The organism is Paludibacter sp., assembly GCF_009712605.1.
Classification (GTDB): domain Bacteria; phylum Bacteroidota; class Bacteroidia; order Bacteroidales; family Paludibacteraceae; genus Microbacter.
The window spans coordinates 173,015-230,685 of record NZ_WASO01000002.1 but is presented as its reverse complement, the minus strand read 5'-3'; the positions used below and the strand labels follow the sequence as shown (position 1 = coordinate 230,685).

Below are 57,671 nucleotides of genomic sequence, written 5' to 3'. Positions count from 1 at the left end.
GGTAAAGACGATGTAATCAGATCAATCATTTTACCTATGGATCCTGCTGTTAATCAAAACATTTTATCAAAAAGTGTATGGGGCTCTATATTTAAAAAAGCATTTATTGATACTCATGCTCTATCATTTAAAAGCAGATTAATATTTTACGAAGAGGACACACTTTTCAATTTACAAGCATTCTTATCTACAGATAAAATACATTATATTAATCAAGAATTTTATATTTGGAATAAACAGATGGAAAGCGAGTCAAGTAAACCTGGCTCAAATTTACCAATTAAGCAAATTCAGTTTCTCGAAGAAATAAGAAAATACCTAATGCAAGCAAATCAACTAGAACATTACAAGAACGAATTTGCAACCCTTATTTCAGACTTCATATGGGACAAACAGAATTACAAGCTCTATACCAGACTCCCCAAAGGCCAAAAACAACAATTATCAAAGTTATTATGGAGTATGCGATTCCCATTATTTGGCAGATCAAAGACATTAAAGTTTTTCAGTAAAAAAAGGCTCCGTTTATTCAAATTCATGTTGTCATTGTACATAACTGATTACCCAATAAGCAATATTAAAGCCGGTTGAATTACAAATTGCTCCCTCAACGCTCAATGCCTCATGACCATTCTCTTTATTTCACATTATTCAGCTATGTATGGCGCCAATCAGTCGTTATGCAGCCTGATAGTAGCTTTGAAACGGAAATACAATATTACCCCGATTGTACTACTGCCACGTGAGGGAGAGATATGTGCCTATCTGGAGCAAGAGGGAATCCGGTATGTTGTTTCGCATTATTACTGGTGGGTGAACAACGATAAAGGCGCATTTCAGTGGTGTTTAAATATTCGTAAACAGATCCGCAACCGTTTAAGAATACAAAAACTGACCCAGCTATTTATTAATCAGCCCATTGATTTGGTTTATACCAATTCCATTACGGTAAATATTGGAGTCTATCTCTGTCGTCGATTGAAATGCCCCCATGTGTGGCATCTCAGAGAAACATTGGATGCTTATGGGTTCAAATTTTCGCTGGGTAACTCACTATCTAAACATATACTTAAAAAAGGAGCATCAACTTATATAGCCATTTCCAATTTTGTTGCAAGTAGATACACGGGAATAATTCCATCCGATAAAATTAAGGTGATTTATAACGGGGTCAGTCTGACAACGCCTCCCCAAAAGGAGGTTGCAAAAGACGATATTTTACGCATTTGCATTGTAGGAATCGTATCCGAACAAAAAAACCAGCTGGATGTTGTAAAAGCGCTGAATATTCTGGTGAATAAACGAGATTGTAAAAACATCCAACTGCATATTATCGGAGGTTATAAAGAAGAATACCTCGAACAACTGAACCAATATATTAAAGCTAATCTTTTGGACACTTACATTGTAAATCATGGACATCAACGGGATATACATTCATTATTGGATCAAATGGACATTGGGATTGTATGTGCTCGCGATGAAGGGTTCGGTCGTTCCACGGTGGAATTCATGCTACATCAGATGCCGGTTATTGCCAGCCAATCAGGAGCTAACGAAGAGATTGTAAAAGAAGACACATGCGGACACTTATATCCGCTCTATGATGTCGATAAATTAGCCGATATAATTGAACAATTTGTAAATGATCCTGCATTATTGGATAGTATGGGACAGTCGGCTCAGAAATATGCGCAGGCCAATTTCTCGGCTCAATTGAATTACGAATCCATCTTCGGTGAAATTAAAAAATTGATTTTACTACAATAAAATATTGCTGGCCTCTTCAACTAAAATCACTAACTTTAAGGTCTCAAGAACTGAACCAGCATCACTTTGTTACTCATTATCCATTACTAACATATGTGTGGAATTTCGACATTATACCGTTATACCCAAATTTCCGAATCAGATATCCGGAAGCTACATCAAATGAACGATGAAATGCATTACCGAGGACCTGATGATCGAGGAGTATGGTATGACGAAACTTGCTGTATGGCTCAGGTTCGGCTTTCTATTATTGGATTAGAACGTGGGAAACAACCGCTTTTTAACGAAGACAAATCTTTAGTGCTTTCGTGTAATGGTGAGATATACAATTACATCGAAATAAAAAAAGAGCTCATCGCTAAAGGCCATATTTTCAATTCCGACAGTGATTCGGAAACCATTCTCCACCTCTACGAAGAATATGGAGTGGAGTGCCTGAAATATCTGAGGGGTATGTTCGCGTTCTGCCTCTGGGACACCCACAAAAAGCAACTATTTGCAGGCCGTGACCGTATCGGAGAAAAACCTCTGTATTACTCCGAAATTCCCTGTGGCGTTGTATTCAGTTCCGAATTAAAGGCAATTGTAAAATCGTTCATTGATGAACCTCAAATTGACTTGGAACGTTTGGCTGAGCCGATTCGCTACACTTCTCCCATCCATTCAAGGGAAACCTATATCGATCAGGTAAAAAGGGTTGAGCCCGGTCAATATGTACTAGTTAGCCAACAGGGAGTCCTTAAACATCATTATTGGCAACGTGACTTAACACCCGCCTTTACCGGATCTTTTGAAGAGGCCAAAGCGGAAACTCTTCGCCGGATGCGGGAATCAGTCGATATTTGCCTTCGTAGCGATGTTCCTATTGCTATCATGCTCAGTGGGGGAATCGACTCAAGTGCGATTGCCGCTTTCGCCAAAGAAACCGGAAGAGAAGTACATACTATCACTGCCGGCTATAAAGGACAACATAATTGCGACGAACGTGATGTAGCGAAGCGTTTTGCTAAAGAAAAGGGCTTTACCTATCACGAAGTTGAACTGGATGAGAATGATTTCGGCCAGTGTTTTGATGAATTTACGGCTCGAATGGATGAACCTGTAACGGATATTGCAGCATTCGCCCAGTGGGCACTATATAAGAAAGTACAGGCTCTTGGATTTAAAGTATTGCTTGGAGGCATGGGCGGCGATGAATTGTTTTACGGTTACGGGTACTGGAATGATATGGCAGAATCATTGTACATTCAGAAAAAACACCAAAGCCTTTTTCCCTGGAAAGGAGTGGCAAAGAAAAAAGAATTTTTGCGCTTCCTGGCTAAAAACTGGCAATATATTCTCTATGGAGGATATCCAAACAAAATCAACGACAGTTCCATAAGCTACTGGATGTATGATGACTATTGCAAATTTGCAAACAAAACTACGTTCACTTATCAGGGAGAAAAATTCCAATTTAAAGACGTTGATCTGAATTTTTCGTATGGTAACACACCCTTAGGTACCGAAATCGATTATATATATCGTTTTCTGTTTGACAAAACCATGATAATGGCTTATCTATATCTGTCCGACAGGTTGGGTATGGGTAATTCCATTGAAATCCGCTCTCCCCTGCTCGACTATCAATTGGTGGAATTCGCATCTTCATTGCCATTAAACTACAAATACAAAAAGGGAGTACCCAAATACTTTTTGAAAGAAACGCTGCAAGGCATCGTTCCGGATTACATTCTTTATGCAGAAAAAAGAGGGTTTACTCCTCCCATCTCATTTGTAAACGATGTATCAAACAAGTATGACTATCAATTATTCAATTCCGATTTTAAATTTTATAATTCGGTATTAGCTGACAAGATCTTAACTCAACATTTATTGAGGACTTAATAGAATTTGAAAAACGCATGAACCTATCCGTTTCAATACTGCAACGCAAGATAAAATCTGCACGCAAATACTTTCACCGGTTAAAACTCTGGGGAAGTTTCAGACGACTGAAACCTTTCAGCAATCTTTTTGGTTATGACAGGGGGAGTCAGTCCATAGCCAGATATTATATTGATTCTTTTATGCAGAAAAATGCGGCATTTATTCAGGGCTCAGTTCTTGAAATCGGAGACGACACCTATACCACAAAATATGGGAAAGAGATAAGCCACTCTGATGTTTTGCACGTCCAGTCAGGCAATCCCAAAGCCACAATAGTAGCCGATCTGACATGTGCCGACCATTTGCCAGCAAACCAATATGATTGCATTCTGTTGCCTCAAACACTCCCTTTTATCTATGATTTTCATGCCGCTTTGTATCATACACACAGGATGCTCAAGCCGGGAGGTACTATGTTAGTGACGTTATCCGGCATCAGTCAGATTAGCAGCTACGATATGGATAGATGGGGGGATTATTGGCGATTCACATCTTTGAGTGCTCAAAAATTATTTGAAGAATTTTTTCCGACTGATGATTTTAATGTATCTACTTATGGAAATGTTCTCGCTGCGATGTCTTTTATTGAAGGATTAGCCAGCCGCGAGCTCAAGAAAGAAGAATTAGATTATATTGACCCTAACTATCAGGTTACAATCACAGTACGAGCCACCAAGCCCATTTAACCCAGCTTCTACTATGAACAAAAACGACAATCCGGCACCTATTGCATTGTTTCTTTATAATCGACCAGATCACACTAAGCAAACATTGATTGCTCTCAAGCGCAACAAACTTGCAGACGAAAGCCATCTCTACATTTTCTGTGACGGGCCGAAAAAGGATGCTTCAAACGAAACGCTTGCAAATATACAAGAGGTCAGAAACATCGCAACCCGGGAATCCTGGTGCAAACAGGTTGATTTGATTTTGTCCGATACAAACAAAGGGTTGGCATCATCAATTAAAGAAGGCATTACTCAGGTAATACAAAAATACCATAGGGTAATTGTAATGGAAGATGATTTAATTACCTCTCCAGCATTCTTAACCTATATGAACTCTGCATTAGCCTATTACGAAGAGAAGAAATCAGTCTTTTCCATCAGCGGTTATACTATGCCTCCCAAAATGATGCAAATTCCGGCTGATTACGAATACGATGTTTATGTCGGTTTACGCAACGATTCGTGGGGATGGGCAACATGGGAAGACAGATGGAAACAAATAGACTGGAACGTATCAAACTACCCGACCCTCTTGAAGAATTCAGCTATGCAAGAAGCTTTTAACCGAGGAGGTGATGATGTTTTTGAAATGCTTCAAATGCAACAAAGCGGCGAGCTGAATATATGGTCGATCCAGTTTACTGTAGCTCACTTTGTTAATCATGCCGTCTCGATTATCCCCGTAGTTTCTTATGTCGATAATATCGGGCTGGATGGAAGCGGAGAGAATTGTAGTGAAAGTTTAGCTTTAAGGCATCAATCTTTGTGCACAAAAGAAAAAGTTCGTTTTCTGGATGTTCTTTACGAAGACAAACGCATTATCAATGCCTTTTATAGCGCCAACTCCCGACAAAAACGCCCTCTCTGGCAAAAAGCTGTCAATAGAATGTCCCGGCTTTTCGGAGGAAAAAATATTTTTGTAATCAAGAAAAAAATCTATTGCTAAAAAGCACACCACATGCCTTTATCAGGGACATACATACTCTTTTTTTCTGCATTGGTAATCATCGGATTATTAATTTATCTGATCCGCTTTTATCCAAAGCAAATGATGCCTGTAGGTAAACTTATTTCTATCCAAACTCCCAATCCGGATAAATACCATAATGACTGTCTTCATCCATGTATCCGACATATCCCGGAAGGATTTTGCGGATATAACTGGTGGATGGTCCAATCACCCTATTATCAACGAGACTGTTCCTTAGAGAATCCTATACTCTATTACTCCAAAGACAGTGATATTCCCATTAACTGGGAACCTGTAGCGATAGTCCGAGATACACCTCCAATGGGGTTCAACTCCGACCCTTCCCTCTTTTATGAGGATGGCAAAATGTGGATTCTCTGGCGCGAAGTGGGCACGCCGCTATGTGAGCAGCTTGGAATAGAAAAAGCTACTGTAGGATGTTTCACTAAGGATGGCAAAGATTTCAGCTCCGTAAAAGTATATCTGACCGAGAACAGCGTTGTCGAAGACAAAGAACAATGTCCGATTTTGATAAAAAGGGGCTCCCGTTATTTATTTTATACCGCACATTATCGTTACAAACCTACCCGCCAAAGCGAAGGCATTGCCATTTGGGAAGGTACTTCTCTAGAATCTCCGGATTTTGTTTACAAAGGGACAACCAAAGTAAAATCTACTTATACATGCGACAAATGGAAGCAAAAATGGATTGGTCGAAGACTTTTATTTATACCCAAGCCACAAAAACATGATATCTGGCATTTCGATTTGTTTGAGTACCAAAACAAGCTCTATCTTTTTTCGGCAGCCGAATGGGGGGACAATATAATGCTAAGCGTTTCTGAAGATTACATTCACTTTAAATCACGAATCAAGCCCCTTGTCAATAGTCACTACTCTGAACCGTCTCTGAAATATCGTTCCTATCTTTATAAGCCGACCGGATTTATTGACCACAATACATTGTATCTGTATTATACCTCAACAGGCAAAGACGACAAAAATCTCAATGAACTTTTTTACACTCAAGGCCACATTGTCCTATAATCAGACTAAATTATTTTCCACAACATTATAATATTCATCGACAGATACACACAGAGACAATACATCATCAAAAAGGTCGAATTAAAATCACTCTGTTTTACATTACGAAATAGCGTCAAAATGCCCCTCTTATCAATAAAAAGCGTCATAAAAAAAGCAAAAAGAGTATCTTTGTCAAAACGAATAATAAAACCGCACATTTCTCATGCTGAAACTCTCCATCATAACCATCAATAAAAACAACGCCTCCGGGTTACAAAAGACCATGGAAAGCGTTTTTGCTCAGACTTCAAAAGATTTTGAGTATATTGTGATTGACGGAGCCTCAACTGATGAAAGCATACGCACGATTCAACAATTCAACAATTCAATGACTCAACGATTTCGTTGGCTGAGTGAGCCGGATACCGGCATCTACAACGCTATGAACAAGGGCTTAAAAATTGCTCAGGGAGAGTATGTACAATTTTTGAATTCCGGAGATACGCTTGCTGCCATGGATGTAACAGAGAAGATGTTGCATCAGGTGTCAATTGTCAATTATCAATTGTCAATCATATATGGCAACATGTTAAAGCCCTTACCAAAAGGAATTTTATGCGACAGAGGCTTTGCCGGAAAACAACCTACCTTGCTTGATTTCTATAACGGAACTCTGAATCATTCTCCTGCTTTTATCCGTCGTTCTCTCTTTGACAAATACGGACTTTATGATGAAACCTTGAAAATCGTATCGGACTGGAAATGGTACCTGCAAGCTATTATTTTCGGACAGGAAAAAATCGAATACCGCGATATTGATGTTACGGTTTTTGATATGAACGGGATCAGTACGACCAATCAACAGTTGGATAAAAATGAGAGGAAACAAGTATTGGCATCTCTTCTGTCTCCTGCACTACTTAAAGATTACGAACAATGGGCGTTTCCCGTAGAACAGATGAAACGGCTTAATAAATACTGGTTAACCCGGAAATTAGTCTGGTGGATGGAGAGAGGATTGTTTAAATGGGAAAAATGGACGAGATAAATCATTAATTAATGACAGTATTTATCCCATCACCATCTCAATCATCTAGCTTGATTTAAGCTTATTGGGTTGACAATTTGATCAAATAATACGAAGTCAATAAATAATCATATTTATATTGCAGTTCTCCATTGGTATGGTTAAAAGAATTCTATTTACACATCTATAATCGGTGAAGGTTTGATTACAATGACAAAAATTATTTTAGATCCGGCAACCAATGTTTATTATAGTTCCTTTTATATACAGGGACTTATAGACTATTATGGCAAGAGTTCTATAGAATTTAACAACTTACCTTATACGCATTTTAAATCACGCGGAAACAATTTCAATTGTATAATCATAGAACATAAACAGGAATTCAAAATATCTATTGATTTTGATGATTTTCCTTCTATAAACGATGAATGCTACGAATGGTGCGATAGATATGGGAAGGTAAATACAAATTGGAAACAAACACCTAAGAACGAATATCCCAAATTAATTTCATTAGTGCCCAGTTTTGGCATTCGTGTGTGGGACTTGGCCAACACTTCTCAATTGGCTATTTTCAATGCACTAAAAAGCAGACTAGATATTTCCAAAGCTCGAAAATTATTAGGAAGGTATAAGCGTCAATATCATCTTCGTCTACCCTTACAGTTTTACCAAAAGCCATTAAAAACAGCAGACACACCTTACATATTCCATATGAGCACCTTATGGTATTCCGACCAATGGAACAATAACGACGAAGGTGTTAATCTGACTCGGGCGAATTTTATCCGTGCATGCATAAAAATGCATTTAGTGAATTTTGAAGGAGGCTTGATTCCCCAAAATAAAAACAGATCATCCGTAAATCTTTTTTCAGATGTTATATGGAATCGTGAAATTCCAATCACTGAATATATTCAAAAGACAAAGGAATCATGGATTGTATTTAATACACCTGCTTTCTGGAATTGTCATGGATGGAAATTAGGCGAATATTTGGCATTAGGGAAAGCTATTATATCAACCCCTTTATCAAACGATCTTCCTGTCCCTTTGATTCACGGAGAAAATATACATATAATTAATAACGGAAGTAAAGAAGAAATAATACAGGCCATCTCTTTACTGATCTGTAATGATGATTATCGACACAAATTAGAATCTGGGGCTCGCTTGTATTGGGAAAAATACGGATCTCCTGTTGAATCGTTAAAACTCCTTGGAATATAGACATAAGTATGATTACAATAAAACATAAAGAGAAACCGAACCAATTTGGTTGATATTTGTTATTTTTTGAGCTATTAATAATGATACCCCTGATATAATCTGGGATTCATCACGAGTAAATTTAAAGAGAAATATATTGGGACTCTAATAACCAATTATTCGTTTATCAATATCGAATCCCGTTTCAACATGTATATGTTGATTGCTTCAATAATATAAAAGAGACTGATTAAAACATGATTATTTTACAATCAAAGTCCGGATTAATTCCATTCAAAATCATCTATTTTGCTCAAAAACCTTCATTAATAAATGGTATCTTTGGGACGTACCGTAGTACCCAAAGCAATAAGCATTCCTTTTTATTTAAACGCGAAACGATTAACACTCTAATTAATTCCCTAAAACAATCAGAATCAGAGTTATTGAGATCCTTTAAAAAGCAAACCGTGTACGAAATCAACCGTTCAATCAGAGATAGAGCAACAGAGTTTGATTTACACGCATCTATGACTGATTTTATGGATATTTATAACAACTACGCCGACACAAAAGGATGGCGCCATTATAAGTTACGAAAGGAGCTTAAGAATAATCTACATGCAACGGTCTGTAAATTGGATGGTAAAATCATCATTGGACATTTATATTTTTTAGACCCAAATAGTAAACGGGTATGTTTGGAAGCGTCAGTTTCCGATATTTGCCGGATTAAAAACATTCAATTAAGAGCTCTAATTGGCAGAGCCAACAGGCATCTGCATTATGCTGATATGTTATATTTTAAAAACTTAGGATTTGAACAATATGATTTTGGCGGGTATGATGACCACAACATTGATGATCCTAAAAAAATTGGCATCAATAGGTTTAAGAATAGCTTTAATGGAAAGTTAGTATACGAATCCAATTATACATCTTACCCTCTTTTGGCCTTATTTACGACAAAAAAAATCTATCGATATGTCACAAAGAAGTTTAAACAACAAAATAGCAATCGTTTATTCTTCCCTAAAGTAAATGCTTTAATACAGTTTATTCATGTTTTCCGTTATCATTCCCCTTTATAACAAAGCCGCGCATATTGAAAAAGCGATACGGTCAGTGTTGAATCAGTCTTACCACGAGTTTGAACTGATTATTGTAAACGATGGCTCTACTGACAATAGTTTGCAAGTGGTCAACCATTACCTGCATTCTCAGCAAAAAGAAGGTAATAACTCTCTAGTAGAGCATGTAAGGGTCATCAACCAGCCTAATGCCGGAGTCTCCATGGCGCGTAATGTCGGAGTACAAGAGGCAACATATGACTACATTGCCTTTCTGGATGCCGACGACTGGTGGCACAAGCATTATCTGGCAAAAATGAAAGATCTGATAGAAGAATACCCAGAAGCAAAACTCTACAGCGCCTCGTACTATCAGGTAAAAAGAGGAGTTCGACATAAAGCTAACATTGGAGTGGATTACTCATTTAAAGCCGGTTATATAGACTATTGCGAAGTATATGCCAAAACTCTCTGTATGCCGGTATGGACGAGTGCTACCATTATAAATAAAAAAGCCTACGAAGAGTTCCACGGAATGAATCCGGCAATTAAACTGGGAGAAGATTTCGATCTATGGATACGAATAGCTCTTAAATATAAAGTAGCTTTTCTGAACCAACCATTGGCTTATTATAATCACGATGTGGAACAAGAAAACCGGGCTGTTGTCTACGGACGCGTTTATCCTCCTCACCAGCATTTTATCTTCAATCTGGGATATCTCGAAAGTGAAGAACGTGAAAATGTGTTTCTGAAAAAACTATTGGATGCTTTGAGGGTGTATGTGTTACATCCATACTATTTAGACAAAACTACACGCGAGATCGCTAAAGTGGAACTTCTAAAAGTTGATTGGCAAAATCAGCCAATGAAAGAACGAATCAGGTACAGAATTCCGGTTTCACTTTTACAGTTACAGTTTCGTTTCATGCGATTGGGTTCAATAACCAAGCAATATATTCTTAAACATGCCAAAAAATGAATATTCAATGAGTGACCAGCATTCAAATGATGAGAGAGAGGAACTGAATGCTAAGCCTTGAACATTAAATCTTATAACGTTGAATTTCGTATGCGAATTGCCTATCTTTTGGGGTCATTAAACCGGGGAGGAACAGAAACGCTTCTTTTAGACTGTTTCCGAAATGCTGCTATAGCGGGATTCCCGTTTATCGGTATTTTCCGGAAAGCAGGTATACTTGCCGACGATTTCAAAAAGACGGGAGTCCCGCTCTATTGCCTCAGTCCGAAATCAATAGCTGATGTTACATATTTTGTAAAGTTGAGAAAGCTGCTTATCCGCAACAAAATTGCAATTGTCCATGCCCAACAACCTCTCGATGCTCTTTATGCCCGTATAGCTACCGTTGGGACTGGTATCAAAGTTGCGCTTACGTTTCATGGCTACGATATGGAAGCCGAAAAAACAGATAAGACACTCATTCATTGGATCATTCGTCACACAGACCTGAATATTTTCGTTAGCAACTCACAGAAAAAATATTACCATCACCGATATCGCTTTGCAGAAGAGAATGCTGTTACGGTTTATAATGGCATTTCATTCGACAAACTGACTCCCGCAAAAAGTAATTCATGGAGAACAGAATTGAATATAACATCAGATACCATTTTGCTTGGAAGCGTAGGTAACTTCGGAGGTGTAAGAGATCAGTTGACTATCTGCAAGTTCCTTAAACTACTAAACGACCAAGGAATAAATTTTTGCTTTTTATTTGTCGGTAAAAAAAATCCGGGGGAAGAGTGGCGCTACGACCAATGCGTTAGTTTTTGCCATGAAAACGGGTTGGACGACAAAGTGCTTTTTCTGGGTGCACGTTCGGATGTACCCGACATTTTGACTCAACTGGATGCATTTATCTATTCAACAGATCATGACACCTTCGGCATTGCTGTTATCGAAGCAATGGCCAGCGCTATCCCTGTTTTTGTAAACGACTGGGAAGTGATGCTGGAAATTACGGATAGAGGCAGCTACGCAAATATCTACAACACCAAATATCCGGAGGACTTACTCAATAAGTTTTTACCCTTCACCGTAAACCCTGATCGTTATAAACAAAAAGCGGAAGAAACAGCTCGATGGGTACGTGAAACATACAGCATCGAGAGTCACCTCAACCGGCTGAAAGAGACATACCAAACAATTATTAATCGTTAATTATTAATTGTTAATTACTGGGCATTTATCCCTGCGTTAGATGTTTCTTACTGCTCGTTTCTGAATAAAAATGGCTACCTTTGCAACTTCTTTTTTAAGCAATTTCTAACCTTCACATAATTCTTTTCTACATGACACGCGACAATGCTATTTTTGAGATTATCGAGAAGGAACATCAGCGCCAATTAAAAGGTATTGAGCTGATTGCGTCCGAGAACTTTGTAAGTGACCAGGTAATGCAGGCTATGGGAACATGGCTTACCAACAAATACGCCGAAGGCTATCCCGGCCACCGTTACTACGGCGGTTGCGAAGTAGTTGACCTGAGCGAACAACTTGCTATCGATCGTCTGAAAGAAATTTTCGGTGCGGAATATGCTAACGTTCAGCCTCACTCCGGAGCGCAGGCTAATGCGGCTGTATTTTTGGCAGTACTTAATCCCGGTGATAAATTCCTCGGTTTGAACCTTGCTCACGGCGGCCACCTTTCACACGGATCCCCTGTCAACAGTTCGGGAATTCTTTATCAACCACTGGCATACAGCGTTAAAGAAGATACTGGTCGCGTTGACTACGACCAGATGGAAGAAGTTGCACTGCGCGAACGTCCGAAACTGATCGTAGGTGGTGCTTCTGCTTATTCACGCGACTGGGATTATGCCCGTATGCGTGCCATTGCTGACAAAATCGGTGCTCTTTTAATGATCGACATGGCTCATCCTGCTGGTCTGATTGCTGCCGGTTTGCTCGAAAATCCGTTAAAATATGCTCATATAGTTACCTCTACCACCCACAAAACCTTGCGTGGTCCTCGTGGTGGTATCATTTTGATGGGCAAAGACTTTGAAAATCCATGGGGCAAGACAACACCGAAAGGCGAAATCAAGAAGATGTCTTCGTTGCTCGATTCTGCCGTATTCCCGGGTATCCAGGGCGGTCCATTGGAACACGTGATTGCTGCAAAAGCAGTAGCCTTCTACGAAGCATTACAACCATCATATGTTGAATACCAGACACAGGTGCAGAAAAATGCTGCTGTAATGGCTGACGCATTCATGTCCAAAGGCTACAAAATCATTTCTGACGGTACCGACAACCACTCCATGCTGATTGACCTGCGCACCAAATTCCCTGATTTAACAGGTAAAGTGGCAGAAAACAGTCTGGTAAAAGCTGATATTACAGTTAATAAAAATATGGTTCCGTTCGACAGCCGTTCTCCATTCCAGACTTCAGGTATCCGCGTTGGTACTCCTGCCATCACTACCCGTGGTGCAAAAGAAGGCCTGATGGGTGAAATCGTTGAAATGATCGACACCGTACTTCATAACACAGACAACGAAACTGTCATCAAATCCGTTCGCGACAAAGTGAACGGAGTGATGGCCGGATATGACTTGTTTGCATACTAAAAACAGCAAGCGAGATAATGAGAATGTGAGGCGGTGAGTAAAAACCGCCTCACATTCTCTCAAATTTTCAAACGTAACTTCTAAATAGATTTTTTTGGACTACGCAACAGACTTCAACGAAAAATACCGGCAACGAACCAAATTATTTGCTGTTTCAGTTATTCGTTTTTATTCTGCTTTTTGTAAACATGATGACGAAACACGAATTCTAGGCAAGCAACTGTTACGTTCAGGTACGTCTGTCGCAGCAAATTTTCGTGCTGTAACCAGAGGTCGTTCAAATGCTGAAAAATTCTCCAAATTATGCATTGTTGTTGAAGAAACAGATGAATCTCTATTTTGGTTGGAGCTATTAGAAGAGGCTCTTCTAATCGAAACAAAACATATTGAATCGATAAAAAGAGAAGCTGAAGAATTATTGAAAATATTTTCCATCACCCGTAAAAAATGGAGACAACAATAACTAACTTTTACATTTACTGGCTCGCTTTCTCACCATCTCATTATCTCACTATCTAATACATGATCGAACGAACCATTTTACTCAATGAAACTGTTGATCCGGTAGTTTTTTTCGGGGTCAATAACGCCAACATCGCCTTAATCAAAAACCTTTTTCCTAAGCTGAAAATAGTGGCTCGTGGAAATGTATTACGGGCATTGGGTGATGAAGAGATTATGGTTGCATTCGACGAATCTGTACAAAAACTACAGAATTATTGTGCCGAATATAATCTTCTCAATGAAGAGGTAATTATCGACATCATCAAAGGCAACTCTCCTACCGAGATAAAGCAGGACAACCTCATCATCCACGGTATCAACGGCAAAACCATTACCGCACGCACAGAAAACCAAAAAAAGCTCGTTAAGGAATTCGAAAAAAACGATCTCTTATTTGCTATTGGCCCTGCCGGTTCCGGAAAGACGTACACCGCTATCGCCCTTGCTGTGCGTTCTCTGAAAAACAAGGAAATTAAGAAGATCATTCTGAGTAGGCCTGCGGTCGAAGCTGGTGAAAAACTTGGCTTTCTTCCCGGAGATATGAAGGAAAAGATTGATCCGTATCTGCAACCACTCTATGATGCCTTGCAGGATATGATTCCCGGTGCCAAACTGAAGGAATTCATGGAAAACGGAACTATTCAGATTGCCCCTCTGGCTTTTATGCGCGGACGTACGCTCAATGATGCTGTAGTAATACTGGATGAGGCACAAAACACCTCCACGATGCAAATCAAGATGTTCCTTACCCGTATGGGCATCAACAGCAAGGTTATTATCACTGGAGATATAACCCAGATAGACCTTCCGCCCTCTCAAAAATCAGGTTTGATAGAATCGCTGGAAGTATTGCGGAACGTGAAGGGTATTTCGAAAGTAGAATTCTCTGTAAAAGACATCGTTCGACACAAACTGGTTCGTCAGATTGTAGAAGCTTACGATAAACATTCTAAGAAGAAAAAAGCTCTGGATAAAAAGAAGGTCAACGAAACAGTTACAAACCAATCATTGACCATTAACAATTAAGCGTTATCAATTATATCACGCTTCCACACGTTTCACAGAGCTCATTCCCTTTATCTTCAGGAGCTTCATGCACAGGTTATTGACCTGTTCCGTACCGTACACATACAGGTGCAAACGTCCATAGAATATCCCGTCTTTCGTTTCAATATTAATACTTTGAATATTGATCGAATATTCATCGGTGACAACGCGGGAAATCTCACGAAGCATCCCAATACGATCAATCCCATTCATTTCAACTGTTACCGCAAAAGATAGCTCTTTGTGCATTGCCCATTCTGCCGTAACGATCCGTTCTCCATGGCTGGCTTTAAGCTTCAGAGCTTCGGGACATTGGCGCTTATGAACAATCACCACCTCATCTTCATCCACGTAACCAAACACGTCATCGCCTGGTATTGGCTGACAACAGGGTGCAATGCGGAACGATTTGCCCGACTTTTCATCGGTCAAACGGAAGGTTTTTTTACGATCCACCTTGTGTGCGGACACTGTAGTTTCCTCTTCATCTTTACCCTTTTTATTTTCCGAGCTACCAAACTGAAGGGTAACAAACTTCTTCAAAAGGTTCGGTTGTCTGGGCTTAAATATCTTTTTTGAGATGTCTGTCAGATCAATATAATTCTTTCCTGCCTGGCGGTACAATTCCTTCTTGTCGGCCAATTTATAATACTCCACCAAACGTTGAATCGTGTCTGGCGTAGGAGCCAGGCTTACCTTTTTCAGCTCTTCTTCAATGTTTTTCTGCCCGGTTTGCGATACAGACGTAAGCTCTTTTTTCAGAGCAGTCTCCAGTTTTGTTTTAGCGCGAGCGGTAACCACAAAACGCAACCAGTCGGCCTGTGGCTTTTGCATTTTAGCTGTCAGGATCTCCACCTGGTCACCACTGGCAAGCACATGGCTCAAAGGTACTAATTTATGATTCACCTTTGCTCCGATACATTTGAACCCAAGATCGGAGTGAAGCAGAAAGGCGAAATCGAGTGCTGTAGCGCCCTGAGGAATCGTTTTAATTTCACCCTTCGGGGTAAACACAAATATTTCAGATGCAAAGAGATTCAGCTTCACGTTATCCATGAAATCCACTGCACTCGGTGTAGGATTCTTGAGCTCTTCCTTGAGCTCTTTCAGCCATTTATCGAGTTCTGTTTCATCATCGCGCTGTTCCCCTGTCTTATATTTCCAGTGGGCTGCAAGACCCTTTTCTGCTACCTCGTTCATATGCGTACTGCGAATCTGAACTTCAATCCAACGTCCGTGAGGCCCCATAACAGTGACGTGCAACGCCGAATACCCGTTTGCTTTAGGAGTACTCACCCAGTCGCGGATACGTTCGGGATGCGGGCGATATATCTGTGTGATAGCAGAATAAATAATCCAGCACTGCTCCTGCTCCGTCATTTCGGGTTTGGGTTCGAACACAATACGAAGAGCCAAGAGATCATACACTTCCTCAAACGGAATATTCTTGGTTTGCATTTTGTGCCAGACAGAATATACCGTCTTTACCCGCTCTTTCAATTCGGCAGTAAAGCCCAAAGCTTTCAGTTTCGCTTCAATCGGCGTTTTGAATTCGCTATAAACCTGTTCGTGTTCAGCGGATTCAGCTTCAATCAACGCCGTAATTTCGGCAAATGTTTCAGGGTGTTCGTACTTAAAACTGAGATTTTCGAGTTCGCTTTTTATGGAGAAAAGGCCAAGACGGTTGGCAAGAGGAGCGTAGATGTAGAGGGTTTCGCCGGCTATTTTATATTGCTTTGCCGGAGGCATGGAACCAAGGGTTCGCATATTATGAAGACGGTCGGCAATTTTGATCAGAATTACACGAATATCCTCGGACATGGTTAGCAGCAGTTTCCTGAAGTTTTCGGCCTGTTCTGAAACCCGTTCGGCAAATACTCCGCCCGAAATCTTCGTCAGCCCGTCCACGATGATGGCTATTCGTTTATTAAATTGATTCTCAATATCTTCTACCGTAAAATCTGTATCTTCAACCACATCATGTAAAAGAGCCGCACAAATGGAGGTCGATCCGAGCCCGATTTCCTGCGCCACGATTTTTGCTACTGCAATAGGGTGCATAATGTAGGGTTCACCCGACCGTCGCCGAATACCCCGGTGAGCCTCATTGGCAAACTCAAAGGCTTTCTGAATTATTTCGACCTTCTGTCGGTGTGGCGAATGGGTATAAACGTCCAGCACTTCGCTAAAAGCCTGCTGAATCATTACCTGTTCATCCTGCATCTGTTTTATCGGATCAATAATCATGGTAGTGACGAATGTTTGTCGTTAATCTTACGCCTGAGGCACAAATTGACCTTTTTTCCGTTTCAACTCGAAATCGCGCCCGAGGTACTTTTCACGCACAATAGGATTTCCTGCCAGTTCTTCAGCTGTGCCCTGAAACAGTGTTTTCCCTTCGAACAACAAATAGGCACGGTCAGTAATAGAAAGCGTTTCATCTACGTTATGGTCGGTAATCAGAATGCCGATATTCATATCTTTTAGATGCCATACAATATCCTGAATATCCTGAACGGCAATAGGGTCAACACCGGCAAACGGCTCATCGAGCATAATAAATTTAGGTTCGATGGCAAGACACCGGGCAATTTCTGTACGACGGCGCTCTCCCCCGGAAAGACGGTTACCTATATTTTTGCGGACATGACCAAGACTAAATTCCTTGATCAGCGTTTCAAGTTTTTCGGCCTGTTTTTCTTTTGAAAAATCGGTCATCTCAAGCACGGCACGAATATTGTCTTCGACCGACATCTGCCGGAAGACGGATGCTTCCTGAGCCAAATAGCCAATCCCGGCCTGTGCACGTTTATATACCGGAAACTTAGTTATTTCCTGTTCGTTTAAGAAGATTTTTCCTTCATTGGGAGTTATAAGTCCGGTGGTCATGTAGAAAGTTGTGGTCTTACCGGCACCATTCGGTCCAAGCAGACCTACAATTTCACCTTGCTTCAAATCAATAGATACGTGATCAACCACCGTTCTCTTGCCATATCGTTTGACAAGGTTTTCGGTACGCAATTCCATTGCACTGTTTTGCGACATAATATAAGAGATTTAACCACAAAAATAGCAAATCTTCCCAAAAATCGGGCATTTTATGCTAAAGGAATTTGTTAATAATAACAAGTAACTGATGATGAGGAGAGAAAGAAGAAATAGGTGGAGAGGTAGTGAGATAGAGAGACGGTGAGGTGGTGAACGCCAAGCCATAAACATTACTCACGTTTTGTGTCCTTTGTGAACCTCTTAGCGTTCTTTGTTTTTAAACACAGATTCTCACCTCGAAGTGCACAAAGGCTATCACTAAGTTCACGAAGAGAATTTTATATTTCTAAGAAGATAATAGACAGGCGACTAACTCTTAACCCAAACACACGTTTTGTGTCCTTTGTGAACCTCTTAGCGTCCTTTGTGGCAGAACACGGATTCTTTACCACGAAGTGCACAAAGAAATCACTAAGTTCACGAAGAGGATTTTATATTTCGAAGAAAATAGAAGGCTGATAACTAAACCTTAACCAACACACATTTTCTTTGTGTCCTTTGTGAAGATCTTAGTGATCTTTGTGGTTAAACACAAATTCTTACCACGAAGCACACAAAGGCTATCACTAAGTTCACGAAGATTGAACATTACACATCAAACTAAAACTCAGCAGATACCCTAAAATTCAGCAGCCTGCGGGTGAGATAGTTGGGAATAGCGTATTGACGATTGTAAATATCTGACAGCCAAATATATGAATTGACATTACTAATATCCAAAAGATTAAACACATCCAGATTGAGCCAAACGGATTTCATGTGCGAAAAGACTCCGGTTTGGGGCCGATGGGTTTTGTCTATCAACGCATAGGAAGCACCAATATCAACTCTGCGATAGTCAGGTGTACGAAATGCCATCACATACGGATTATGTGATGCGGCAACCGGCAATCCATCCGACCAGATCAGTTTCAGGTTCACTTTCAGGCGCTGATTGTTGGGCAAATAATCCTGAAAAAACATCGTAACGCTATAACGCTGTTCGTTAGGCCGCGAAATATAACCCGTATAAACAGAATTGCCGACGCCATCCGTTCCTTTCTGAATATTCTGTTTTGACTGCATCAGAGAGAGGCCGATCCAGGAATCGGAGCCGGGAACAAACTCACCAAACAATTTCATATCCAATCCTGCGGAATACGCCTTGGCGCAATTACCACCAAAATAGGTGATTTTCACATTGTCAACCACATAAGGAATCACATTTGTTGCAGGCTTGTAATAAGCTTCCGCGGTAAACTTAAAAGGACGATTCCATTTGATGAAGTGATAATCTGCCCCCAAAACAAAATGAAGTGACTTTTGCGCCTTGATTTGGCTATTAAGACTGGCAACCACATTGCCTCCTACCACGGCAGTATCACGCAACTCCTTGTAGAACGGGGTCTGATAATAGACGCCGGTAGCAAACCGAAATGAAAGGTTGCTCGATCGGGGGAAGAAAGCCACCGTAAGTCGGGGACTAAAAAGGAACTGTTTGTTGTACGACCAGTTATTCACCCGAAAACCTCCCGTAAATGACCATAAACCTTTATCTGAACGCAATTTATAGGTATCCTGGAAATATCCGCTTGACCGAAAAGATTCCAGTTGCAGATTAGCGGTAAGGTTATTGTACACTTTTAATGTCGAAGTGTATGGCAACGAGTAACCTGCTGAATCGCGATATTCCCACTCTTTCATCTTATTGGTAATACACTCTCTTTGCACTCCAATCCCCCACTCCAGCAAATGGTTGCCGGCACGAAACTCTCCCGCATGGCTTCCCCCAACAACAGAAGCATCCAGCGAGTTGCGCGCATGTTGACGATACGACCCGATACCAATCGTTGTCGAAGGCTCTCCTTTTCCATTTCCCGTCATGGCCAGTTCATAAAGCCAGTATTGCCCGGCAATGTCATACGTTTCTTCTTCGTTGGTATTGAAGGCCGAGGCTGAAAATCGGAGCTTCAGATTCTGCGTCGGCTTATAAGTCAACGTCAGAGCTCCGGTCTGTGTCTTGAAAACATCTTCTTCCTGTCCGTCAAAATAGACTTTCAATTGCAGCGGCATTTGGAGTGTACCGAATGATGTTTCCTGCTCTTGTGGAATAAAGCGGTAGTTGTTCTGCGAAATATTCCCCAGAAAGCTAAGTTCAAGGTGAGGATTGAAATTATACGTCAGATAGGTTTGGTAATCAAAAAAGGAGGGATCGTACTGGCCTTTGGTATCGAGAGACCCCAAAAGGAAAGAATTACTCTTGTAGCGCAAGCCGTGCATCTGACTGAACTTCGAAGAGGCCGTCCCCACATATGCCGAAGCGCCCTGCAATCCAGCAGAGAGAGCACCCTCAAATGTGGTGGGCTGTTTGTAGGTAATATCCAGCACTGATGACATTTTATCTCCCAATTTGGAAGAGAATCCGCCGGCTGAGAAGGCAACATTCTGCACCATATCCGGATTAATAAAGCTCAGACCTTCCTGCTGCCCCGCACGGATCAACAAGGGGCGATACACCTCAATACCATTTACATAAACGCTGTTTTCGTCATAACTTCCGCCTCTGACTGAATATTGAGAACTCAATTCGTTAGTGGAATGCACTCCCGGCAATGTACTAATCAACGACTCTATGCTGCCGCCACTTGCATCAGGCAACATCCGCCAGTGAGAAACGTCGATCAGTTCTGAAGTCGTGGTTTGCAAACGGGGTGCATTGACTTCTACCGCCGATAATTCGCGTGTATCCGTTTCCAGCGTAATATTGAGCTGAGCCAGTTTGAAATCGGGAAGTATCCTTTTCACAAATGGCTTGTATCCAACGCAGGAAACAAACAATTCGACCGAATCTTGAGCATTCAGGAGCAGCTCATAAAATCCGTTTTTATTGGTTGTAGTCCCAATCGCCATGCCTTTTATCGATACCGTTGCAAGTTCAATCGGCCGCTTTTCTTTATCATTCACATAACCAAAGAGCCTTGGTTTATGTTGTGCATAAAAGGCCGTTGACACACACAAAAGCAATATCAGCAAAAAGAATTTCTTCACAAACAGAAGTTTTATATGTTTGATCGGCACAATCAGAGTTCCAATCTGTCTGAACCGTTCATTTTTCCAAAACAAAGTTAATATATTAACGTGAAGTTCAAAAGTCTATTGTTTTCAATGCTTAAGGCATTTACTTTAATGATTATCCGCATAATGAACTAACGGCCTTTTTACTCCAGAGGCGTAAACCAGCAATAGAGGATGTCTCAATAGGGATATTGGTTTTGTAATAACTTACGAATCGAAAGTGTATCTTTGTTTGTTTTTTACCCCAACCCCTGAAGGGGCTATAAATCTGCTATTTTTATTGGCGTATAAGTCCCCTTTAGGGGATTTAGGGGTATAAAAATGAGCTTGTCTTTCTGTTTATACGGTTGTTAATAGCAACGTTGACTTTTTTAGACAACCACAAACCAATCCTAATCAATATCCTCTCCAAACCGCGTAGCGGTATCCCGCTTACAGGAAAACGCTTACAGCGTTATGTGCAAAATGCGATTTTCATTCCCGCCGGGATAAATCCCGACGTTATTATTGGAACAACACCTCCGGTGTTGAGCGGTCACATTGCGGATAATCATTTATTTTCTTGTCTCCACCCTGAAGGACGGAGTTATAAATATTTTTTTGGCACTAAAATAATTTGCATAATATTCTATATATATACACTTTACACAAATACAGCTCAATTACTCTCATTCATTAATAGTGATATTATAATAATTTAATTAGTGATACTATTGTAATTCGTTTGATTTGTATATATCTTTGCAACGTCAAAAAAAACAAAATCGTTCAACTATGTTAGAAACACTAAAGAAACTGTTCGGAATTACACCGAAAGCCGATTTCAAAGAGCTTGTCAGTCAGGGCGCCATTATCCTTGACGTTCGTTCAAAAGGAGAGTTTGCATCCGGTCATATTCAGGGATCAATCAACATTCCTGTCGACCAGTTATCCGGCAACCTCAATAAATTCAAAGACAAAAACCGTACAATCATCACCTGTTGCGCCTCCGGAATGCGAAGCGCCTCGGCAAAAGGAATACTTCTCTCCCGTGGATACACCAGTGTTCACAACGGCGGCAGCTGGTATAGTCTGAACAGAAAAATCAAATCATAATCACATATGGAACAAATTGTCATTATCGGCGGAGTGGCTGCCGGAGCTACCGCAGCCGCCAAAGTTCGTCGGATTTCGTCGGAAGCAAACATCACCATGATTGAGTCGGGACCGGACATTTCATTCGCCAATTGCGGACTTCCCTATTATATCGGCGGAGACATCAAAAGCCGCTCCAAACTGATTCTTCAAAGCCCGGAAAGCTTTAACGAACAATACGGCGTGGATGTACGCATCAACACCAGCGTCACAGCCATCAACCGCAAGGAGCATACCATCACCACAAAAAACTTCCAAACCGGAGAAACGTGCGTTGTTCCTTATACCAAACTGATACTGGCACAGGGCGGACGTCCCATCAAACCTGCTCTTCCGGGTGCTGACCTCAACCATGTGTTCACGCTCTGGACACTCGACAATATGGACAGCATTTATCGTCATTTGCAGGAACAGAAACCGAAAAACGCGGTAGTTGTAGGCGGTGGATTTATCGGTCTCGAAATGGTGGAAGCACTCACCAAGAAAGGACTGAACGTGAGCGTAGTTGAGATGATGCCACACGTCATGTCCATCATGGAAGCTGAAACCGCTGGATTTATCGAAAACGAAATGTTATCGCACGGAGTAACCATTCACACCGGCACTGCCGTTTCGGAAATCACTCCCGATGCTGTAAAACTTGCAAACGGCAAGATACTGGAAGCTGACATTGTTCTGCTCTCTATCGGCGTATCACCTACCCTTCAACTGGCAAAAGAAGCCTCGCTTTCTATCGGTGAAGCCGGCGGTTTGCTGGTGAATGAATACCTGCAAACAAACGATCCCGATATTTTTGCTGCCGGCGACATGGTCGAAATTGAACATCGTGTAAACGGGAAGAAAGTTCGCATTCCTCTTGCCGGACCGGCCAATCGCCAGGGACGTATTGCCGCCGAAAATGCTTTGGGAGGAAAACATCCATACAAAGGCGCACTGGGCACTTCCGTCGTGCGTGTTTTCGAAGCGGTTGCCGGAACTACAGGTTTATCGCTTAAGCAGGCTCGTGCACAGGGAATCGACGCCGACGCCGTGGTAGTACACAAAGAACACCATACCAGTTATATGCCGGGCGCCGAAACCGTGAGCGTGATGCTGGTATATGATAAGAAAACAGGCGTCGTCCTCGGGGGACAAACGGCCGGATACAAAGGAGCCGACAAACGGTTGGACGTGATTGCCACCGCTGCTGCCGCCAAACTGACGGTAAGCGACCTGTCGGACATTGACTTTGCCTATTCGCCACCAATCGGCACGGCCAACGACGCCATGAACATGGCGGCTTTCACGGCTGAAAACAAACTGTCGGGTTTCAGTCCGTCCGTTACCGCTTCGGAGCTGGATGCTTTTGTGGATGGCAAAAAGCCACTCTTCATTGATGTGCGTGACATTTTTGCTTTTGAGAAAAGCCATATCGAAGGCGCCAAGCATATCCCACTCGAATTATTGTTGCAACAATTACCGTCCGTTCCATCCGACCAATTGATTATTGTGTACGACGAAACCGGCAAAAAGGGACATCAGGCTCTCCGAACACTGAAAGGTGCCGGATTCAGCAACGTGGTCAACATTTCGGGAGGACACACTTCCTTGCAACGGCATGCCCGTGCGGTAGGATTCAAAAACATCGCTATCGACCTGTTGCCCATAGAAAAGAAGACTACCGAAAAACAGGAAGAAAAAACAGTTGAAACAAGCGCAGCAAAACCAGCAGAAACCAATTCGACGCTGATTGTGGATGTGCGGACGGTGGAAGAATTCCGTACCGGAGCTTACCCTGGTGCAGTCAACATTCCGTTGGACGAAGTGATGACCCGCAGCAGTGAATTTGGAGACAAATCTGACCGCGAAATAATTGTCTATTGCGTTTCGGGAGGCCGTTCGGCTTACGCGCAACAAATACTGATGCAGCTCGGTTATACCAACGTCACCAACGGTGGCGGACTGTCCACCATGATGGCACGCCGACCGGTTCAGCAAAAACCGTCTTCCAACCCTAAAAACCTGCCGCTGATTGTGGATGTGCGCACTCCGCAGGAATTTGCCGGTGGGGCTTACCCCGGAGCCGTTAACATTCAGCTGGACGAACTGCCAGCCAGAGTGAACGAACTGGGCGACAAAGCGAGAGACATTACGCTCTATTGTGCTTCGGGAGCCCGTTCGGCCTATGCGCAACGCATACTGATGCAGATGGGCTTCACCAACGTAAAAAACGGCGGCGGCATCATGCAGATGATGATGCAACGGTAAAGCCAATCGACTTTTTCAGGGCGCCAACGTTCGCCCACCGGATGAATTAAATTACTCCACTAACCAACTACACAGCCTCAACAGATGATTATACTTCATCCGTTGAGGCTTTTTGTTTTTGCAAAAATAATTATTTTACTAAATTTTATTTATTTGCTATATTTGTGGCGGAAGAGAAACCTTTTGTCACAAGAATGGCTATTAACAAAATAAGGAACAAGCACCACATTAAATTCATAAATAACAAAGCAAAATTTATGACTAAATTCCTAACTCTTAAACATTGGCAACTATTTGGATTACTTCTTGGACTTCCAGTTATTTTTCAGTTTTTTATGGAGTCAACAAATTCGAGTAATGATCCGACAGGAGAATTTAAAGTTTATCCTATATTGATAGTTTTGTATATGGGACTTTTTTTAGGGTGGTTTTATTCTCTCGGATCAAATCTACACAAAAAACTGCCTGAGACAGTAAATATGAATTTGAATAAGTTCAAATTATTTCTTTTGATACCTGCTGTTTATATGCTATTTTTTTCGGTTTATATATATAGCGTGTTTGCTACTAACACAGTGACAAACTCAGCTATTTTTGGAATAGTATTTCCACTTCATTTATTTTCTATGTTTTGTATTTTTTACTGTTTGTATTTCATTTCAAAAGAATTAAAAACAGTCGAATGGCAAAAGCCAGTGACATTTAGTGATTTTGCAGGTGAGTTTTTTCTAATTTGGTTTTTTCCGATAGGAATTTGGATTATTCAACCGAGAATAAACAAATTATTTGAAGATAAAACCAAAGACAAAACAGAATGCAAAAGTTCGACCATTTAATACACGAAAATACCGAGATAGAAGATCCCATCGGTTGGTGGGAAATTACAATCACTTTGCCGGCAAATGTCAGAACTATGATTTAACTGGATTAAGCTGATGACACAGATTTTAATCTGCTTAATCTTTTAATCTGCTATAATCATGGTTTAAACAATGAGTAGCAAATGTCAGAGCTCTGATTTTAGAGGATTAAGCAGTTAACACAGATTTTAATCTGACTAAGCCTAAGCCTTTAGGACAAACTTCAAACCATACTGATATACATTTATGGAAGAATACAAGTACAAAGAGATAACTGGTAGAATAATCGGAGCAGCCATGCAGGTGCATAAAGCACTTGGCAATGGCTTTCAGGAGGTAATTTACCAACGAGCTTTGGAAATTGAGTTGCCTTATTTCCAAATGTATTTCAAAAGAGAATTTGAAATGCCGATCTATTACAGGGAGGTAGAAATAGGGAGACGAAGAGTTGATTTTTTGATAGAAGACAATATTTCGGTTGAATTAAAAGCGGTCATCAGGTTGGAGGATGTTCATTTAGCACAAGCCATCAACTATCTCGAAGCATATAATATAGAAGTCGGTCTCTTAATAAATTTCGGAAGCAAAAGTTTGGAGGTAAAACGACTTATCAATTCGAAATTCAAACCCTCCTGATTCTGCTTCCATCATCTGATTAATCTTTAAATCTACTATAATCATAGTTTAGACAATTCCGACGGGACGAAAAAAGCAAGAGGTCATTACTCTCATAACGACCTCTTGTTTTTTTACTTTATATTATCTTTTTGAAGCTTCCAGCATCTCTCCCAGGCGAATCAGCAGATTGGGCTTCTTCTTGCGGATATATTCCGTTTCGGCGCTATTCATTGCTTCGGGCCAGGATTGCTTGTACTTTACCATGCGGTAAATCACGCCCCAGTCGGGCAAGCCACCTATATTTCTATCGTCGATAAAAATATCCACTTTCAGCTTTCTGGAAATCAGCTCGTCAGGATAAGGAGTTCCCGGGTGGTCGCTGTTTACCGCATAAAATTCAAGTCCCCGCTGGCGACAATACTCCAGAGCTTCTTCGAGCAATTCACCTTCCCTTACCGTCCATAAAATCAACTGATGAAACTCCTCTTTCTGCAAGCGTTTGAGCACATCAAAGGCAAAAGGTATTTCACGTCCGATTTTCGGATATTCGTGTTCTACAATTGTTCCGTCAAAGTCAACCGCTATAACCATGTTGTAAGATATCTATCGATTATTGATCATTAGTTTCGTCTTCTTCTACCTCTTCGTTGACAACCCCCAAACCCAGATCCGATTCGATATTTCGCTGGTTGGGTCGGCAAAACAACAGAATAATAGCCGCAATCGCCGTACACATGAAGAACGATTTATCGGAGAATAAGAAGAACAACAGAATGTTCAGTACTATATTGAAATCTACCACTGACAGGCGAATCGCAATCATCTGCTTATAAGCCCGCTCTTTCTCTGCATCCGGCTTTGCTTTTAAGCGTTCCACCAATCGGTGAAACCACCATAAAACACCCGGCAACGTACTCAACAACAGGATGAATACAAGCGACTGTAATGCTATGCCCGATTCTGAGCTTTTATCAAAATGAACAAAACGGGCTGCAAAGTACCCTGCAATCACGGCAACAACTGCCATTAAAAAACTCAGGTAATACCCGCGCTGCGAAAATCGAAGTACTCTTTCTGTCATTATTTGCATCCGAATGATTTGTTCTATGATTTCTCTTTTATCTACCCCAAACCCCTAAAGGGGCTTTTAAATCTGTCATTTTGAATATCTCTCTCTTTCCATTTCTCCCAAAGTCCCCTTCCGGGGAATCGAAGATCAGCGGAGCTAATTAGGGGCTAATTTGAAAAGACAAATTCGCTATCTCGCGGTCTCTTTTCTCGCCACCTCTCTATCTCACATGCTCGCTAACTATTTACAGTGCTCCTTTGGTACTTGGCAGGTCGCTGCTGAAAATATCGCGACGAATCGCCATTTTGATGGCACGGGCCAATGCTTTGAAAATGCCTTCGATCTTGTGATGTTCGTTTTCTCCTTCGGCCTTGATGTTGAGATTCATTTTGGCAGCATCGCTGAACGATTTGAAGAAGTGCAGGAACATTTCGGTCGGCATTTCACCCACTTTTTCGCGTTTGAATTCGGCATTCCAAACCAACCATGGACGTCCGCCAAAGTCAAGCGCCACCTGGCACAGACAATCGTCCATCGGCAGGCAAAAACCGTAGCGTTCGATGCCTCGCTTATCGCCCAAAGCTTTTGCAAAAGCCTCACCCAAAGCAAGAGCCGTATCTTCTATCGTGTGGTGTTCGTCAACTTCCAGATCGCCTTTTACCTTAACCGTAAGGTCGCAACCCGAGTGCTTGCCAATCTGCGCCAGCATGTGATCGAAGAACCCGAGTCCGGTAGCAATATCGCATTTGCCCGAGCCATCGAGATCCAGTTTTACGTAAATATCTGTTTCGCTGGTTTTACGAACCACTTCTGCAATACGTGGAGTACCCAGCAGGAAGTCGGCCACGCGATCCCAATCGGGCGAAACCAGTGCACAATACTCTTCCAGTTGCTTATCTTTCAATAAGACAGACACCTCGTCGTAATTGCGCATAAAAATCGCCTTGCAACCGAGATTCTTTGCCAATTGTACATCCGTCAGGCGATCGCCGATAACGTACGAATTTTCAATATCGGCGCTACCGTCCATATAACCTTTCAAAAGGCCTGTACGCGGCTTGCGGTTGGGTGAGTTATCTTCGGGAAACGACGTATCAATATGAATATCTTCAAAATTAATTCCCTCGTTTTCAAACGCTTTTAGCATTTTGCCCTGTACGGCATCGAAAGCTTCTTCGGGATAATCTTCCGTACCCAGACCGTCCTGATTGGTCACCATTACCAAACGAAAATCGCTTTTGGTGGCAATCTTATAGAGGTTACGGAATACTTTGGGATAAAACTCAAGCAATTCGAGAGAATCTATCTGAAACGTAACGGGGGGTTCGATAATCAGGGTACCGTCCCGGTCAATGAAGAGTACTGGTCTCATTTTATAGCAGCAATTTACAACCGACAACCAATCAACCGGTTGCAATATTGAGAATTAGGTTTTACAATACGAAGCCATTTGGTTGTTGTGCAAAGGTACAAAATTTGTCGTACATTTGCGGTTAAATTCATTATAGCTATGATCGAACTGCTACTCCGCTATTTCCCTCATCTCACCGAAACTCAACAACAACAATTCGCTCAATTACAGTCGCTTTATGCAGACTGGAACAGTAAAATAAATGTCATTTCTCGCAAAGACATCGACAACCTGTACGAACGCCACGTGTTACACTCGCTGGCAATCGCAAAAATCATCACGTTCCGACCGGGCACAACCGTGATGGACATTGGTACTGGTGGAGGTTTTCCGGGGGTGCCGCTGGCCATTCTTTTTCCCGAAGTGCAATTCCATCTGGTAGATTCTATCGGCAAAAAAATTAAGGTTGCCACCGAGGTTTCAACTGCCATCGGATTGAAAAACATCACGTTCCGCCATTGCCGCGGACAGGAAGAAAAAACGAAATTCGATTTTGTGGTGAGCCGTGCCGTGATGCCTTTGGGTGATCTGGTAAAAATCGTGCGCAAAAATATCTCTCCGAAGCAGGGAAACGCACTGCCAAACGGGCTTATCTGCCTGAAGGGAGGCGAACTGGAACATGAGATCCTTCCATTTAAGCAAGATGTTACCGTATACGACCTGAGCGAGTTTTTCTCAGAAGAATTTTTCGAAACTAAAAAAGGAGTATACCTGCCACTGCACAGTTAGAAAGTGAGATGGTGAGAAAGTGAGGTGGTGAGAAAGCCGAAATATTAAAATCGTAAACACATCAATATGTTTTCTTCTTTAAAAGACCGCGTTTCCGTACGCAAATATACAGAGCAGGCTATTCCGGCCGAATTACTAAACGAACTTCTGGAAACTGCCTGTCGAGCTGCAAACACCGGCAACATGCAAACTTACAGCATTGTAGTTACACAAGATCAATCCGTAAAAGAAGCATTGTCGCCCTGTCACTTCAACCAGCCGTCTATAAAACAGGCTCCGGTAGTGGTTACGTTCTGTGCCGACTTCAACCGTTTCAACAAATGGTGCGAACAACGCAACGCGGTACCCGGATACGATAATTTCTTATCATTCACCTCCGCAATGATTGACGCAACGATTGTGGCCGAACACTTTTGCGTGGCTGCCGAAAGCGAAGGATTAGGAACCTGCTATTTCGGAACAACCACTTATAACGCACACAAAATTATCGACGTGCTGAAACTTCCTAAATTCGTTGTACCCATCGTGACTCTGACCATCGGCTATCCAGCCGAAACTCCGAATCCGGTTGACCGTCTTCCTTTAGAGGGCATTGTGCACTTCGAAACCTATCAGGACTATTCAGCGGAAGATATCGACCAAATCTACGCCTACAAGGAAAGTTTGCCCGAAAACAAACAATTCATTGCAGAGAACAACAAAGAAACACTTGCTCAGGTATTTACCGATGTGCGTTACACCAAAAATGCCAACGAAACTTTCTCCGTACTCTTTTTGGATGTTCTGAAGAAACAAGGATATTTACCTGAATAATAAATCACCGTTTCATGGCATTTCGCCAGTGCATGTAACACATGAAGAAACAACAAATTACAATGTTTAAAAAGATCATTCTTTCATCCCTGATTATCTTTACCTTTGGCACTCTTGAAGCCCAAAAGCTCAACTACTTTGTAGAAGCCAGCCACTTTCTGGACAACAGGGAATACTCCGGCAACAGCGATAAATATGCCATTTCGCAAACTATGCTCGGCGCGCGGCTTAACGGAATGTTGGGTGCAAAAATAGATTCCACACAAGGATTTATGGCCGGCATCAATTACCTCTACGAATACGGAGACAAAATAGATGGCAACACACCCACCGTAAACTTGTTTTACCATTATCAAAAAGACGGACTGACAGGACTGCTGGGATCGTTTCCCCGTAGAGGTTTGCTCGACTATCCCCTGGCTCTGCTCAGCGATTCGCTCGACAACTACCGCCCGAACATCCAGGGCGCTTACCTTGAAGCAAGAGGCACATGGGGCTACGAGAATTTTTGGTGCGACTGGACCGGCCGTCAGCGTTCAAATGTAAGAGAATCGTTTTTAGCCGGTTTATATGGGCGAATCAATCTCTCACCGACGCTATTCTTCGACCACTATTTTTACATGTTCCACAAAGCTCTTTACGGAGGTCACCTCGAAGACGATCATATCCGCGACAATGGAGCTTTTGCCTTGCTTTTCGGAGCCGATTTTACCAAACAGACAAGCCTAAGGGAATTGTCTTTCAAAGCAGGAGTTTTGGGTTGCTATGACCGGGATCGGCCCGACCCCAAACTGCATTTCTGGGCCGGAGGCTTTGTGCAGGCTCATATTTACGCAAAAAAAATCGGAGTGGATGCCTCATACTATCGTGGCGGGAAGCTGAGAGTAGCCAATGGTGACGGTTTGTATCAGTCTGGCAACTACGGAAGGCTTGATTTTGCATATATTCCTGTCGAAAATAAATATGTAAGCTCGAGAGCCGCTATTTGTTTCCATATGGTGGATGGCGCATTATTAAACTCTCAACAATTAAGTTTAACCCTAAAATTAGGAGCATTTTGTAAGACACACCACAACAAAATGCCAAAATAAGATCAAAATGAAATCATTTTCGTTATAAATATGATATTTTGATAGCATAATACACATTAAAAGTCATTTTGATAGCTAAATCAATATTTTAACATTATATTGACACATATTAACCATTAAAATTTGCACTATGATTCAACTGCTCTTAACTTTGCAGTGTGATTTTTTCATAGTATTAGATTTTAAGGTTAACAAGGATTGGGTAGTCGTGAGACTGCCCATTTTTTAATGCTTTGTGAAAAGCCCGAATACCTTAAAATAAAAGACAAAAGACAGAATATAAGACAAAAAAAAACAGGAGCCGGACAACCGACTCCTGTTTCGTTATATATCTGGCAGAATCAATACGAATACGTCATATTATGAGGCTTTTTTTGACATTGACAACCAATAATATGATATGTAAATCCCAACATTAACGAGGTATAATTATCGCTGAAATGACGGGTTACTACATCATCCATCCTGTCGGAAACAAAGTTGGTGGCCAGATCGAGGCTGATAGCAAACCGGCGCGACACAAAAAAGCTTGCCTGAACACCGGCTCTTGCTATCGGCGAAATAACCATATCGGATGTATAGTCAACGTACTTAATTTTGGGACGATAAGCAGCACCCGATCCTAAAAACACCTGAAATTCAAAATTTCGATTCGGATCGTAATCTGCAATTAACCGGGTAACGTTTAACATCATATCAGCCGTTAGCGTTGCCGCCCAGGCATGATAATGATCAACACCATCGGGCGACCATTTGTATTTTACCCACCCGAGCTGCCCACGTGCCGACCACAGTTTGCTTATATCATAGCCCACACCTACTGTGAATATCGGGTTAACATTATTACTGATGGTGAAATTAGTCCCTTTTGCTCCCGGCATGTTATTTTCAGACATAAAAGCATTAAAACCGCCATAAAGGCTTACATACCAGTTAGGGAATGAAAGTTGCTTGCTAAACTGGGCATGTGCGCCAACACCAGCCATTACAAGCATAAGTACAACTATTAATTTTCTCTTCATGACTATCTAGTTTTGAACCTTTTCGGTGTGAAATACAATTGACATCTTTCAAGAAACGCTGCCCGTAAATGGTTTATTATATCCGCAATGTTATCTTTCCATAAATACGGAAACATACTCCATTACGGCCTCTTCGTCATCCGGATTAAACCAGCGTATCGATTTATCGCGATTAAACCATGACAACTGTTTTTTAGCATACCGGCGCGAATCCTGACGGATCATGTCTACCGCAAAGTCCTTGGTCCAAATCCCGTCAAAATAGTTGAACAATTCCTTATAACCTACAGTTTGCAAAGCATTCAAATCTTTCCATGTATAGAGGGAACGCGCTTCCTCCTCAAGACCTTCGTCCATCATTTCATCCACCCGGGCATTGATTCGCGCATATAACTCTTCTCGCGGGCGGTTTAGGCCTATCTTGACAATTTCAAACGGTCGCTGCTTGGCAGTGTTTGTCCGCATCGAAGAATAGGGTTTATTGCAGGTAACACACACCTCTAACGCATGAAGAATGCGCTGTGCGTTCATCAGATCCACCTGATTGTAATAATCGGGATCGAGCAATTTGAGCCGCATCCGAATGCCTTCCAGACCTTCTGCATCATACAATTTCCGGATTTCAGCTCTTACTTCGGGGGAGATTGTGGGCAAATCGTCTATTCCATTGCATACCGCATCAATATACAGCATAGAACCTCCCACCATCAGCGCATACGGGTGTTCTTCAAAGAGATTTTCAAGCAGTTTTATGACATCCAATTCAAATTTCCCTGCATTGTATTGCTCATGAATAGAGTGAGTGCCTACATAATAATGTTCAGCCGCTTTCAATTGCTCTTCGGTAGGAGCCGCTGTTCCTATCTTCATTTCACGATAAAACTGACGTGAATCGCATGAGATTACCGGACTCTGCAACAGCTTCGCAATCCTAAGACTCAAAGTGGTTTTACCCACTCCGGTAGGGCCCAATAAAACAAATAGAACAGGTGGTTTTTTCTCGAAATCTTGCATAAGCTGACTGTTTGGCTGAATATTCGAAACAAAATTAATCGTTTTTTTTTTACCCCACATACAAATCTCCAAAATATTAAAATAAGTTAATATCAAAATCAGCATTAAACGAAACCAAACACCTTTCGTCTGATTTATCGTAGACGAGTTAGTAAAAAAGTTTATCGGTAGTCTTCAGGAGAGTTGTTCTGCCGATAAACTTTGAATCAAACCTTATTTATCAAACGCGATGAAGTAAACATGTTGTTGACCACAAAAAAACTCTCTAAAGGGCAATTATCAACAACATGCGAGTTTCATCTGACATTAACAAAAAACTATTTACTGATGAAAACAAGAAAAATCGTTATGCTGACTATGCTTTTCACGGTATTAAGCATGGTAGTTGCGTTAGCTCAGGGCCAACGCGGTGGTAATGCCTCTCCCGAAGAGAGAGCTACGCGAATGACAGACAGGTTAAAAACCTCTCTAAAATTAACTGACGAACAAGTAACAAAAGTACATGCTGTCTATCTCCAAATGTCAAAAGACATGGCTGCAGCAAGAGAAAGTGGTGAAGATATGCGTACCAGCATGCAAACCATTATGGCAAAACAAGATGCTGAATTACAAAAAATATTGACTCCTGAACAGTACAAAACATATCAGGATGGCAGAAAGCAACAAATGCAAACCAGGTTCAATGGTTCGGAAGGTGGGAATCCTTCCAATTAAGTAGGTGTTATTTAAGGTGAAAGGTCGTTTCGTTGGTTCCGAAACGGCCTTTTTTTATTTTCCAGAGATAGGATTCTCATCCTTGTAATACACACTTTGCCGTAAAAACAGAAAACAATAACACCAAAACAGGATTTCTGATATAATATTTGCAAAAAATAATTTTTAGCTTTGTAGACAGAAACATTGTAACGAGTCACACTTCTTTCCTAATTTTTTCGTTATGCAACCAGTAGTATTAATCAGCGGAGCATCGTCGGGCATTGGTATGGAGACAGCCCATTTGCTGGCAGAAAATGGCTATATAGTGTACGGTGCAGCCCGAAGGGTGGAACGAATGGATGCCCTGAAGCCATACGGAGTAAAAACCATCAGCATGGATGTAGTGGACGACAAGTCGATGACGACGGCCATCAAACACATCATGGACAACGAAGGACGTCTTGACATTCTGATTAACAATGCCGGCTTCGGCTTTTACGGCGCCGTTGAAGACGTTTCTTTAGAGGATGCCCGCTACCAGATGGAGGTCAACGTATTTGGCGCCGCACGCCTCGCACAATTGGTTTTGCCGGGAATGCGTGACCGCCGATACGGAAAAATCATCAACATTTCGTCTATCGCGGGAAAAGTTGCGACACCTTTCGGCGGATGGTATCATGCCAGCAAATTTGCACTGGAAGGCCTGAGCGATAGTCTCCGCAACGAGGTTAAACCCTTTGGCATTGATGTCATATTGATTGAACCGGGTGGAATTAAAACCGAATGGGGTCCCATTGCTTTCGACAACCTTGAAAAAAGTTCTGACAAGTCGGCTTACAAAGCAGCCGTAATAAAATTTGCTACTGCCTTCAAAAAAACGACGGACAAGCATTCTGATCCTGATGTAATAGCCAAACTCATTTTAAAAGCTATAGAGGCAGAGCGCCCAAAAGCAAGATATAGCGCCGGTTATATGGCAAAAACCACGCTTCTAATGAGAATGTTACTTTGCGACAAAATGCTCGACTCTCTCTTTCTGAAAATGCTAAAATAAACAGACAGACGATGCCCGGTTTTCTCATTTATCAGGTTGACGCCTTTGCCGAAGAAATATTTCGTGGCAATATTTTTATTGATCTTTAAACCACATGAACCGACACATACGATCACAAATCTGGAGACAATTTCTGGTTCCGATATCCGCACTCATTTTAATCCTGATTGTCGGTATTCTGGGCTATATCTTCATTGAGGGATATACCCCGTTGAATGCGCTATACATGATGGTCATCACTTTTGCCACCATCGGATACGGGGAACCACAACCACTCGACGCCGAAGGGCGGGTTTTCACCATTCTTCTGATAATTGCAGGCTTTACTGCCGGGTTTTACGCCATTGGCAAACTGTCATCTTTCCTGCTGGAAGGCGAATTAGCAAAACTATTAAAAATCAAACGAATGAATACTGCACTTGAAAACATGAAGAACCACTACATCGTTTGTGGTTACGGCAAAACCGGCAAACGTGTTATGGAAGATTTGTTACGCACAGGCAAAAAAGTAGTTCTGATCGAAAGCAATCCCGAACGCAACGAAAAGCTCAAAGACTTTTACGACAAAAATCTGGTTCACATCATTGGCGACGCAACCAATGACGAGATTCTTATTCAGGCCGGGATCGAACGCGCCAAAATTTTGATTGCAGTATTAACCTCGGATGCCGAAAACCTCTTTGTAACACTCAGTGCAAAAGATCTTAACAAAGACATAAAGGTAATCACCCGTGTGGAAGATGCCAGTTCGGCTGCAAAATTCAGAAAAGCAGGTACCGACTTCATCATTTCTCAGATCGACCTGGCTTCCGACCGGATTGTCTCTTTAGCCACCTCCACCACCGACTTTTTCAGCTTTGTGGAACTAACCGACGGCAAGGAAGAGTTGCGCGACTATAAATTTCGTTTAGTAGAAATTCGCAGCGGGAGCGACCTTATCGGCAAAACCTATCGCGAAGCCAATATTCCTCAACGCACCAATCTTGTTGTTATTGGCTGTTATTCTGCCGATAGCGACCTTCAGGTTAATCCAAAGGCCGATGATGTAATCAGCCTGGGCGACCGGCTACTGGTCTTTGGCAAAGATGATGAAATAACACTGTTAAAGAAGATCGGCAAAGAACCAAAATAGCCTATGTGGGTAAAGAAAAGCGATAGAGAGCTGGAGGAAGAAGAACGGATTTTCAATCAAAAATCAAGGAAAAAGAGATGGAGAAACGGGCTCCAACTATTTCTTCTCTTTGTTCCAACCAGTCTCTTTTTATTCTCGTTAGCAGAACTTTTTATTCCATTTGATAAGACTCATCCATCAAAAAAAACGCTTACTCTCCACGAAGTTATAGGTCAATTGCCTGAAAACTTAACAATTGCGTGTGTTTTTGGCATTTTACTATCTATTCTTGAAACATGTTTTTGGTATAAATCAGAACATCCCAAATATAATTGTACCACAGAAAAATGCGATAAATGCTTTCAGGTTCGATCTATCCATCCGAGCAATCCATCATCCTGCAAATGCGGAGGCCACTTTTACCCGATTTATTATTACAAATGGATAGAGACAAAAAAGCACACTACTGAATCCAAGGCAGACTAAAACTGCCAATTCGGCTGTATCTTTACCGTGTCATCCGTTAGAATAACCCATGACTATTTTTCGATATTGATAACTTATATATCAATGAAAACGGTAGTCAAACACATTATCTCATTCATCCTGCCCATCACCGTACTTCTGATTGTACCACTTCTGATTGAGCAGCATTGGGTTATAAGAAACATGTTTTGCATGTTGACCGGCGGCATCATTCTATTTACCGGACTAACCCTGATGAGCGGAGCCATAATTGAATTTATCCGTTGGGGAAATGGAACTTTAGCTCCATGGTTTCCCACCCGCAAACTCATCACCACCGGACTATATGCTCACCTGCGCAACCCTATGATTACAGGAGTAGTCATTACCCTCATCGGGGAAGCTGTCTGCATACTCTCCTACTCCATTCTCATCTGGGCAATCGCGTTCTTCCTGATCAACGACATCTATTTTCTGATGTACGAAGAACCGAATCTGGAAAGGAAATTCGGCGAGGAATACCGGCAATACAAGCAAAAAGTACCACGCTGGATTCCCCGTTTCAAAAAGCATTTGACGTAAAACTATCGTCCGGAAACCCTAACATCTATTTACCATGGAGAATTTTGTCGTTTTCATTCTGTTGAGCCTCCCTATTTTGGCCATATCACGTAGAAGCCTGTTCAAAATACGAAGTCACGGATTTTATCGCTTTTTTGCATGGGAAAGCATGGCTTTTCTTCTGTCTATCAATTATCCATACTGGTTGTGCAATCCATTCGAAATATTGCAAATAATCTCATGGACACTGCTATTTGGAGCCATTTATCCTGCAGTAGCGGGAATTATCATGCTCAAAAAGAGAGGCAAACCACAGAAAAGCAGACAAGACGACTCGTACTACAAATTTGAAGAGACAACCGAACTGGTAGAAAGCGGCATTTATAAATACATCCGGCATCCTATGTATTGCTCTCTATTATTGCTAACATGGGGTATCTTTCTTAAGAATCCAGTTATCGACGCATTTTTAGCCTCACTTTCAGCTTCTGTATTTCTTTACCTGACTGCTATTTTTGACGAAAAAGAGTGTATTGCCTGCTTTGGAGAAAAATACCGGGACTACATGAAACGCACAAAACGTTTTATACCTTACTTATTTTAACCCATCTGTAAATGAAGTTCATCACCCGCACCGTATGGATTTTGTCGCTCATCAGTTTATTTACAGACACCGCCAGCGAGATGCTCTATCCCGTCATGCCAATTTACCTCAAAACGATTGGCTTTTCGGTGGTATTAATAGGCATTCTGGAAGGAGTGGCAGAGGCCACTGCCGGATTAAGCAAAGGCTATTTCGGTAAACTGTCGGACACAGCAGGGCGCCGGACTCCATTCGTGCAATTTGGATATGCTCTTAGTGCTATTTCCAAACCAATGCTGGCACTATTTATTTATCCGCTGTGGGTTTTCTTTGCACGCACGCTCGACCGTTTTGGTAAAGGAATACGAACCGGAGCCAGAGATGCGTTACTTTCCGAGCAAACAACAGTCGATTCTAAAGGCAAAATATTCGGTTTTCACCGATCAATGGACACTTTAGGTGCTGTTCTGGGTCCTTCGCTGGCACTTCTATATCTGTATTTTCATCCACAGGATTATAAAACCCTGTTCATCATTGCATTTATTCCCGGATTACTGGCTATTGCAGCATCCACACTGTTAAGAGAAAAACGACGAGACATACGACCTATCAACAATGCTCGCATTCACTTTTTCTCCTTTTTGAGCTACTGGAATGAAAGTCCGGCGCTCTATAGACGCGTAGTAATCGGCTTAATGTTGTTCACACTGTTCAACAGTTCTGATGTATTTCTGCTACTTAAAGCAAAACAATCAGGTCTGGACGACACGTGGGTAATTGGCATTTATATTTTCTACAACCTTATCTATGCTCTGTCTGCATTCCCCATGGGCATCTTAGCCGATCGCATCGGGCTGAAAACCATTTTCCTGAGCGGACTAGCACTGTTTGCCTGCGTCTACTTTGGTTTTGCCCTACAAGGTAATCTAATCTTATACAGCACCTTGTTTTTTCTCTACGGACTCTATGCCGCGGCAACAGAAGGTATTTCCAAAGCATGGATCACCAACATCACCGATTCTAAAGACACGGCTACTGCCATTGGCACCCTCACCGGACTGCAAAGTATCTGTTCTTTGTTGGCCAGTTCACTTACAGGACTTATTTGGTTTCATTTCGGAGCTGCGGTCGCATTTGCATCCAGTGCTACCGTCTCGATAATCGTAATCATTTACTTTTTATTGATTCCGCGACAAAATCAGCCCGCTTAATTTATATTTTTGTACATCCAAATTCACATTAAAAACATATGCAATACAACGGAAAAATAGTAATTGTTACCGGAGCAGCACAAGGTATTGGCACATGCCTTGCCGAAACCTATGCAAAAGAAGGCGCCACGGTGATAGCTGCCGATATCAACGCTCCACTCGGAAAGAAAACCGTTGACCGTATAAGCGCCAACGGCTACAACGCTATTTTTATTCGTACAGACGTAGCAAATCCTTCTGACATTGAACAACTAATAAAATCAACAGTTGAACAGTTCGGGCTAATTGATATTCTCATCAACAATACTGGCATTGGCTGCTGGAAGTCACCTTACGAACTGTCGGTTGAAGAATGGGATACTGTGATCAATACCAATCTCCGCAGCACTTTTCTATGTTCGCGTGAGGCTGCCAAAACGATGAAGCTACATAGAGGAGGGAGCATCGTGAATATTGCCTCCACACGGGCTTTTATGTCGGAGCCGAACAGCGAGGCTTACGCAGCCACCAAAGGCGGAATTGTTGCCCTGACACATGCACTTGCTGCTTCGTTTGCTCCGGATCATATTCAGGTCAATTGCATTAGTCCGGGCTGGATTGAAACCCGGGAATACGATCAATTACACGACATCGACCACACGCAACATTTTTCGCAGCGGGTTGGCAAACCCGAAGATATTGCCCGCGCCTGCCTGTTTCTGACCAACCCTGCCAATAATTTTATCAACGGCACCAACCTCACCATTGACGGAGGCATGACCAAAAAGATGATTTACGAACCCTAACTCTTAGGCGTCAATCAATCCAAATCGGGCAATATTTCTTACTTTTGCATCAAATTATTAGAAACAAAACACAAGCATGAGAACTAAATATTTTTTGACAGGATTTTTATTCCTGATTTTACTCTCTACAACATCAGTGTCAGCGCAAAACAATCAGAAATGGCAGCAATGGCAATGGCTTTTGGGCGAGTGGAAAGGTGAAGGCAACGGACAGCCGGGAGAAGGTGCAGGTGGCTTTTCTTTTGAATCCGAACTGAATGCCAACATTTTGATCCGGAAATCTTATGCTGCATTTCCGGCTACTGCCAACAAACCGGCTTTCAGGCACGACGACATCATGACCATCTACAACGAAGCAGAAGGACAACCACTGAAAGCCATTTACTTCGATAATGAAGGTCACACGATCCACTACACGGTAACTGTTGGTGAGAAAAAGATTGTCTTCACCAGTGAAAAAACGCCAAACATGCCGGTTTTCCGTCTGACCTATAGTCTGATTGACAATACAACAGTAAACGTTTGCTTTGAATTTTCGAAAGACGGAGAACACTTCACTCCTTACATTGAAGGTAAAAGCAAAAAAATAAAATAAATTACATCTTATCCACTCCATTATGATTCATTATTACTCCGAAAACATACCTCAACCCAAACTTCGCAAGCGTTTAATATCCGCCTGGATCAAAGAAGTTGCGCAGCTTCATGGCAAAACAACCGGAGAAATTTCTTACATTTTCTGCGACGACGAAAAGATTCTGGAGGTAAACCGTCAATACCTGCAACACGATTATTACACCGACATTATCACTTTCGACGACAACGAAGGAGACAAAATCAACGGGGATATTTTCATCAGCCTCGACACCGTTGCTGACAACGCAAAAGAATTTGATGTCACTTTCGAAAACGAACTACATCGGGTAATGATTCATGGAATTTTACACCTTTGCGGACAAGACGATCATTCGAAGGAAGAACGCGCTGAAATGATCCGCAAAGAAAACGAAGCGCTCAGTCTGTTTAGTTCAAAGTACGCTTTACTCAACGTATAAAGAGAAGTACTTACCCGACTGCAAAACACGCAAATACGAGCAACAAAGCATTAACAATTGCAAAAAAAGTATCAGTACCAGCTCTCTTTTTTGATTATCTTTGAATGATTAAACTGGAAGGGTCAGTCGTTTTTCCGACCCGAACACCAATTCATTACCAGAAAACGCATTGAGCAAGAAGGTTATCTCAATTACAACGAGTATGCCGTCTTTGTTCTGTTTCTCCAGATTAACCTAACAATCATCAATAATCAACCTTCCATGAAGAAAACAATTTACGTAGCGCTGGTACTTTTTGCGTTTATAACATCCTGCAAAGGGAATGACCCATCCCTGTCAAAACAGACCATTGCAGTTTCCACCTCATCTATTGCCCTAAACTACTCCTCGCAAACAAGTTCTGTAACGGTAAAAATGACCGGAACCAAATGGAATGCCACCTCCGATCAGTCGTGGTGCACGTTATCCGTAAATTCCAGTTCAAGTAAAGAAACCGACGTAACCATCAGCGTCTCGGGTAACAATTCGTTCACAGCCCGCAATGCAAAAATTATATTTACCTTAAACAACAACGACACTGTCTCGGTTAAGGTCTCCCAATCTGCACTTCCGTCCATTCCAGACTATAGTTCTCCGATAGCAGCAAGTTCTGTCGGCATGACTTCGGAGGCCAAAACACTGGCTCACAATATAACTATCGGCTGGAATCTTGGCAACACACTCGAAGTGCCCGGCAACGAAACCGGCTGGGGAAACCCATTAACCACGCAACAATTAATTGACGGCGTAAAAGCTGCCGGATTCAACGCTGTCCGAATTCCATGCGCATGGGACAGTTATGTGGAAGACACGATCTCTTATAAAATCAAAGCAACCTGGCTGGCTCGGGTCAAACAGGTTGTCGATTATTGTTATAAAAACAACATGTATGTCATTCTCAATATTCACTGGGACGGAGGCTGGCTCGAGAATCATCCGCTATATGCATATCAGGAAAAAGTGAATGCCAAACAAAAAGCTTACTGGCAGCAGATTGCGGCCTATTTCCGCGATTACGATGAGCACCTGCTATTTGCAGGAACCAATGAGGTTCACTTCGACTACAATGCACCTTCGGCAGAAAACATTGCCGTTCAGCTATCCTATAATCAAACTTTTGTAAATGCAGTTCGTTCCACCGGAGGAAAGAATGCTTACCGCACGTTGATTGTGCAGTCGTACAATACCAACATCAGCTATGCCATCAGTTATATGAAAATACCTGACGACAGTGCATCCAAAAGATTAATGGTGGAAGTGCATTGTTATGATCCGTGGGATTTTTGTGGAGATACGAGCAGTTCCGCGGTTAATCTTTGGGGTTCAAGCTATGCAGCATACGGGAAAATTTCCTCCTGGGGACAGGAAGATTACATAAAACAACAATTTTCCACGATAAAAACTAACTTTGTGGACAAAGGTTATCCTGTTATTCTCGGTGAATTTGGAGCAGTAAGACGTTCTTCACTTTCAGGCACAACACTGACAAATCATTTGGCATCAAGAGCCTATTATCTGGGATACGTGACGCAATATGCAAAAAATAACGGCATAGTACCTTTTTATTGGGATAACGGAGTAACAGGCAACAATGGGTTTGCCCTGATCAACCGGAGTAACGGTTCAGTTTTCGATAGTCAGGCACTGAATGCCATTGTAACCGGATCTTCGAACGGCGTTTATCCTTACTAAGAATTATCATGAAGTCATCTTGACTTTTTATTTTTGACCCCCATTAGCTTCGCTTATCTTCGATTCCCCAAAATAGGGGCTGTAACATTTGCAAAATGCACAACATTTACTCGTTTTAAGGACGAGTTCCTCCCCATTTAGGGGAGGTTAGGTCAGACGATAAATATCTGACTCCGACACGAAGTCGTCGTGAGAGGGGTCGATGAGTAAAAATAAACTATAAATTACAGAACCCAAAAAAGTCAAAACGACTTCTATACTAAGAAACGCAAATCACATAACACCCTAATCTTTAATCTTTATACCTACGAATCAATGAAAAACTTAAAGAACATCCTGATCCTAATGCTTCTTGTGGGTTTAACAGCCCCGTTGCAAGCGAAGGTTTTGTCGTACAAAAAAGACAGTGACGGCATTACCTGTACCCTCAACAAAGGTTTAATGAAAGTGAAGCTATGCTTCGATAACATGGTAGAGGTAAAATACACCACTTTACCGCTCTTTATCGAAAAACCATCGTTAGTAATCACCAACCCGTTCAAATCTGCTCCATCATTTGATGTGACCGAAAAAGCAGGTGAACTGGTTATTACCACTCCAAAATTGAAAATCTTGGTTGACAAGGCTTCTAACGCTGTCAAATATTTCGATTTATCAGGGAATGCAATTCTGGCAGAAGATGATTCTCAAAACAAAACCATGACACCCACGACCATAGCCGGTATCGACGTTTACAACTGTACATCTCAGTTTCAATCGCCGACCGACGAAGCGCTTTTCGGACTTGGATGTCATCCGGAAGATTCTCTCTCCATCAATTACAAAGGCCGTAATCAGGAACTTGCCATCCGCTATATGACAGGTGCCATTCCTGTTATGCTTTCCACCAAAGGATATGGTTTGTTCTGGGACAACTACTCTGCATCGAATTTCTACGGAGCAGAAGCCGGCAACACCAAATACAAATATGTTTCGGAAAGCGGCAATATGGTTGACTATTATTTCATTTACGGACCCGATTTTGATAATATCATTTCCACTTTCCGCAATGCTTCGGGCAATGCACCGATGTTCCCTAAATGGGCATTCGGACTGTTCCAGTCACAGGACCGGTATAAGAGTCAGGCCGAAATTCTTTCTGTAAAAGATGGTTACCGCAACAACAAGATTCCGGTCGACGTCATCGTACAGGACTGGTTCTACTGGGAACCCAACGTTATCGGATCGCACGTGATGTGGCCGGAGCGCTACCCAAATCCCAAGGCAATGGTTGACGAATTGCACAATTCCAATATCCACGCCATGATTTCAATCTGGCCGGTATTTTCGAAAGGTACCGAGCCATTCAACCAAATGAGTCATTCCGGAGGCATGACTGACATTCGATGGCTCAATGTAATGACCAACATTCTCGACTATTACTACGACGCTCACAGTCCACAGGCACGTGACCTCTACTGGAGACAAGCTTGTGACAGTTTGATAGGCCGCTTCGGCTGGGATGCCTGGTGGGTAGATCAGTGCGAACCCGACAACGGTAATATCGGAGTTGACAAATACATGGATTTAAGGCGCCAAAGCCACTTTGCAATCGGACGTGGCATCGACTATATGAATACCTTCTCACTGATGCACTCTACCGGATTATACGAACACTGGCGGAAAGAGATTGCCGACAAACGTGTTTTCTTATTGATTCGTCAGGCTTTTGCCGGACAACAACGCAACTCGGCAACGCTTTGGTCGTCAGACATTACCTGCACATGGAAAGCTTTCCGCAACCAGGTTCCTCAGGGAATCAACGCTTGTGCATCAGGTATTCCTTACTGGACGTCAGACATAGGCGGTTACCACCTCAACTGGCAATCGCCCGACTGGACGACACCTACCAACCAGGAACTTTTTACACGTTGGTTCCAGTTCGGCACTTTCAGTCCTATCTTCCGTATTCACGGCAAAGGCGAACGGGCCATCTTCTCAAAAAACTGGAGCGAAAACACACGTTCCGTACTGATGAAATATGATAATCTGCGCTACCGTCTGATGCCATACCTCTATTCTCTCTCGTGGAAAGTAACCAACGAAGGGTACACCATCATGCGTTCTCTCGGCTTCGACTTCCGCAACGATGATGCAGTAAAGAACATTCCTGACCAGTACATGTTCGGTCCGGCATTCCTTGTAAACCCCGTAACACAACAACTCTACAGTGCACCTGACAGTAAAAAGATCGCAAAAACGCGCAAGGTGTATCTGCCAAAATCGACCAACTGGTATGACTTCTGGACAGGCAAGCAAATTGAAGGGGGCAAAAGCATAGATGCAAAGGCAACTATCGAAACAATGCCGCTTTACATCAAAGCCGGATCAATTGTGCCGATGGGTCCGTACCTCCAGTATGCAAACGAAAAGCCTGCCGATCCGATCGAACTGCGGGTTTACGCGGGCGCAGATGCCGATTTCGTTATTTATGAAGACGAAAATGACAATTACAACTACGAAAAAGGCAAATTTGCAACTATTCCACTTCACTGGAACGAAGCTGCAAAAACGCTGACTATCGGTAACCGTCAGGGCGAATTTACCGGAATGGTAAAAGACCGTACGTTCCGTGTTGTGTTTGTCAATGCTAAAAACGGAATTGGTATTGAACCTGCAAAAACAGCAAAAACGGTTCAGTACAACGGAGCCGAAATATCCGTAAAGAACTTATAAGAAACACCAGTAACCGGTAGCCTGATTCAAAAACAGGCTACTGGTTATCTGATTTGATACTACCTTGTCTATCAACAAATCAATATTGTTCAAGGTCGAACGGATTAAAGCACATTCAAAATATTGATAGCCAACTCATTAACCAACAAACACCTTTTTTATTCCGTCAACACATCGATTTAATAAATTATCCTGTAAATTTGAGTCTGAGAAGAACGGATGTCCAGTTTTTCACCGAACCGGATAACATTCTCACAAACAAACATTTTACACAATTATAATTCTATAGTATGAACAGAATTGTTAGTTTTTTCTCGGCCGCATTGATACTGACGCTACTGTCGTGCAATGTTGTAAAAAATCCTCGCTTGACGGATAATTTCAATGACGGATGGAAATTTCATTTGGGTGACACTGTCAACCCTCAATCTACGGAATTTAATGATCAGTCATGGCGAATGCTCACACTTCCACACGACTGGAGCATTGAAGGTTCATTCGACAAAAACAGCAAAGCTGAATATGGCGGCGGCTACCTGAACGGAGGTATCGGGTGGTATCGCAAAACATTCATACTTGACAAAAACATCTATCAAGGCAAAGATATTTTTATCGATTTTGACGGGGTATATTGCAACAGCGAAGTTTGGATAAACGGCCATTACCTTGGCAAACGTCCCAACGGCTATATCTCATTTCAGTACGAACTTACCAAATACCTAAAACTGGGCAAACGCAACGTGATTGCCGTCAGGGTTGACAACTCGCATCAACCCAATTCGCGTTGGTACTCCGGCTCTGGCATTTACCGCAATGTTTGGCTGAATGCGGTTTCTCCCGCCCATTTCAAACAATGGGGTATCGGCATCACTACTCCGAAAGTAACTCCCCAAAAAGCCACTATTAAAACGGAATTTCAGGTCTCATTGCCCGAGGCCGACAGCAGCGCAGTTACCATTGAGGCAAAACTGTACGATACCGAAGGCAAACTGGTTGCACAAAACGGCAAGGTTGACTCAAAAGACAAAAAATACAACACGACACTCGAACTGATCGCGCCTCATCTTTGGAGCACAGAAGACCCCTATCTCTACAAACTTGTTTCTCAACTATATGTCAACAAAAAACTATCTGATCAGGTAACAAGCCTGGTGGGCGTTCGTTCATTCAATTTCGATGCAGACAATGGTTTTTCGCTCAACGGGAAACCTCTTAAAATTGTAGGCGTATGTAATCACCACGACTTAGGTTGTCTTGGTACGGCGGTCAACAAAAGAGCCATCGAACGTCAGTTGGAAATTCTCAAAGCAATGGGCTGCAACGGCATCCGCACATCGCACAATCCTCCGGCTCCCGAATTACTCGACCTTTGCGACAAAATGGGTTTTGTAGTGATGGACGAGGCTTTCGACATGTGGGAAAAGAGCAAAACCACTTTCGACTATTCGCACGAATTCAAGAAATGGCATAAGCGCGACCTGCAGGATCAGATACTCCGCGACCGAAATCATCCCAGCGTGGTAGTGTGGAGTGTGGGCAACGAGATTCCCGAACAAGCACCCGATTCACTCAATTCAGGAGCTCGTATCATGAAAGATTTGTGTTCTATTGTCCGTAGCCTTGATACGACCCGCCCAATCGTCACTGCAAACAACAACCCAAATCCGAAAAATGCCATCATCAATAGTGGTGCAACCGATCTGATCGGCATCAATTACCACATCGAGAACTGGTTGAAGTTCAAACAGGATTATCCGGGCAAAAAATTGATTGTTACTGAATCGACCTCATCATTACAAACCCGCGGTTGGTATCAAATGCCATCCGATAGCATCGCTCGCATACCTAAACGTTGGGACATTCCCTACTCGACGCCTCATCATTTCTGCTCGGCTTACGACAATTGCTCGGCTCCCTGGGGATCGACTCACGAAGAGACATGGAAAGTCGTGAAGGCTAATCCGTATGTTTCGGGCATGTTTGTCTGGACCGGCTTCGACTATATCGGGGAACCGACTCCTTACACATGGCCTTCGCGCAGTTCTTATTTTGGCATTGTCGATTTGGCGGGCTTCCCGAAAGACGTTTATTACATGTATCAAAGTGAATGTACCAAAACACAGGTACTGCATATTTTCCCTCACTGGAACTGGAAACCCGGACAAAACGTGGATATTTGGGCCTATTACAACAATGCTGACGAAGTGGAACTATTCCTCAACGGCCGTTCATTGGGACGCCAGCACAAAGTGGGCGATCAGTTACACGTTATGTGGAAAGTGCCGTTCGAAGCAGGAACGCTGCGTGCTGTTTCCTACAAAAACGGGAAACAGGTATTCGCAACTGAAGAAAAGACTGCCGGAGCTCCTAATCGAATCCGACTGACAGCCGACCGTCGCAAAATTGCCGCCGATGGCAGCGATCTTTCCTTTGTAACCATAGACATCGTGGATAAAGACGGAACCATTGTGCCCGATGCCGAAAATTTGGTGCAATTCAAAGTAGAAGGCCCGGGTAAAATCGCAGGAGTGGATAACGGCAGTCCAATCAGCATGGAGTCGTTCAAAGCCGATCATCGCAAGGCATTCAACGGCAAGGCTCTTTGCGTCATCCAATCGAAAAAGCGAAGCGGCATTATCCGTTTGACGGCAACATCGGCAGGATTGGCAACGGGAATCGTGGAAATAAGCAGCAAGTAAAGACATCATTTATCAACAACTCTCATACAATCAAACAAAAATGCAATTCGGACATTTCGACGACAACCGACGTGAATACGTCATTACCGACCCACGCACACCGTGGCCATGGATCAACTATTTAGGCAACGAGGATTTTTTTAGCCTGGTTTCAAATACAGGCGGTGGTTATTCGTTCTACAAGGATGCCAAGTTCCGCCGTATCACCCGTTATCGCTACAACAACGTGCCGATGGATAGCGGTGGCAAGTATTTCTACATCAACGACGGCGAATCTATCTGGAGTCCAGGTTGGAAGCCCTGCAAAACTCCTCTCGACAGCTACGAATGTCGCCACGGGATGAATTATACCACCATCAAAGGCGTAAAAAACGGTGTGGAAGCCGAAGTGCTCTACTTTGTACCCCTGAAAACCTGGGCCGAAGTTCAAAAACTGACGCTGCGCAATACCACTTCGGAAGCAAAGACATTGAAAGTATTCTCCTTCGTTGAATGGTGTCTGTGGAACGCGGCTACCGATATGGAAAATTTCCAGCGTAATTTTTCCACCGGCGAAGTAGAAATAGAAGACTCTGTGATTTATCACAAAACCGAATACAAAGAGCGTCGCAATCATTATGCTTATTACGCTGCTAATGTAGCTCTGGACGGCTTCGAAACCGATCGTGAAACCTTCTTCGGGCTGTACAACGGATTCGACGAACCGCAGACTGTGCTCGAAGGAGCTCCGCGCAACTCGGTGGCACATGGCTGGTCTCCCATTGCCTCGCACTACATTGAAGTAACTTTGCAACCCGGCGAGTCGAAAGATTTTGTATTTGTGCTGGGCTATGTCGAAAATGCCGACGATGAAAAATGGGAAAGCAAAAACATCATCAACAAAACCAAAGCCAAAGCAACTATTGCCCGTTTTGACACGGCAGAAAAAGTGGATGCAGCACTGGCCGAACTGCGTGCTTACTGGGATAACCTGCTGAATGTATTCAGTGTGAAAACCGGAGAAGAAAAGCTCGACCGCATGGTGAACATCTGGAATCAGTACCAATGTATGATTACTTTCTGTTTCTCGCGTTCGGCATCGTTCTTCGAAAGTGGTATCGGTCGCGGCATGGGTTTCCGCGATTCCAATCAGGATTTGATTGGTTTCGTACACCAAATTCCCGAACGCGCCCGCGAACGCATCATCGACATTGCTTCCACGCAATTCCCCGATGGCGGCTGCTACCATCAGTACCAGCCATTGACTAAAAAAGGGAACAACGAAATTGGTCAGGGTTTTAACGATGACCCGATGTGGCTCATCCTTGGAACTACTGCTTATATCAAAGAATCGGGTGATTTTTCCATTCTGGACGAACCCGTTCCGTTCGACAATGTGCCGGGCTCTGAGGTTTCGCTGTTTGAGCACCTCATCGTGTCGTTCGACCATGTAATCAACAACCTCGGACCTCATGGATTGCCATTGATCGGCCGTGCCGACTGGAACGACTGTCTGAACCTCAACTGTTTTTCCAACGATCCGAACGAAAGCTTCCAGACTACAGAAAATAAAACCGAAGGTTCCAAAGCTGAAAGTTTGATGATTGCCGGACTGTTTGTTATTTACGGCAACGATTATGTGGAGTTGTGCAAGAAATTAGGCAAAAACGAAGAAGCCGAGCGTGCACAGAAGCATGTGGATGCGATGATTGAAGCTGTGAAACAATACGGTTGGGACGGCGAATGGTTCCTGCGAGCTTACGACTATTTCGGCAACAAAATCGGCTCAAACGAAAATGAAGAGGGGAAAATCTTTATTGAATCCAACGGTTGGTGTACAATGGCCGGTATCGGTCTCGAAGAAGGCCTGGTAACCAAAGCTCTCGACTCGGTAAAAGAACGCCTTGACTGCGAACACGGCATTGTGCTCAACAATCCCGCATTTACAAAATACTACATCGAATACGGTGAAATATCCAGTTATCCTCCTGGCTATAAGGAAAACGCAGGTATCTTCTGCCACAACAATCCATGGATTATCATTGGCGAAACGGTGCAAGGGCGTGGCGACCGTGCGTGGGAATACTTCCGCAAAATCTGTCCGTCGTACACCGAGCATATCAGTGACCTGCACAAGGTAGAACCTTACGTGTATGCGCAGATGATTGCCGGTAAAGATGCCTTCAAGCCCGGCGAAGCCAAAAACTCATGGCTTACAGGTACGGCAGCATGGAACTTTTACGCCATTTCGCAATATATTCTCGGTATTCAGCCTACTTATGACGGCCTGCGCATCGATCCGTGTATCCCTGCCGATTGGAAAGAATACACCGTTACCCGCCAGTTCCGCGGTGCAACCTACGAAATTTCGGTAAAAAATCCGAATGGTAATATGAAAGGGGTGAAATCGGTTGTTGTCGACGGGAAAGCCGTTTCTGGAAATATTATTCCAGAGATGCCGGCAGGCAAAATCTGTCGGGTAGAAGTAACGCTATAATGCTATTTTCTGGTTTCTCTTAATGAGAAACCAGAAAAACCGTGAATTCAACAGAAGATCAGCAAAGCCGCTCAAATTTTAGATGAAACTCAGAATACCGTGCGGAAGGCCAATGTCCGCGTGGCATATTGTAAGCAAAGTTGTTTTTCTATTGATATGTTTGCTTTATGGATAACCAACATTGCTCAATGTAATGTGCATTTATCTTTCTGTAGAACAACATCTAGTCACAAATTCATTGAAAACCAACCACATTTATTTTCTTTCAACACCTCTTGTAGAGTATTAATAGAGGGGTTTCATTTCTGTTGATAGATATATTCTGATATTTTTGTACACGATTTTCAGCAAGAGTCTGCAAACAGAGCCAATGAAACTAATTCAGAAAACACAAAACAAATGAGACACAAAAATTTACTACTCAGTGCCGGCATTTTTATCTTCGGAGCAATATCATTGAGTTTTATTCCTGTCAAAGAGGCTTCGCCTTACGAAGCTCAAATTTCGAAAATAATGTCGAAGATGACATTGGAACAAAAAGTGGGGCAAATGGCTCAATTCAGTGTTGACGCCGTATTGAAAAGCAAAATACCGGGAGTTCCCGATTTTCCGGTCGAAGTGGATGTAGACAAAGCAACACACCTTCTGGGAGACCTGAAAGCCGGTTCGTTACTGAATACACCGGCCGGCATTGCCCAAAACACTGCCACATGGGATAAACTGAACAATCAATTGCAAGAAATTGCATTAAAATCCAATGGCATTCCTATGATTTTCGGCGTTGATGCCATTCACGGAGCCAACTATACGGAAGGCTCGGTACTGTTTCCGCAGGAAATCGCCATGGCTGCCACATTCAACCGTCAGTTGGTATACGAAGGAGCAAAAGTGAGCGCTTACGAAGTCCGTGCCAGCATCACTCCCTGGAACTTCTCGCCGGTACTCGATATGGGACGCAATCCCAACTGGTCGCGTATTTGGGAGACCTACGGGGAAGATCCTTTTCTCACTTCCGAACTTGGTGTTGCCTGCATAAAAGGCTATCAGGGCAACGACCCTAATCGTGTTGGAATGTACAATGTGGCTGCCTGTTTGAAGCATTTCATGGGCTACGGTGTACCGACAAGCGGTCAGGATCGTACTCCCGCCATGATTCCGGAAAACGAACTGCGCGAACGCCATCTTAAACCGTATGCTGCTACCGTTAAAGCCGGGGCATTATCGGTGATGGTAAATTCTGCCATCATCAACGGCGAACCGGTTCATGCCAGCCACCACATTCTCACCGATATTCTGAAAAATGAACTAAAATTCGATGGCGTGGTGGTAACCGACTGGCAGGACATCAACAACCTCTACAAACGCGACCGGATCGCCTCCAGCGACAAAGAAGCAATTATGATTTCCATCAATGCCGGCGTGGATATGGCAATGATTCCGTACGACGAAAATTATTGCAAAGATTTAGTAGCGCTGGTGAAAGAAAACAAAGTTTCGATGAGCCGCATCGATGATGCCGTTCGCCGCATTCTTCGCATGAAATACCGCTTAGGTCTGTTCAATAAACCCACCTGGAAAAGCACTGACTATACAAATTTCGGATCAGCTCAAAGTCAGCAACTGGCCAAATCGGCTGCTGACGAAGCTATTACTTTACTAAAGAACAAAAACTATTTGTTGCCACTGCAGAAGGCTTACCGCATTCTGGTGACGGGACCAAATGCAAACACAAAGCGCGGATTGAACGGTGGTTGGAGCCGCAACTGGCAGGGAGATAAAACGCCGGAACATGAGAAAGCCGGAGCTACCATTCTGGAGGCATTGCAACAAAAAGCCGGTAAAGATCACGTAGTATACGAACCGGGCGTAACCTACAATGAAAAAGGCAAATACTACGACGAAAATAGTCCTGAAATAGACAAGGCAGTTGCCGCTACCAAAGGTTGCGATGTTATCGTGGCATGTATCGGTGAAAACTCTTACTGCGAAACACCGGGTAATCTCACCTCTCTGGAGATGTCGAAAAATCAGCAAGCTCTTGTTAGCGAACTTGCCAAAACCGGTAAACCCATCGTTTTGGTACTCAACGAAGGTCGCCCGCGAGTATTTTCCGATATCGAACCACTTGCAAATGCAGTTGTTCACACCTATCTACCCGGCAGCTACGGTAGCCTTTCACTGGCCGATATTCTGTATGGCGATGTGAATCCTTCGGGAAAACTGCCCTACACTTATCCGAAATATACCAATCTATTGACTAATTACGACTATAAACCGTCGGAAAACCGTGAAGTAATGGAAGGAGCCTATAACTACGATGCCAACAATGCCGTACAATATCCGTTCGGCTTTGGGTTGAGTTATACCTCTTTTGAATATGCAAACCTGAAAGTCAACAAAACACACTTCAATGCAAACGATGAACTTGAATTCACTGTTAATGTGAAAAATACAGGTAAAATAGCCGGTAAAGAGGCAGTATTGTTATTTGTTTCTGACGATGTAGCATCGCTTACACCCGACAACAAACGTCTGCGCGCATTCGAAAAAGTCAGTCTGCTTGCGGGAGAAACAAAAACGATCACGCTGAAGGTACCTGCATCCGAACTTGCTTTTGTCGGCCTCGACAACAAATGGCGTTTAGAAGCCGGAAGTTTCACCGTTCGTTGCGGAAATCAGAAGTTATCCGTCATCGCCGATGAAACAAAGGTTTGGGACAGCTACTTAAAATAACAGACACACAACCGTTACAGTTTAACAACAAAAATATTCAACTTCAAATTCTCATATTAATTCATGAAACGTCCATGACAAAATCTATTGCTTTTTACACACAAAGGAATGATCATATTTTGTCATGAAGTTCTATCTGACCTTTAAAAACAAATTAGAACCAGATGAAATCTATTCTCGTCACAATTGCACTCGGAGCCTCTCTGATGGTTTCTGCGCAACAAAAAACACCTGCTTACCTTGATGTTACCAAACCAATCGAAGAACGGGTAGAAAACGCTCTTTCGCTGATGACTACCGAAGAAAAGGTAGCATTGTGTCATGCTCAATCCAAGTTCAGTTCTAAAGGAGTTCCCCGTCTGGGTATTCCCGAAGTATGGACCGATGACGGACCTCACGGCATTCGCGAAGAAGTTTTCTGGGATGAATGGGATGGAGCACACTGGACCAACGACTCCTGTACTGCGTTCCCGGCACTTACCTGTTTGGCCGCCACATTCAATCCTCATCTTTCTTTGCTTTATGGCAAATCAATTGGAGAAGAAGCTCGCTACCGGAATAAAACCGTTTTACTTGGCCCCGGCGTGAATATCTATCGCACCCCGTTAAACGGCAGAAATTTCGAATACATGGGAGAAGATCCTTATCTATCATCACGCATGGTTGTACCTTATATTCAGGGTGTACAGTCCATCGGAGTCGCTGCCTGTGTAAAACACTTTGCGCTGAACAATCAGGAAGAATGGCGCGGACATATCAATGTAAATGTAAGCGACCGTGCTTTGTACGAAATTTATCTTCCGGCATTTAAAGCTGCCGTACAGGAAGGTAAAGCATGGTCGATTATGGGCTCCTATAACCAGTTCAGGGGTGAACACTGCTGTCACAACGACCTGCTTTTGAACAAGATTCTGAAACAGGACTGGAAATTTGACGGTGTAGTAATCAGCGACTGGGGCGGAACACACAATACCGATCAGGCCGTCAAAAACGACCTTGACATTGAAATGGGAACTTATACCAATGGCTTAACTACACAAGGAAAGTTCTCCTATTCTTCTTATTACTTAGCAGATTCCTTCCTGAAAGGAATTAAAGATGGCAAATACGACATGGCTTTGCTCAACGATAAAGCCCGTCGGATCCTTCGATTAGTCTTCCGTACCACCATGAGCGAAAACCGTCCTTTCGGTCGTTTCGTTTCACCGGAACACAGCGAAGCCGGACGTAAAATTGCAGAAGAAGGTATTGTTCTATTAAAAAACGACAAACAATTTTTCCCTCTGACAGGCAAATACAATAAAATTGCCATTATTGGTGAAAATGCAACACGCAGCCTTGTGATTGGAGGCGGTTCTTCCTCCCTGAAAGTATCCTACGAAGTATCACCGTTAGCCGGTTTAACCGCTGCATATGGTAAAGATCACGTTGTTTACAGCATGGGATATGCTTCCGGTCCGTCAATGTATGGTCGGGAAATGAAATCGAAGCTGAATGCAGACTCTTTAGTTGCGGCTGCTGTCGAAGTTGCAAAAAATGCAGATGTTGTACTTTTCATCGGAGGACTCAACAAAAACCATTTTCAGGATTGTGAAGGAGGTGACCGCAAATCGTTAGATCTGCCTTTCGGTCAGGACAAACTTATCGACGCGTTAGTAAAAGCCAACAAAAACACGGCCGTGGTACTGCTGAGCGGAAATGCAGTGGCAATGCCATGGGTTGATAAAGTTCCTGCAATTATGCAAGGATGGTATCTGGGTTCCGAAGCCGGAAACGCTTTGGCAAATGTCATCTCCGGAAAGGTAAATCCATCGGGTAAATTGCCATTCTCTTTCCCGAAAAAACTGGAAGATAATGCAGCTCACTCTTTCGGCAAGCTCTCCTACCCCGGCGACAGCATCAACGAACTTTACAAGGAAGACATTCTGGTGGGCTACCGTTGGTTTGACACGAAAAACATTGCATCTTTATTTCCCTTCGGTTATGGCTTGAGTTATACCTCTTTTGCGTATTCAAAACCCACTGCTGATAAAGCAGAAGTAACACAGGACGGTACGATCAAAGTAAGCTTTACACTGACAAACAACGGTAAAGTTGACGGTGCAGAAACCGCTCAGTTATATGTAAGCAAGCCTAAATCGACAGTGACTCGTGCTTCTAAGGAGTTGAAAGCATTCCAGAAAGTATTCCTCAAAGCGGGCGAAAGCCAGACGGTGACGATGGAAGTTCTGGTTAGCAGTTTTGCTTTTTATGACGAAGCTCAACACGGATGGAATGTCGAAAAAGGAGCTTACCAATTATTGGTAGGCTGCTCGTCGCGCGACATAAAAGGGAAAATAGACGTGAAAGTACAGTAATTCATAGCTGCTTCTATAACGCTTTCTAAAATGCCGTCAATCCAATTGACGGCATTTTTAATTTTCAGTCACTTGTGTAATATTGATTACAGTTTTATGGTCATTTCCGGTAGTATCTTTGTCATATCAAATAACAATAAACTGTATCAATCATAAAATAATAACACAATGAATACCCCTTTTGAAAAAGCCGTTGTTTTTCCGTTGGAAAACTCTGTGGAATATACTGCAGGCGGCGTTGTAAGCAAACAGATCATTAAAAGTGCTGCAGGCAATGTCACTCTCTTTTCGTTCGACAAAGGACAGGGCCTCACCGAACATACCGCTCCTTTTGATGCAATTGTTCAAGTTCTTGATGGAGAAGTAGAAATCAGTATCGATGGTAATCCTCATCGGGTCAAAAAAGGCGAGTGCATCATCATGCCTGCCAATCACCCTCATGCATTGACAGCTGTGGAAGCGTTCAAAATGCTGCTAACAATGATCAAAGGATAATTTTCGAAGCAACTAATGCAAGCGCCGGGAGATAATTCTCTCCGGCGCTTTTTTGTTGATTAAAGTGAAGATACACCAATGTAAAACCCTCTGATATTTATATTTTTAGGCATATTTTTTTATTTCATCAAAATGTATGTTTTTTCACATAACTAATTTGAAAACCAAAATATTATTTTCATCTTTGTATAAGATAGAATAATTCAAAATATCCGCACAAGAAGCTAAATATCAACCTTCAACACCGACCTCCATGAAGCAAAAGATTTTTCTTTGTCTGGTTCTTTTCGGCACTTTGCTGAGCCAAAATTCTTTCGCCGCAGTATCCGGCAATTATCAAAAAGGATGGGAAGCCTTTGGAAATAACAATCGTAGCGAAGCCCGGCGCTTTTTTACGCTGGCATTGGAGAATCCTTCTTCGAAAGCAGATGCGCTTCTAAGTCTTGCCCTGCTCGACTGGCAGGAGATGAAAAACGATAATGCATTCGATGACTTCCGCAAATTTTACGAGATTAGTGCCGATCCATACGCTTACTTCTATGGTTTTTCGTCGATGCCATTTCTGTATGAATCGAGCAATCTGCTTCAACCGGCGCGGGTCGATTTTCTTGAAAAAATTGTAGCTGATCCTAAAATGAACGGAACACTCAAAGCGATGATATACCATCAGCTCGGACAGCACTATTTTGCCTGCAACAAGACAAAAAAAGCGCAGGAACTGTTCGATAAAATAGGAACAATAGATCATTGGCAGGTGTTAGGCACATTCGACAACACTTCAGGAAGCGGATTCAACAAAGACTGGGGTGCTGTTACCAAACCAAAAACAGAAGATGTCCTCAAAAACCGTGTGGATGCAGATATCCATTGGTACACACCTTCGTACAACAAGCCCGACAGATGGTTTTACTTCGACTATTACTTCCAGTTGAACAACACTATAATGTACGCACAATCGTTCGTTACCAGTCCTGTTGAACAAGAGGTGTATCTACGGACAGGCACATCCGGATCTCTGAAAATATGGGTGAATGACGTTCAGGTTGCGTCCGTTCCTGAAGAACGAAACTGCGATCTGGATATTTATGCCTACATGGTAAAACTGAATCAGGGCGTGAACCGTATTCTGGTGCAAATCGGACAAAGTGAAATTGAAGCCGCCAACTTTTTGCTACGCATCACTGATGCCAATGCTCATCCGATAGCAGGCTTAACCGATGTTGCTCAATATGCCGACTACACGAAAACGGCATCAGGAAGCATTTCCGATCCGTTGCCCTTCTTTGCTGAAGAGACGCTGAAAGCGAAAATCAAGGCAGATCCGGACAATGCGTTGAATTATATTACCCTTGCCGAAACCTATCTGCGCAACGACAAAGCATACGAAGCAACAGCAATATTGAAACAACTCGAAGAAAAATATCCCAAATCGTCGCTTATTGCCTATCGCCTTGCTGAAGCATATACCCGTGCCAAAAATCAGACAGATTATGGCAAACAGATGGAGAAGATCAAACAGGATGATCCAAACTCATTTACCGCATTGAGCGAGGCTGTAAACGATGCTTTCAAATCGGAAAAATATAACGATGCCCTTGCCATTTGTCAGAAAGCAAAAGATCTGTACGGAAGCAATACAACCACCGAAGCTTGGGAACTAAATATTGCTTCGCAGCAAAAACGGACACAAGACGTAATCGAGATGTCGAAAACGCTTTATAAGAAATATCCTGATAACGCCGACTACATGAATCTTCGTTACGTCATTGAAAACAACGTGTCGCAAAATTCAAAAGCCGCCACCTCCATTGTGGAAGATTATTGCAACAACTATTTCAGCGGCAAAGCAATGGAAACGCTTGCGAAAATCTATGCCGATCAGGGCAATCAGGAAAAGAGCCTCGCCGTTTTGCGCCAACGCATCGACCACATGCCCTATGCCATTGGTTAT

The 57,671-nt window shown here is 42.6% G+C and carries 46 protein-coding genes (2 of these 46 running past the window's edge); 38 read left to right on the top strand and 8 right to left on the bottom strand.

Annotated features, from left to right (window positions below):
• From F8N35_RS03925 to F8N35_RS03860, 14 genes are all read left to right on the top strand, one after another.
• Nucleotides 1-591 carry the 3' portion of a glycosyltransferase gene (locus F8N35_RS03925; RefSeq protein ID WP_293050046.1) on the top strand. It extends 405 nt beyond the left edge of the window, so the window shows 591 of its 996 coding nt (coding positions 406-996); its start codon lies beyond the left edge, outside the window; its stop codon occupies nucleotides 589-591.
• A gap of 33 nt (nucleotides 592-624) precedes the next feature.
• Nucleotides 625-1,770, top strand: a complete 1,146-nt coding sequence (locus tag F8N35_RS03920; protein ID WP_293050045.1) for a glycosyltransferase family 4 protein — start codon at nucleotides 625-627, stop codon at nucleotides 1,768-1,770.
• Between the two features lie 93 nt (nucleotides 1,771-1,863).
• Nucleotides 1,864-3,660, top strand: a complete 1,797-nt coding sequence (asnB, locus tag F8N35_RS03915; RefSeq protein WP_293050044.1) for an asparagine synthase (glutamine-hydrolyzing) — start codon at nucleotides 1,864-1,866, stop codon at nucleotides 3,658-3,660.
• A 17-nt stretch (nucleotides 3,661-3,677) separates the two neighbouring features.
• Nucleotides 3,678-4,388, top strand: a complete 711-nt coding sequence (locus F8N35_RS03910) for a methyltransferase domain-containing protein (protein WP_293050043.1) — start codon at nucleotides 3,678-3,680, stop codon at nucleotides 4,386-4,388.
• 13 nt (nucleotides 4,389-4,401) lie between these two features.
• Nucleotides 4,402-5,376, top strand: coding sequence for a glycosyl transferase (locus F8N35_RS03905; protein ID WP_293050042.1), 975 nt, complete (start codon nucleotides 4,402-4,404; stop codon nucleotides 5,374-5,376).
• A 12-nt stretch (nucleotides 5,377-5,388) separates the two neighbouring features.
• Nucleotides 5,389-6,447 (top strand): hypothetical protein, encoded by a 1,059-nt coding sequence (locus F8N35_RS03900; protein ID WP_293050041.1) that lies wholly within the window; start codon nucleotides 5,389-5,391, stop codon nucleotides 6,445-6,447.
• A 205-nt stretch (nucleotides 6,448-6,652) separates the two neighbouring features.
• Nucleotides 6,653-7,477, top strand: coding sequence for a glycosyltransferase family 2 protein (locus F8N35_RS03895; RefSeq protein WP_293050040.1), 825 nt, complete (start codon nucleotides 6,653-6,655; stop codon nucleotides 7,475-7,477).
• A 189-nt stretch (nucleotides 7,478-7,666) separates the two neighbouring features.
• Nucleotides 7,667-8,689: a glycosyltransferase family 1 protein gene (locus F8N35_RS03890; RefSeq protein ID WP_293050039.1), complete on the top strand. Its 1,023-nt coding sequence runs from the start codon at nucleotides 7,667-7,669 to the stop codon at nucleotides 8,687-8,689.
• 236 nt (nucleotides 8,690-8,925) lie between these two features.
• The gene (locus F8N35_RS03885) at nucleotides 8,926-9,759 is read left to right on the top strand and encodes a hypothetical protein (RefSeq protein ID WP_293050038.1); all 834 of its coding nucleotides are present in this window, start codon (nucleotides 8,926-8,928) and stop codon (nucleotides 9,757-9,759) included.
• A complete protein-coding gene (locus F8N35_RS03880; protein WP_293050037.1) occupies nucleotides 9,731-10,720 on the top strand; it encodes a glycosyltransferase family A protein in 990 nt (329 codons plus the stop codon). The genes F8N35_RS03885 and F8N35_RS03880 overlap by 29 nt, the downstream gene beginning before the upstream one ends.
• A gap of 90 nt (nucleotides 10,721-10,810) precedes the next feature.
• Nucleotides 10,811-11,920: a glycosyltransferase gene (locus tag F8N35_RS03875; protein ID WP_293050036.1), complete on the top strand. Its 1,110-nt coding sequence runs from the start codon at nucleotides 10,811-10,813 to the stop codon at nucleotides 11,918-11,920.
• A 131-nt stretch (nucleotides 11,921-12,051) separates the two neighbouring features.
• A complete protein-coding gene (glyA, locus tag F8N35_RS03870; protein WP_293050035.1) occupies nucleotides 12,052-13,332 on the top strand; it encodes a serine hydroxymethyltransferase in 1,281 nt (426 codons plus the stop codon).
• 94 nt (nucleotides 13,333-13,426) lie between these two features.
• Nucleotides 13,427-13,795: a four helix bundle protein gene (locus tag F8N35_RS03865; RefSeq protein ID WP_293050034.1), complete on the top strand. Its 369-nt coding sequence runs from the start codon at nucleotides 13,427-13,429 to the stop codon at nucleotides 13,793-13,795.
• Nucleotides 13,796-13,854: 59 nt separating this feature from the next.
• Nucleotides 13,855-14,862 carry a PhoH family protein gene (locus tag F8N35_RS03860; protein WP_293050033.1) on the top strand — a complete coding sequence of 336 codons (1,008 nt, stop codon included), beginning with the start codon at nucleotides 13,855-13,857 and terminating at the stop codon, nucleotides 14,860-14,862.
• Between the two features lie 15 nt (nucleotides 14,863-14,877).
• Here F8N35_RS03860 and F8N35_RS03855 read toward each other — a convergent pair whose 3' ends face one another.
• The 3 genes from F8N35_RS03855 to F8N35_RS03845 form a co-directional block, all read right to left on the bottom strand.
• Nucleotides 14,878-17,130 carry a RelA/SpoT family protein gene (locus F8N35_RS03855; RefSeq protein WP_293050032.1) on the bottom strand — a complete coding sequence of 751 codons (2,253 nt, stop codon included), beginning with the start codon at nucleotides 17,128-17,130 and terminating at the stop codon, nucleotides 14,878-14,880.
• A 27-nt stretch (nucleotides 17,131-17,157) separates the two neighbouring features.
• Nucleotides 17,158-17,928 (bottom strand): LPS export ABC transporter ATP-binding protein, encoded by a 771-nt coding sequence (gene lptB / locus F8N35_RS03850; protein ID WP_293050031.1) that lies wholly within the window; start codon nucleotides 17,926-17,928, stop codon nucleotides 17,158-17,160.
• Between the two features lie 603 nt (nucleotides 17,929-18,531).
• A complete protein-coding gene (locus F8N35_RS03845; RefSeq protein WP_293050030.1) occupies nucleotides 18,532-20,958 on the bottom strand; it encodes a TonB-dependent receptor in 2,427 nt (808 codons plus the stop codon).
• Between the two features lie 801 nt (nucleotides 20,959-21,759).
• Between F8N35_RS03845 and F8N35_RS03840 the strand changes: the two genes are divergently transcribed.
• The 4 genes from F8N35_RS03840 to F8N35_RS03825 all read left to right on the top strand — a co-directional run bounded on the left by F8N35_RS03840 (nucleotide 21,760) and on the right by F8N35_RS03825 (nucleotide 25,862).
• Complete coding sequence (locus F8N35_RS03840; protein WP_293050029.1) at nucleotides 21,760-22,080, top strand: rhodanese-like domain-containing protein; 321 nt, start codon at nucleotides 21,760-21,762, stop codon at nucleotides 22,078-22,080.
• A gap of 6 nt (nucleotides 22,081-22,086) precedes the next feature.
• On the top strand, nucleotides 22,087-24,366 hold the full coding sequence (locus F8N35_RS03835) for an FAD-dependent oxidoreductase (RefSeq protein WP_293050028.1): 2,280 nt from the start codon (nucleotides 22,087-22,089) through the stop codon (nucleotides 24,364-24,366).
• 257 nt (nucleotides 24,367-24,623) lie between these two features.
• The gene (locus F8N35_RS03830) at nucleotides 24,624-25,202 is read left to right on the top strand and encodes a hypothetical protein (RefSeq protein WP_293050027.1); all 579 of its coding nucleotides are present in this window, start codon (nucleotides 24,624-24,626) and stop codon (nucleotides 25,200-25,202) included.
• A 270-nt stretch (nucleotides 25,203-25,472) separates the two neighbouring features.
• Nucleotides 25,473-25,862 carry a GxxExxY protein gene (locus tag F8N35_RS03825; protein ID WP_293050026.1) on the top strand — a complete coding sequence of 130 codons (390 nt, stop codon included), beginning with the start codon at nucleotides 25,473-25,475 and terminating at the stop codon, nucleotides 25,860-25,862.
• Between the two features lie 123 nt (nucleotides 25,863-25,985).
• Here F8N35_RS03825 and F8N35_RS03820 read toward each other — a convergent pair whose 3' ends face one another.
• From F8N35_RS03820 to hisB, 3 genes are all read right to left on the bottom strand, one after another.
• A complete protein-coding gene (locus F8N35_RS03820) occupies nucleotides 25,986-26,435 on the bottom strand; it encodes a BT0820 family HAD-type phosphatase (RefSeq protein ID WP_293050025.1) in 450 nt (149 codons plus the stop codon).
• 19 nt (nucleotides 26,436-26,454) lie between these two features.
• On the bottom strand, nucleotides 26,455-26,925 hold the full coding sequence (locus tag F8N35_RS03815; protein ID WP_293050024.1) for a hypothetical protein: 471 nt from the start codon (nucleotides 26,923-26,925) through the stop codon (nucleotides 26,455-26,457).
• A gap of 232 nt (nucleotides 26,926-27,157) precedes the next feature.
• Nucleotides 27,158-28,285, bottom strand: coding sequence for a bifunctional histidinol-phosphatase/imidazoleglycerol-phosphate dehydratase HisB (hisB, locus tag F8N35_RS03810; protein WP_293050023.1), 1,128 nt, complete (start codon nucleotides 28,283-28,285; stop codon nucleotides 27,158-27,160).
• Between the two features lie 141 nt (nucleotides 28,286-28,426).
• On the opposite strand from hisB, the gene rsmG reads away from it, so the two are divergent.
• The 3 genes from rsmG to F8N35_RS03795 all read left to right on the top strand — a co-directional run bounded on the left by rsmG (nucleotide 28,427) and on the right by F8N35_RS03795 (nucleotide 30,957).
• Nucleotides 28,427-29,053: a 16S rRNA (guanine(527)-N(7))-methyltransferase RsmG gene (rsmG, locus tag F8N35_RS03805; protein WP_293050106.1), complete on the top strand. Its 627-nt coding sequence runs from the start codon at nucleotides 28,427-28,429 to the stop codon at nucleotides 29,051-29,053.
• Nucleotides 29,054-29,119: 66 nt separating this feature from the next.
• A complete protein-coding gene (locus tag F8N35_RS03800) occupies nucleotides 29,120-29,866 on the top strand; it encodes a nitroreductase family protein (protein WP_293050022.1) in 747 nt (248 codons plus the stop codon).
• A 41-nt stretch (nucleotides 29,867-29,907) separates the two neighbouring features.
• Nucleotides 29,908-30,957 carry a hypothetical protein gene (locus F8N35_RS03795; protein ID WP_293050021.1) on the top strand — a complete coding sequence of 350 codons (1,050 nt, stop codon included), beginning with the start codon at nucleotides 29,908-29,910 and terminating at the stop codon, nucleotides 30,955-30,957.
• A gap of 341 nt (nucleotides 30,958-31,298) precedes the next feature.
• Here the strand turns inward: F8N35_RS03795 and F8N35_RS03790 are convergent, their stop codons facing one another.
• The gene (locus F8N35_RS03790; RefSeq protein ID WP_293050020.1) at nucleotides 31,299-31,979 is read right to left on the bottom strand and encodes a hypothetical protein; all 681 of its coding nucleotides are present in this window, start codon (nucleotides 31,977-31,979) and stop codon (nucleotides 31,299-31,301) included.
• Nucleotides 31,980-32,069: 90 nt separating this feature from the next.
• Nucleotides 32,070-32,993 carry a tRNA (adenosine(37)-N6)-dimethylallyltransferase MiaA gene (gene miaA / locus F8N35_RS03785; RefSeq protein WP_293050019.1) on the bottom strand — a complete coding sequence of 308 codons (924 nt, stop codon included), beginning with the start codon at nucleotides 32,991-32,993 and terminating at the stop codon, nucleotides 32,070-32,072.
• A gap of 327 nt (nucleotides 32,994-33,320) precedes the next feature.
• On the opposite strand from miaA, the gene F8N35_RS03780 reads away from it, so the two are divergent.
• From F8N35_RS03780 to F8N35_RS03700, 17 genes are all read left to right on the top strand, one after another.
• Nucleotides 33,321-33,707 carry a hypothetical protein gene (locus F8N35_RS03780; protein WP_293050018.1) on the top strand — a complete coding sequence of 129 codons (387 nt, stop codon included), beginning with the start codon at nucleotides 33,321-33,323 and terminating at the stop codon, nucleotides 33,705-33,707.
• A 223-nt stretch (nucleotides 33,708-33,930) separates the two neighbouring features.
• Nucleotides 33,931-34,743 (top strand): oxidoreductase, encoded by an 813-nt coding sequence (locus F8N35_RS03775; RefSeq protein WP_293050017.1) that lies wholly within the window; start codon nucleotides 33,931-33,933, stop codon nucleotides 34,741-34,743.
• A 94-nt stretch (nucleotides 34,744-34,837) separates the two neighbouring features.
• Nucleotides 34,838-35,875 carry a potassium channel protein gene (locus tag F8N35_RS03770; RefSeq protein WP_293050016.1) on the top strand — a complete coding sequence of 346 codons (1,038 nt, stop codon included), beginning with the start codon at nucleotides 34,838-34,840 and terminating at the stop codon, nucleotides 35,873-35,875.
• 549 nt (nucleotides 35,876-36,424) lie between these two features.
• Nucleotides 36,425-36,901 (top strand): isoprenylcysteine carboxylmethyltransferase family protein, encoded by a 477-nt coding sequence (locus F8N35_RS03765; protein ID WP_293050015.1) that lies wholly within the window; start codon nucleotides 36,425-36,427, stop codon nucleotides 36,899-36,901.
• A gap of 34 nt (nucleotides 36,902-36,935) precedes the next feature.
• Complete coding sequence (locus F8N35_RS03760) at nucleotides 36,936-37,484, top strand: isoprenylcysteine carboxylmethyltransferase family protein (protein WP_293050014.1); 549 nt, start codon at nucleotides 36,936-36,938, stop codon at nucleotides 37,482-37,484.
• An 11-nt stretch (nucleotides 37,485-37,495) separates the two neighbouring features.
• Nucleotides 37,496-38,674 (top strand): MFS transporter, encoded by a 1,179-nt coding sequence (locus F8N35_RS03755; protein WP_293050013.1) that lies wholly within the window; start codon nucleotides 37,496-37,498, stop codon nucleotides 38,672-38,674.
• Between the two features lie 38 nt (nucleotides 38,675-38,712).
• Nucleotides 38,713-39,459, top strand: a complete 747-nt coding sequence (locus F8N35_RS03750) for a glucose 1-dehydrogenase (protein WP_293050012.1) — start codon at nucleotides 38,713-38,715, stop codon at nucleotides 39,457-39,459.
• A gap of 76 nt (nucleotides 39,460-39,535) precedes the next feature.
• Entirely contained in the window at nucleotides 39,536-40,054 is a 519-nt protein-coding gene (locus F8N35_RS03745) for a hypothetical protein (RefSeq protein ID WP_293050011.1), read from the top strand.
• 22 nt (nucleotides 40,055-40,076) lie between these two features.
• On the top strand, nucleotides 40,077-40,514 hold the full coding sequence (gene ybeY / locus F8N35_RS03740; protein ID WP_293050010.1) for an rRNA maturation RNase YbeY: 438 nt from the start codon (nucleotides 40,077-40,079) through the stop codon (nucleotides 40,512-40,514).
• Nucleotides 40,515-40,775: 261 nt separating this feature from the next.
• Nucleotides 40,776-42,245 carry a cellulase family glycosylhydrolase gene (locus F8N35_RS03735; RefSeq protein WP_293050009.1) on the top strand — a complete coding sequence of 490 codons (1,470 nt, stop codon included), beginning with the start codon at nucleotides 40,776-40,778 and terminating at the stop codon, nucleotides 42,243-42,245.
• Between the two features lie 315 nt (nucleotides 42,246-42,560).
• Nucleotides 42,561-44,960 (top strand): TIM-barrel domain-containing protein, encoded by a 2,400-nt coding sequence (locus F8N35_RS03730; RefSeq protein ID WP_293050008.1) that lies wholly within the window; start codon nucleotides 42,561-42,563, stop codon nucleotides 44,958-44,960.
• 290 nt (nucleotides 44,961-45,250) lie between these two features.
• Complete coding sequence (locus tag F8N35_RS03725; RefSeq protein WP_293050007.1) at nucleotides 45,251-47,659, top strand: glycoside hydrolase family 2 TIM barrel-domain containing protein; 2,409 nt, start codon at nucleotides 45,251-45,253, stop codon at nucleotides 47,657-47,659.
• Nucleotides 47,660-47,699: 40 nt separating this feature from the next.
• The gene (locus F8N35_RS03720; protein ID WP_293050006.1) at nucleotides 47,700-50,135 is read left to right on the top strand and encodes a glycosyl transferase; all 2,436 of its coding nucleotides are present in this window, start codon (nucleotides 47,700-47,702) and stop codon (nucleotides 50,133-50,135) included.
• A 399-nt stretch (nucleotides 50,136-50,534) separates the two neighbouring features.
• Nucleotides 50,535-52,868: a glycoside hydrolase family 3 N-terminal domain-containing protein gene (locus F8N35_RS03715; RefSeq protein WP_293050005.1), complete on the top strand. Its 2,334-nt coding sequence runs from the start codon at nucleotides 50,535-50,537 to the stop codon at nucleotides 52,866-52,868.
• 164 nt (nucleotides 52,869-53,032) lie between these two features.
• Nucleotides 53,033-55,225 carry a glycoside hydrolase family 3 C-terminal domain-containing protein gene (locus F8N35_RS03710; RefSeq protein ID WP_293050004.1) on the top strand — a complete coding sequence of 731 codons (2,193 nt, stop codon included), beginning with the start codon at nucleotides 53,033-53,035 and terminating at the stop codon, nucleotides 55,223-55,225.
• A gap of 168 nt (nucleotides 55,226-55,393) precedes the next feature.
• Nucleotides 55,394-55,720, top strand: a complete 327-nt coding sequence (locus F8N35_RS03705; protein WP_293050003.1) for a cupin domain-containing protein — start codon at nucleotides 55,394-55,396, stop codon at nucleotides 55,718-55,720.
• 253 nt (nucleotides 55,721-55,973) lie between these two features.
• Nucleotides 55,974-57,671: the start of a DUF3857 domain-containing protein gene (locus F8N35_RS03700; protein ID WP_293050002.1), read on the top strand. 2,073 nt of this gene lie beyond the right edge of the window; 1,698 of the gene's 3,771 nt are visible here — the first part of the coding sequence; the start codon lies at nucleotides 55,974-55,976; its stop codon lies beyond the right edge, outside the window.

What these genes read in the sequence shown, in the direction of transcription:
- F8N35_RS03760 (WP_293050014.1), top strand. Translation starts at nt 36,936, where the DNA reads ATGGAGAATTTTGTCGTTTTCATTCTGTTGAGCCTCCCTATTTTGGCC.
- F8N35_RS03920 (WP_293050045.1), top strand. Translation starts at nt 625, where the DNA reads ATGACCATTCTCTTTATTTCACATTATTCAGCTATGTATGGCGCCAAT.
- F8N35_RS03765 (WP_293050015.1), top strand. Translation starts at nt 36,425, where the DNA reads ATGAAAACGGTAGTCAAACACATTATCTCATTCATCCTGCCCATCACC.
- F8N35_RS03875 (WP_293050036.1), top strand. Translation starts at nt 10,811, where the DNA reads ATGCGAATTGCCTATCTTTTGGGGTCATTAAACCGGGGAGGAACAGAA.
- F8N35_RS03730 (WP_293050008.1), top strand. Translation starts at nt 42,561, where the DNA reads ATGAAAAACTTAAAGAACATCCTGATCCTAATGCTTCTTGTGGGTTTA.
- asnB (WP_293050044.1), top strand. Translation starts at nt 1,864, where the DNA reads ATGTGTGGAATTTCGACATTATACCGTTATACCCAAATTTCCGAATCA.
- F8N35_RS03725 (WP_293050007.1), top strand. Translation starts at nt 45,251, where the DNA reads ATGAACAGAATTGTTAGTTTTTTCTCGGCCGCATTGATACTGACGCTA.
- lptB (WP_293050031.1), bottom strand. Translation starts at nt 17,928, where the DNA reads ATGTCGCAAAACAGTGCAATGGAATTGCGTACCGAAAACCTTGTCAAA.
- F8N35_RS03755 (WP_293050013.1), top strand. Translation starts at nt 37,496, where the DNA reads ATGAAGTTCATCACCCGCACCGTATGGATTTTGTCGCTCATCAGTTTA.
- F8N35_RS03895 (WP_293050040.1), top strand. Translation starts at nt 6,653, where the DNA reads ATGCTGAAACTCTCCATCATAACCATCAATAAAAACAACGCCTCCGGG.
- F8N35_RS03880 (WP_293050037.1), top strand. Translation starts at nt 9,731, where the DNA reads ATGTTTTCCGTTATCATTCCCCTTTATAACAAAGCCGCGCATATTGAA.
- F8N35_RS03820 (WP_293050025.1), bottom strand. Translation starts at nt 26,435, where the DNA reads ATGGTTATAGCGGTTGACTTTGACGGAACAATTGTAGAACACGAATAT.
- hisB (WP_293050023.1), bottom strand. Translation starts at nt 28,285, where the DNA reads ATGAGACCAGTACTCTTCATTGACCGGGACGGTACCCTGATTATCGAA.
- F8N35_RS03705 (WP_293050003.1), top strand. Translation starts at nt 55,394, where the DNA reads ATGAATACCCCTTTTGAAAAAGCCGTTGTTTTTCCGTTGGAAAACTCT.
- F8N35_RS03905 (WP_293050042.1), top strand. Translation starts at nt 4,402, where the DNA reads ATGAACAAAAACGACAATCCGGCACCTATTGCATTGTTTCTTTATAAT.
- glyA (WP_293050035.1), top strand. Translation starts at nt 12,052, where the DNA reads ATGACACGCGACAATGCTATTTTTGAGATTATCGAGAAGGAACATCAG.
- ybeY (WP_293050010.1), top strand. Translation starts at nt 40,077, where the DNA reads ATGATTCATTATTACTCCGAAAACATACCTCAACCCAAACTTCGCAAG.
- F8N35_RS03790 (WP_293050020.1), bottom strand. Translation starts at nt 31,979, where the DNA reads ATGAAGAGAAAATTAATAGTTGTACTTATGCTTGTAATGGCTGGTGTT.
- miaA (WP_293050019.1), bottom strand. Translation starts at nt 32,993, where the DNA reads ATGCAAGATTTCGAGAAAAAACCACCTGTTCTATTTGTTTTATTGGGC.
- F8N35_RS03715 (WP_293050005.1), top strand. Translation starts at nt 50,535, where the DNA reads ATGAGACACAAAAATTTACTACTCAGTGCCGGCATTTTTATCTTCGGA.
- F8N35_RS03860 (WP_293050033.1), top strand. Translation starts at nt 13,855, where the DNA reads ATGATCGAACGAACCATTTTACTCAATGAAACTGTTGATCCGGTAGTT.
- F8N35_RS03750 (WP_293050012.1), top strand. Translation starts at nt 38,713, where the DNA reads ATGCAATACAACGGAAAAATAGTAATTGTTACCGGAGCAGCACAAGGT.
- F8N35_RS03885 (WP_293050038.1), top strand. Translation starts at nt 8,926, where the DNA reads ATGATTATTTTACAATCAAAGTCCGGATTAATTCCATTCAAAATCATC.
- F8N35_RS03775 (WP_293050017.1), top strand. Translation starts at nt 33,931, where the DNA reads ATGCAACCAGTAGTATTAATCAGCGGAGCATCGTCGGGCATTGGTATG.
- F8N35_RS03770 (WP_293050016.1), top strand. Translation starts at nt 34,838, where the DNA reads ATGAACCGACACATACGATCACAAATCTGGAGACAATTTCTGGTTCCG.
- F8N35_RS03855 (WP_293050032.1), bottom strand. Translation starts at nt 17,130, where the DNA reads ATGATTATTGATCCGATAAAACAGATGCAGGATGAACAGGTAATGATT.
- F8N35_RS03815 (WP_293050024.1), bottom strand. Translation starts at nt 26,925, where the DNA reads ATGACAGAAAGAGTACTTCGATTTTCGCAGCGCGGGTATTACCTGAGT.
- F8N35_RS03735 (WP_293050009.1), top strand. Translation starts at nt 40,776, where the DNA reads ATGAAGAAAACAATTTACGTAGCGCTGGTACTTTTTGCGTTTATAACA.
- F8N35_RS03800 (WP_293050022.1), top strand. Translation starts at nt 29,120, where the DNA reads ATGTTTTCTTCTTTAAAAGACCGCGTTTCCGTACGCAAATATACAGAG.
- F8N35_RS03910 (WP_293050043.1), top strand. Translation starts at nt 3,678, where the DNA reads ATGAACCTATCCGTTTCAATACTGCAACGCAAGATAAAATCTGCACGC.
- F8N35_RS03825 (WP_293050026.1), top strand. Translation starts at nt 25,473, where the DNA reads ATGGAAGAATACAAGTACAAAGAGATAACTGGTAGAATAATCGGAGCA.
- F8N35_RS03780 (WP_293050018.1), top strand. Translation starts at nt 33,321, where the DNA reads ATGAAAACAAGAAAAATCGTTATGCTGACTATGCTTTTCACGGTATTA.
- F8N35_RS03720 (WP_293050006.1), top strand. Translation starts at nt 47,700, where the DNA reads ATGCAATTCGGACATTTCGACGACAACCGACGTGAATACGTCATTACC.
- F8N35_RS03795 (WP_293050021.1), top strand. Translation starts at nt 29,908, where the DNA reads ATGAAGAAACAACAAATTACAATGTTTAAAAAGATCATTCTTTCATCC.
- F8N35_RS03840 (WP_293050029.1), top strand. Translation starts at nt 21,760, where the DNA reads ATGTTAGAAACACTAAAGAAACTGTTCGGAATTACACCGAAAGCCGAT.
- F8N35_RS03745 (WP_293050011.1), top strand. Translation starts at nt 39,536, where the DNA reads ATGAGAACTAAATATTTTTTGACAGGATTTTTATTCCTGATTTTACTC.
- F8N35_RS03830 (WP_293050027.1), top strand. Translation starts at nt 24,624, where the DNA reads ATGACTAAATTCCTAACTCTTAAACATTGGCAACTATTTGGATTACTT.
- F8N35_RS03890 (WP_293050039.1), top strand. Translation starts at nt 7,667, where the DNA reads ATGACAAAAATTATTTTAGATCCGGCAACCAATGTTTATTATAGTTCC.
- F8N35_RS03835 (WP_293050028.1), top strand. Translation starts at nt 22,087, where the DNA reads ATGGAACAAATTGTCATTATCGGCGGAGTGGCTGCCGGAGCTACCGCA.
- F8N35_RS03710 (WP_293050004.1), top strand. Translation starts at nt 53,033, where the DNA reads ATGAAATCTATTCTCGTCACAATTGCACTCGGAGCCTCTCTGATGGTT.
- F8N35_RS03900 (WP_293050041.1), top strand. Translation starts at nt 5,389, where the DNA reads ATGCCTTTATCAGGGACATACATACTCTTTTTTTCTGCATTGGTAATC.